A 41,916-nucleotide genomic window follows, 5' to 3' on the forward strand; every position below is an offset into this window, starting at 1 on the left:
CAATGCGCAATTCGCCGTCGTCGGGACCGGAGCAGATCGAATAGGACCGGCGCACTTCCTCGCCGTCCATCGTCGTGCGCAAGGTGAGGTATTGGCCGGGCGTAAAGCTGTAGTCGCCCTCCAGCTCCTTCGGAATGACGAATGTCATCGACACGGCGTCAGCGGCTTCGCGGCGAAGATCGTTGACGGCCAAGCGGTGGAAACGTGGGGCGTGGGACATCAGTGTTTTCCCACCGTCATTGCGAGCGCAGCGAAGCAATCCACACCTTCTCTGCGGCTCGATGGATTGCTTCGCTTCGCTCGCAATGACGGCATAGAGGGCCTCAATGACACTTGAAATAATCAAAGGGTTCACGGCAGGCCTTGCAACGCCACAGCGCCTTGCAGGAGGTCGAGCCGAACTCCGACAGCAGCTCCGTATTCCCGGAACCGCATTGCGGGCACGATACCTGCTGCTCTCCGAACAGCGCGCGGCGCGAACTCGACGCTTGCGGCGGCGCGATGCCATAGGCACGCAGCTTGTTGCGGCCGTCCTCGCTCATCCAGTCGGTGGTCCAGGCCGGCGACAGCACGGTTCGGATGGTCGGCCGCCCGATACCGGCGCGCTCCAGCGCCAGTTCGATCTCGAGCGCGATCATGTTCATGGCAGGACAGCCCGAATAGGTCGGCGTGATCGCCACCTCGACGCGGCCGTCACGAACCCTGACATCGCGCAGCACGCCGAGATCGGCGATGGTGAGCACGGGGATTTCGGGATCGACCACCTGCGCGGCCACCTCCCAGGCACGCCGGCGCAGATCGGTATCGCTGAGAACCGCCGTCACCATGTCGCCCCCGGAAACGTCCGCTGCATCGATTGCAACTCGCTGAGAAGATGGCCGAGATGCTCACTGTGTCGGCCGCTGCGGCCGCCCTGCTGCATCCAGTCGCTCTTCGGTAGCGCGAGCGTCGCCTCGCTGACGACGCTGGACACCGTTTTGAGCCACTGCGGGTGCAACGCTGCCGGATCAACCGCAATACGGGCGTCGATCAGGCCGCGCTCGCTGTCATCAACGGCGAACATCTCGCCGGTGAAAGCCCAGAGTTCATCGATGGCCGATTGCGTCCGGCGGTGGCTTTCCTCGGTACCGTCGCCGAGGCGGACGATCCACTCCGAGGAATGGCGGACATGATAGGCGCTTTCCTTTTCCGATTTCGCCGCAATCGCCGCCAGCGTAAGATCGCTGGAGCGCATCATCGCGCGCCAGTAGAGATCGGCAAAGGTCGCATAGAAGAACTGCCGCACCATGGTGCGCGCGAAGTCGCCGTTGGGTTGTTCGAGCAGCAGGAGATTGCGGTACTGCCTGACATCGCGAAGGTAGGCGAACTTGTCCTCGTCGTTGTCCCTGCCCTCAACCTTTGCGGCGTAGGAATAGAGTTCGCGGGCCTGACCGAGCAGATCCAGTCCCATATTGGCGAGTGCCATGTCCTCTTCCAGCATCGGCGCATGGCCGCACCACTCCGACAGGCGATGGCCGAGGATCAACGCATCGTCGGCGCGGCGCAGGGTGTAGAGCACCAGCGGGGTTTCGGAGACGGAGATGTTGGCGACGGTCATTTTAGACACCTGCCTGTTCAATCGTCATTGCGAGGAGCGAAGCGACGAAGCAATCCATTCTTCCGTTGCGGCGCGATGGATTGCTTCGCTGCGCTCGCAATGACGGCGTCACATATGCCCGACTTCATCCGGCACGTCGTAAAACGTCGGGTGCCGGTAGATCTTGGATTCCGCCGGCTCGAACATCATGCCCTTCTCAGAAGGATCGGACGCCGTGATCGCGTTCGACGGCACCACCCAGATCGAGAGGCCCTCGCCGCGGCGGGTGTAGATGTCGCGAGCGGCCTGCAGCGCCAGCGTGGCGTCGGTTGCATGCAGCGAGCCGACATGCTTGTGCGCCAGCCCGTTGCGGCTGCGGATAAAGACTTCCCAGAGCGGAATGTTCGGCGTCGCCATTATTCGTCTCCCTACTCTGCGGCCTGCAAGGCGGCGCGCTGCTTGCGCTTCTCCGCATAGGCCATCGCGGCCTCGCGCACCCAGGCGCCGTCGTCGTGCGCCTTGCGCCGCGCGGCCATGCGGTCGCGATTGCAGGGGCCGTTACCGGCCAGCACCTGCTTGAATTCCTCCCAGTCGATCGCACTGTATTCCCAATTGCCGGCTTCGTTTTGCTTCATGCCGGGATCGGGAAAGGTCAGCCCGAGGAACTGGGCCTGCGGCACCGTGGCATCGACGAATTTCTGGCGCAGCTCGTCATTGGAGAAGCGCTTGATCTTCCATTTGGTCGAGGTGTCCGAGTGCTGGCTGACCTGGTCGGGCGGACCGAACATCATCAGCACCGGCCACCACCAGCGGTTCAGCGCATCCTGCGCCATCGCCTTCTGTTCGGCAGTGCCGCGACACAGCGTCAGCATGATCTCAAAGCCCTGGCGCTGATGGAAGGATTCCTCCTTGCAGACGCGGATCATCGCGCGCGCATACGGGCCGTAGGAGCAGCGGCACAGCGGGATCTGGTTCATGATCGCCGCGCCGTCGACCAGCCAGCCGATGGTGCCGATATCGGCCCAGGTCAGCGTCGGATAGTTGAAGATCGAGGAATACTTTGCCTTCCCCCCCAGCATCGCGTCGACCAGTTCTTCGCGCGAGGAGCCGAGGGTTTCGGCGGCGGCGTAGAGATAGAGCCCGTGGCCGCATTCGTCCTGCACTTTTGCGAGCAGCGCGGCCTTCCGGCGCAGCGACGGCGCGCGGGTGATCCAGTTGCCTTCGGGAAGCATGCCGACGATTTCGGAATGCGCGTGCTGGGAAATCTGCCGCGTCAGCGTCTTGCGGTAAGCCGCCGGCATCCAGTCGTTCGGCTCGATGCGCTCGTCGGCATCGATGCGCGCCTGAAACTGCGTGGCGCGTTCGGCGTCCTCAATGTGGCGTTCGTCGCCGTCGGACGTATTGAGCGCCTGCGTGTACATGGCGGACCTCCCGGTATTTGTTGGGAGGCAATATATAACAGAAACTACGATATGCAATATAATTCTGTAACATATTTACGGATCGCCGAAGCGCCTCGAAAGTTCCGCGCCGGGCTTCGGCAAGGGGCCGTTTTCGTTGGTGGCATGGCGGTCAAGCCATTGTTCGGACGCGGGAAGCAGCGCGCGATAGATCTCGCCGCACAGCGTCCGGGCGGCCCTGCCCGGCCAGTCCGCAGGCAGCAGCGCCGTCGGCAGCAATGGGTCGCGCAGCACGACGCGGCGGTAATGGTGGATCAGCAGCACGCGCGCGGTAAAGGCGTCGGCTTCCGTCAGCCGCTCGCCACGTCCGATCCACTCCCGCAAGGGAGCGAAGGTTTTCATGAACTTCTGATAGGCGTCGGCGGTGCGATCGAGCGGCCAGCTTTCGCTGAGCAGGCGCCGGCCGCTGTCGTCTTCGGCGGAGACTTCGAGACGGATGGCGCCCGCGGCTTCTTCCGGCACCGGCACGCCCGAGGGCGCCACCCACACCCCCGGCAGCGGACTGCCGAAGCCTGCGTTCTTCAGCGCCTCGCGCGAAGCGTCGCGGTCTTCGCCATTGCCGATCAGCAGCAGTTCGAACCGGCCGGTCCAGTCGGAGGCCGGCGGGCCGTAGATATGTTTCGTTGCGATATCAAAAGTTTGCCGCCCACTCTGCACCAGACGATAGAAGCTGTTGCGGCCGACTTTATTGCGCTCGAACCAACCATCGGCAGTGAGCCGCGACATCGCGGTGCGCACCACGCTGGCGTCGATGTCGAGTTGCTCGAAGAATTCGAGCAACGTGCCGAGCCAGACCGAGCCGCCGCGCGGCACGATGGCATCACCGAACACGGTGATGACGATCGAGCCGGTGCGCGACGGTTCGCGCTTCAACTGCTGGATGATGCGGGCAAGCGGCGGCGACATGCCTCAACGCATAGCGCGTTTTTCGGGAGAGCGACAATGGCGGCCAGCCGGGCTTCATCTTTCGAGACGCCGCTTCGCGGCTCCTCAGGATGAGGGCAACCAGGGAGGTCCTCATGGTGAGGAGCGCGGCAAAGCCGCGCGTCTCGAACCATGGCCGGGAAAAGAAGTCTACCGATGCGGGTTCGGATAGACCAGGCCGCGCCAGCCGCTGCGATCGAACGGCGCCCACTCGCCTTCCGGCTGGGCCAGGCGATCGGCGACCGCGTAGACGACGGCGGGATGATGGCCCATGCCGCAATGGCTACTCTCGACCTCGATGCTCTCCGATGTCGCCGACGTCTTCTCCATGCAGCCCTGCCAGGCGCAGATGCCGTCGGTACGGCTGAAGATGGCGGTAGTCGGCACCGGCGGCGTCGACGACAGCGCGCCGCCGAAACGGGCATCCTCTTCGTCGGCGCGGCGGCCGCTTGCGATCTCGTAGACGCGCCAGGCGTTGGTCGCCTTCGGGCCCGACGCAAACGGGCTGCCGAGCGTGATCACCGAGCGCACGCGCCCCGGCATCATCTTGGCGAGCTGACGCGCGTAGAGGCCGCCGAGGCTCCAGCCGACCAGCGAGACCTTGCGGCCATGCGTGTCGTTCAACTCCTGCACCAGATCGACCATCGCGTCCTGCACGCCGTGGCGCAGGCCGAGATTGCGGCCCTGCCGCCAGCCACTGACGACGTAGCCGCGATTGCGCAGGAAAGTCCGCAGCGGCCGGGTCGAGGTGTCGGAAGCAACGAGCCCGGGCAGCACCAGCACCGGATGGCCGTCCCCGCGCGGCGCGAGGCTCAGCAGCGGCAAGGCGCCGAGAAACGCCCCCAATTCGGAAATGGCACGGCCCTCCAGAAACATCAGGGTCCTGGACGGCGGCGCAAGCGTCTGTGTAGCAACGGACATCATGTCTCCTCTCGGGCTGGCCCCTTACGTCTCGGCAGCCAGGCCACTGGTTCAGTTAGACGCAACGCAGCAGAATCGTTCGCAACGCAACATTGCTCCATAAAAAGCTAGGGAACCGGTTTTGCTCTTGCAAGCGGGCCAGATCACACTTGGGAAAAGTAAAAGCGTTGACGTGATGAATTAGTCACAACAGCCGCAGCAGGTATTCGAGCGTGTAAAGCGCCAGCCCTGCAAGCCCGCCGATCAGCGAGCCGTTGAAGCGGATGTATTGCAGGTCGCGGCCGATATTGATCTCGATCAGCGAGATCAACTGCCCCATGTCCCACGACTTGACCTGATCGGAGATGAAGGTCGAGACGCCGCTCTTCTGTTCGGCGACGACGGTTCGCAGCACCGCCACGAGACCCTGGTTGATTTCGGCGCGCAGTTCGGCGTCGCTGGCCAAGGCCTCGCCTGCTGTTACGAACATGCGCACGAGATACTGCTCCAGCACCTGCGTCTCGCCCGAGGCGCTGCGCTCGAAGAACGAGCGTACGTTCGCCCAGATGTGGCGCGCAAGGCCGGCCAGTTCGGGCCGCGCCAGCAGATCGCGCTTCAGGCCGGCGATCTTCTCGGCATACACCGGATCGGTGCCGAGGCGGTCGACGAAGGTCAGCACCATGCGGTCGAACTCGCCGCGGAACGGATGGGCGGGATCGTTGCGGACTTCCTCGAAGAACGCGGTGGCGGAAGCCACGATCTTGTTCACCAGAAACTTGTCGGCGCGATAGAGTTTTAAGAGCGTCGGCAATTCCGCGCGGATTTTTTCGCGGATCATCGCCATCGTCTCGGCCTGCGTCATCGTCTCATGCACGCCGCGCAGGAGATCGTCGAGCAGACCCTGATGACGGCCTTCCTTCACGAACGTACGCAAGGTGCCGGCGGCAAGCGGCGCCAGATCGATCGCCATCAATTGCGCCGTGATGCGGCGGCTCACGAAGGTCATCAGGCCGGAATTCTCGGTCGCCGCCACCGCCTCGGGCAACAGCCGCAGCGCAAAGCGCGCAAGATCCTGGCTGCGTTTGCGGTCGCGCAGCCAGTCGGCAATGAACGAGCCGAAATCGATCTGCCGCAGTTTTGCTTCGACGGGCGCGGCTTCGAGGAAATGCTGCTCGATGAATTCGCCGAGCTTGTCGGCTATGCGGTGCTGGTTGCTCTGGATGATCGCGGTGTGCGGGATCGGCAGGCCCAGCGGCCGTTTGAACAACGCCACGACCGCATACCAGTCGGCGAGGCCGCCGATGGTCGCCGCTTCCGCAAAAGCTGCGATGAAGCCGAATACCGGATGTACCGGCACCAGCGCCTTCGCGCCGAGAAAAACGACAAACGTCGCCGCCAACACTCCTGTCGCCAGCAACTTCACGCGCCGCAACTCGGCGGCGCGCGCGGCGTCGCCGGGCGTGTCGATGACGAAGGTGGCGGGAAGCGTCATGACGGCTTTCGAAGGAGATTCGCGCCTGCGTCAGCCTACTCCGTCATTGCGAGCGCAGCGAAGCAATCCACCTCACCTCGGGCGGAAAGCTGAGGTGGATTGCTTCGTCGCTTCGCTCCTCGCAATGACGGAGGAGGATGCAGCATTGATCTATGCCGACGCCCGACAAAAAGAAGGCCCGCCTAAGCGGGCCTTCGAATTGAGCAGTTGTCAGGCGATCGCGATCAGGCGGTCTTGGAATAGACCTTGGAGAAATTGTCCTGTGCGGTCTTGGCACCGTCGGCGACGAGCTTGCCGAGATACTCGCTGGAGGCCTTCGCCCGCGAGACGAGCACTTCGCCACGCGCACGGACCAGGTCCGACTGGATCTGGGCGGCTTCGCTCAGCGACTTGGCCGAAGCGAGCTTGTCGATGCCGGCGAAGAACGCTTCCGCGTCCTGGTACAGCGCCTGCTGGATGTTACGGCTGATCTTGGCGGCCTCGGTGACCGAACCGGCAACGGCGGTCTCGATCGCGGCGGTGACCTTCTCGGAACCGGCGTGGAAGTCGGCAGCGCGAACCTTCGCGGTCTCGGCCTGCTTCTTCACGAACTCACGGGCGGCTTCCGGAACTTCCAGGTTCTGGAGCTTGGTGAACGCCTCGGTGACGGGCGCGAAGGCTTCCTTGACGGTGTTCAGCACGGAATTGGTATCGGTGGTCATTGGGGGTCTCTCCATCCTCAGGTTTGAGCAACGGGGCTCACCCCGTCCGGTTTGGCCCGGGGCACGAGTGTTGTGCCATAGTTAATGGTGCGTCGCAACATCAATGTTGCATCGCGATATCACGAAATCGTGAGGAGCCCGCCAAATGAGCGCTTTGCCGAGCGAACCGGCAAAAGTTCCACTTTAGTCTAAGGCCGGAGCTTGGCCGGCCTACTTTGCATGGGGTTGTTTTGCGAGTTTTTGTCCGGGCGGTGTCCGGTCGGTCAGTGTCCGGGCGGTGCCCGCCCGGTCAGTGCTGGACCGCCCCCGGCAACCCGTAGGCCTCCATCTGGGCCCGGACCTGCGCCACATTGTGCCCGAGGACGACGATGTCGTGCTTCTTGCCGTCGACGTCCCGGACATGGTCCCGCAGCAGCGCCTCGGCCTTGAAGCCCAGGCTTTCGAACAGTGTGATCGCCGCCTGCTGGTCGACCGTCATCTGCACCGTCAGCCTTTCCAGCCCGGCCCCAAGCGCCAGCGCAAAGGTCTCCTGGGAGAGCGCCCGGCCGACCCCCTGCCCGCGGACATCAAGCGACACCACCATCCTGATGCCACCGACATGGGGCGACCAGGAATGCGGGTCGCAAACCAGCGTGCCGCAGCCGACCACCGTCCCGTTCTTTACCGCCAGCAGGCTCGTGATGGCGCCGCGCTCGATCTCGTTGACCCAGGCCGACAACACCTTTGGCTGGCTGATATTGCGCGGCAGGAACAGCAGATCATGCGTCGGAAGCTTTTGCGCAAACGCCAGCACGGCCGGCTCATCGGCGCGGGCCATCAGTCGAAATTCGATGTCGCCCGCGTCGGTCTTGACGTGGCGCGGATAGGAACGTGTCTCGCTCATGTTGATCTCTTACCTAGCCAGGAATCCAGTTTCGGCCACAGCCGCTTGATGGCGTTGGCGCCGGCGACGACGCTGACGTGACCGCCCTTCAGCACCACCTCTTCCTTGTCCGATGAGCCGATCTTGACGATCAGATGCTTGGCGGCGTCATAGGGCACTATGTGATCGTGCTCGGCGACCGCATGCAGGATCGGCACCTTGATGTTGGCAAGCTTCGCCTCGCGCCCGCCGACCGTCATGGTGTCGTTGTAGAGCTTGTTGTCCCACATCAGGTCCTTGGTGATGGCGCGAAAGTACTCGCCGGCCAGCGGCAAGGTATCAGTGCCCCAGCGATCCATCATCCGGTAGGCTTTGACGTATTCGTCATTCCAGATGTTGTCCCAGAGCTGTACCTGGCTCGCGACGCGCGAGCCCGGCCGCAGCATCTCGAACGACTGCAGGATCAGTTCGGGCGGCATGTTGCCGGTGGTGTCGATCAGGCGGTCGACATCGAAATAGCGGCGGTCGGAGAAGTTCGAGAACAGCTTCATCTCGCGGAAGTCGATCGGCGTGGTGAAGCAGATCAGGTTCTTCATCGGCCCGTCGTGGAAGATCGAGCCGTACAGCAGCGACAGCACGCCGCCGAAGCAATAGCCGATGATGCTGACGTCCTTTTCGCCGGAATCCTGCTGCACGCGACGGATGCAGTCCGGAATGAAGTCGAGGACGTAGTCCTCCATCCGCAAGCTTTTCTCTTCCGGCTTCGGCGCGGTCCAGTCCAGCATGTAGACGTCGTAGCCGCGCTTCAACAGAAACTCGATGAAGCTCTGGCCGGGCACCATATCGAGGATGTAGCCGCGGTTGGTGGTGGCCATCACGATCAGGATCGGCACGCGGTAGATTTCATCCGCGATCGGGCGGTAGTGGTAAAGGTTCATGGTGCCGCGGACGGCCAGGATGTCCTTTGGCGTCGAGCCGAGCGAGGGACCGGACGAGGAAAAATATTCGACGCCCTTGATGCTGCGCTGGATCGCGCGCTGCACCTCGGACTGGACCCGCTCTGAGATGGAAGCGAAATCGAGGCCGGTGGGAGCGTTCATTTTTGCTCTCCCTCCGATGGCGGACGCTTGGTGCGCGGCGGTCGCGGCGTGCCGGAGCCGCTCTCCGGAGCGAGCGAGTTATGGTGCACCTGCTGCAGCAGCACCTTGATCTCGTTGAGCTGGCCTTCGATGGCCTGGATGCGCTCGGCCATGCCGACCATCTGCGCCCGGCTCGGCAGGTTCATCGCCAAGAGATATTTTTCCATCAGCTCGCCGAGCTGCTTCTGCGCGCCCGCCGTCGCGCCGCCGACCTGGTTCATCGCTCGCGAAAATTCAGGCGACGCCATCGCCTGGTTGGCGAAGGAGTTGAACCCCTTCTCCATCTCCCCGATCATCGTCTGCCAGATCACGGCAGGATCGTTGCCTTTGTCGGCCATAGGCGCCCTCTCCCTCACGGTTACGAGCGCTTGCCACGCTTCGCTTGTATTTGGCCCATACCACACCGTTGCGGCGGGCCGGTCAACCGCTGCCAAGCCTTCTGCGGTGCGGGAAACCGTGCCATAGTTACTCCGGTATCACTTGAGGGAAGACACACGCGATGCTTGCCCATCAGCCGCCACAGATCGCCCACGCCAACGGCATCGACATCTGCTACGAGATCTTCGGCGATCCGGCCGCGGAACCCCTGTTCTTGATCATGGGCCTCGGCGCCCAGATGATCCATTGGGATGACGATTTCTGCCGCCAGCTCGCCGCGCGCGGCTTTCGCGTCATCCGCTTCGACAATCGCGACATCGGCAAGTCCTCCCACCTCACCGGCGGCAAGCGGCTGACGCCGTTCGAACTCCTGAAGCAGCGCTTCCTGAAGATCCCGGTGGCCTCGACCTACAGACTGATCGACATGGCCAAGGACACGGTCGGCCTGATGGACGCGCTCGGCATCCAGTCGGCGCATCTGGTCGGCGCATCGATGGGCGGCATGATCGCCCAGGAGGTTGCGCTCTCGTTCCCGCAGCGGGTGCGCTCGCTGACCTCGATCATGTCGACGACAGGCAATCCCAAAATTCCGCCGCCAACGCGCGAGGCTGCCGCCGTGCTGATGGCGCCGCCGCCGGCAACGAAGGAAGAGTATTTCGAGCGCTTCGCCAAGACCTGGAAAGTGCTGCGCGTCGGCTCCTTCCCCGAAGACGAGGCGCTCGATCCGGCGCGCGCCGCACGCACCTATGAGCGCGGCCTCAATCCGGCCGGTGTCGGGCGGCAGTTGCGGGCGGTGCTGGCCTCCGGCAGCCGCAAGGAACGGCTGGCCCAGGTGAAGACGCCAACGCTGGTCATTCACGGCACCGTCGATCCGCTGGTGCGGCCCGAAGGCGGCAAGGACACCGCGGCATCGATATCAGGTGCAAAGCTTCTGATGATCGAAGGCATGGGCCACGCGCTGCCGATCCCGATGTGGCCGCAGATCATCGACGCGATCGCCAAGCACGCGCATGGGGCCGCGGCGAAGGCGGCGTAAGCCACTACGGCCGTAGGGTGGGCAAAGGCGCACTTGCGCCGTGCCCACCATGCATCCGAACAATCGGGTGGAAATGGTGGGCACGCTGCGCTTTGCCCACCCTACACTTTCTAAATTTTCGTCGCGATCCAGATGACGTGGCGCACGCCGCGGCCTTTGCCGGTGGCGCGGATGTTGACTTCGTTAACGTCGAAACGCGCGCCACGAAGGCGCTTTGCGAATGCCGGGTTGGGGCCGGAAGACCAGACCGCCAGCACGCCGCCCGGACGCAGCGCTGTGCGTGTCGCGTTCAGCCCGGCTGAATCGTAGAGCGCATCATTTGCTTTTCGGGTGAGCCCTTCGGGACCGTTATCGACATCGAGCAGAATGGCGTCGAAGGCGCCGCGATGCGACCGGATGATCTCGGCAACATCGCCTTCGCGGATGTTCACGCGAGGATCGGCGAGACTGTCACCGAAGATCTCGGCCATCGGGCCGCGCGCCCAGGCAACGACGGCCGGAACAAGCTCGGCCTGCACGATCCGCGCCTTGCTTCCGAACGCGGCAAGCGCGGCACGCAGCGTAAAGCCCATGCCCAATCCGCCGATGAGCACACGCGGGCTGGCGACCTTCCCGATCTGTTTTGCCGCAAGCGTGGCGAGCGCCTCCTCGGAGCCCGACAGGCGGCTGTTCATCAGCTCGTTGCTGCCGAGCTTGATGGAGAACTCCTTGCCGCGGCGCATCAGGCGGAGTTCGTCGTTAGTGCCGGGAATGCGGGCGGTGTCGATTTTTTCCCAGGGAATCATGCGGGGCGTCTTAGCATGATCGAGTGACGTTGCGCGAAACACGCTGTCGTCGCCCGGCTTGACCGGGCGATCCAGTATTCCAGAGGCCTTGGTGTTACGCGCCGTCTCACTATCGCCGCGGCGTACTGGTCCCCCGCTTTCGCGGAGGACGACAGTGGAGCAAGATCTATCCGCCCGCCCAGACGTCCAGCACGTAACGGTTCTTCGTGCCGAGATCGTCGATCCAGCGCGAACCCGCATCGGCATCCGCGCCCGACTTTTCGCGATAGATCGCAACCAGCGCGGCCTTGACGTCCGGCTCCATCTTGCCGCCGTCGCCACAGACATAGACGATCGCGCCCTGCTCGATCAGGTTCCAGATGCGGTCCTTCTGCGCCGCGACCTGATGCTGCACATAGGTCTTCGGTCCGTCGGCGCGAGAGAAGGCGGTGTGCAGCTCGGTGATGCCGTCGGAGGCGAAGGTCTTCAAATCATCCGCATAGAGAAAATCCTGTTCGGGATGGCGGCAGCCGAAGAACAGCATCGCGGGACCGAGTTCTGCACCCTGCGCCTTGCGATGCGCGCGCTCCTGCAGGAAGCCGCGGAACGGCGCCAGTCCCGTGCCGGGCCCGATCATGATCACAGGGACCGAAGGATCGTCCGGCAGACGGAAGCCGGCCTTGGTCTCGCGCACGGTAGCATGAACGGTGTCGCCGACGCGGCGGCCGGAAAGATAGTTGGAGCAGACGCCCTTGTAGACGCCGCGTCCCGAACTTGCCGGCGCTTCCACCACGCCGACGGTGACGCTGCAGCGCGCCGGGTCGGTCGAAGGCGACGACGAAATCGAATAATAGCGCGGCGCCAGCAGCGACAGCATTTCGAGATAGCAGTGGAACGGCAGTTCGCAGGCCGGATGCTCCTCCAGCAGGTCGAACACTGATTTGCGCCGGGTCAGGACATCGGCGCGGTAACGCTCGGTCGACGCATCGTCGTCGCCGACATAAGCCAGCAGCTTCGGCTTGGTGACGGGGCAGCGCGTGTGCTCCGACATGATCTGGATCTGCTTGCGGGTCGCGATCTGCTGCAGCTCCACGAATTCGGTCAGCAATCGCCCGACCGACACGACATCGCCGACCGGCAGTTGCGCGCGGCGGCCCTCCGCGACCTGCAGCCGGATCTGATCGCCGGGCAGGAAACCGAAACGGCGCGCCACCGAATCCACCAGCGCCGGATCGTTGCGCGGCACCACGCTGAGATGGTCGCCGACGCGGTAGGTGATGCCGGGCGGCAATTCCACCTCGATATGCCGGGTCGAGCGGTCGGAAGGATTGGCGCCGGCCTTGTTCTGCAGCTCGGAATTGACCAGCACCTTCATCGGCGCGACGCCGCCCTGGGTGACGATGGTGTTGACCGCGGACGGCGCTACCGGCTCGATCGAATACAGCGGCGCGTCGTCGGCGCTGCGGGCGAAACTGGAATCGACGCCCAGCTCCTTCATCGCCGCGGGGGCAGCGGCTGCGAACCATTTTTCGAACTGGCCGTCGAGATCGCTGCGGGCGTCGCCCTCGCCGCGGCCATAGAGGCTGCGCGCGCCATGCGCCGCCAACTGCTCGTCGATGATGCGCGGCACGGATTGATAGGTCGCGGCCCAGTCGCTGTTGCCGCAGCCGAACACGGCATAGCGCACCTTGGCGAACGCATCCTTCGGCAGGCCGCTGTCCAGCCATTTGACGAACTGCGTGGCGTTATCGGGGGCTGCGCCGTTGTAGGAAGCGCAGAAGACCATCAGCGCGCCCTCTTCCGGCAGCTTGCCGATGTAATCGTCGAGCGCGCCGAGCCTGGTCGAGAAGCCGTTGACCTCGGCAAGGTCTGCCACCCGCGTCGCAAGTTCTTCTGCCGTGCCGAGGTTGGAGCCGTAGAGCACCAGTAGCGGCGTGTTATGTCCAGGACGGGTTCGGGCCTGCGGCGCCGCCGCGCCCGAAGTGGCAGCCGCGACCGCAGTGCGGCCGGCAAAGGCGCCGCGGTCCTTGTCAGCGCGCGGACGCACCTTGATCTTGAAACCGTCAGGCTTGACCGTCAGCGTTTCCTTCAGGTGCATCTGGTAGCGGTGATGGTCGATCAGCTTGAAGCGCTGCAGGATCATGCCGATCGCCAGCGCCGCCTCGTGCATCGCAAAGCCGCGGCCGATACAGGCGCGCTGGCCGTTGCCGAACGGTTTCCAGGCATTGATCGGGCGTTTTGCTTCCGCCTCGCGGCTGAAATTCTCGGGGTCGAACACGTCGGGGTTCGGCCCCCAGACGCTGGGGTCGCGGTGCAGCGCCATCACCAGCACGGTGATGAACGTGTTTTTCTTGAGCTTGTACTTGCCGCCGCCGAGGGTCTCGTCCTGCAGCGGCGTGATGCCGTAAGCGGGCGCCGGCGGCCACATCCGCAGCGCTTCCTTCAACACCTGCGTGATGTAGGTGAGCTGGGTGACCTGCTGATAGGTCGGCTTCGCGTTGATATCGGGACCGAGCACCCGGTCGACTTCCTCATAGGCCTTCTTGAGGATTTCCGGATGCTTGAGCAGCGCATAGATCGTGCACGACAGAAGCCCGCTGGTGGTCTCATGGCCCGCGATCAGGAAGGTGTTGATCTGGTAGCGGATGTTGACGTCGTCGAGCTGCTCGCCGGTGGTGCGGTCGACGCCGGTCATCATGGCGCCGAGCATGTCCTTCTTGCCTTCGGCCGCTTCCGCATTGCTGCGGCGCTCGGCGATGATCTCGTCGACCATCTTGTTCATGAAGAGGACGTCCTGGGCCAGCGTCTTGCGCCGCTTCTGCATCCAGAGATTTTCCAGCGGCAGGCCTCGGGTCATCATGATGGTCTCGAGCGAGCGCACTAGCGATTCCACGAACGGGTGATAGTCGCGGCGGTAGAACGAGTTGAAGCGGTAGTCGAAGCCGCACAGCCCGATGGTGTCGAGCGTCAGCGCCGTCATGTCCTGCACGACGTCGATTTCGTCGTCGGGGTTGAGCCGCTCCCATTTCTTGACGAGCTGCTCGGCGATATCGACCATGCTCGGGTGATAGGACTGCATCGCGCGGTTGCCGAACGGCTGCAGCAGGATGTTGTGCGCCTTGCTCCAGTTCGGCTCGGTGGTATCTGCGGTGAACAGCCCGTCGCCGCCGACGGCGCGGACACGGCGCAGCGAGCCGCGCACGGTCTTGTCGAAGCGCTTCTCGTCGGAGAGCTCGTCGATCAGATCATGGCCGGAGGCGATGACGATCGGCGCGCCCATCATGTCGAGCCAGAAGATCGGCCCGAGCTCCTTGGAAAGCTTGACGAGGTGCTGCACCGGCGCGTTGGGATCCAGCGACAGCATGTTGCCGACGACAGGTTTTTTCGGCGGATGCGGGATCGGGTTCAGTTTGTTGACGGACGCCATTGTCGAAGTTTCTCCTGCCTGCCTCAACCGTCATTGCGAGGAGCGCAGCGACGAAGCAATCCATTCTTTCTTTTCGCCGAGCGATGGATTGCTTCGCTTCGCTCGCAATGACGGCTTGGTATGCGGGTCCTACCCAAATCTTTTTCTACGCCATTCGATCAGCTTGGCGCTGACCTCGTCCGGCTTTTCCTGCTGCGTCCAATGGCCGCTGTCGCGCACGAGATACTTCTCGAGATCGGGCACCAGCTTCTCCATGCCTTCGGTCGCCGAGGGCGGCAGCACCCCGTCGTTCTCAGCCATGATCATTAGCGAGGGCACGCGCACCGTATGGTCGAGCCCTTCCGAGCGCTGCCAGTTGCGCGAAAAATTGCGATACCAGTTGATGCCGCCGGTGAAGCCGGTTCTGGTGAAGGTGTCGACGAACACTTTTTTCTCTTCCGCCGACAGGATCGGCGTGCGCGGATCGTGCTTGGCATCGTAATTCGCGATCATCTGCGGAAACGCCAGATTGAGCCGCGCCGATGCGCCGACGCCGGCAATCGGCTGCTCCTCCGGCGTACCGGGGGGCCGCGCCACCGGCTTGCGCATGAACGCGTCAAAGGTCTGCTCGACCCGGCTGCCGAATATCCTGTCCGGCTCACGGGCAGGATCCTGAAACTGCACGATATACATGCTGTCGCCGAAACGCTTTCGAAACAGCTCGATTGGGTCGGCCGGCGCGCGATCCCAGTGCGGCGTGTTGACGCCGACCACGCCGGCGACGCGATCGAGGTGGCGCAGCGGCATCTGCCAGACGATGAAGCCGCCCCAGTCGTGGCCGACGAAGATCGCCTTGTCGATCTTGAGATGATCGAGCAGACCGACGAGGTCGCCGGTCAGGTGCTCCATGTCGTAGTCTTCGACCGGCTCGGGACGGTCGGTCGCGCCATAACCACGCTGGTCCGGCGCAATCACCCGGATGCCGGCCTCGCTCAGCGCCTTGATCTGGTGACGCCAGGAGAAAGCGATTTCCGGCCAGCCGTGGCAGAGGACGACCGGCGGCTTGTCGGATTGGGGCCCTGCCTCATAGAAGCCCATGCGAATGCCGTTCACCTGGGCGAACTGCAGCGGCGGCATTTCAATCATGTCAACTTCCTACTCAGCCGCGCTGGTCATGTTCGGCGGCGGTGCGTATGCCGCCTCCAGCGCTTCAAATTCGACCGGAAGCATGTCGCAAAGAATTTGGACATGCGGAATGATGTTGGCGCCGGCGATGAAACCGAAATCGAGCTGGTCGCGATAGCTTTGCACGGTGATGTTGAGCGCGATGCCATGCGTCGAGATCGACACCGGGAAGATGTGCAGAAGCTCGGCGCCGGCTGCATAGAGTGTCTGCCGCGGCCCGGGCACGTTTGAAACGGTGATGTTGGCGGCCGGCGGCAGCACGTCGGAGAGATTGGAGCGGCTATAAAGCAGCGCGAGGATCTGGGTCACGATCGGCGCGCCCAGCATCGACAGGTTGGAAACCTGCGGCATCAGCGCCCGCAGCGGATGCGACATCTCCTTCGACTTGGTGGATTGCGCGATGATGCTTTCCAGCCGCCCCTTCGGATCCTCGATATTGGTGGCGATCGAGCAGATCATGCCGAACACCTGGTTGTTGGCGTCGGCATTGCCCTCCTCGCGCAGCGAGATCGGCACCGCTGCCGTCAGCGATTTGTTCGGCAGCCCGCCCTGGCTGATCAGATAGCGGCGGACCACGCCCGAAGAGAGCGCCAGCACGACGTCGTTGAGCTTGCCGCCGGACGCCTTCGCCAGCGCCTTGGCGCGCGACAGCGAGATCGAGACGCCGGCGAAGCTGCGCTCCGACGAGATCGTCTTGTTGAGGATGGTCGGCGGCGAGGCCATGCTGGCCAGGCTGTCGCGCGACTTGGGATCGGAGATCTTTCCGACCACGTCAGAAAGCGACTTCAGCATCGTCGGCACGCTGCTGGCGAACTTCACCGCCGTTTCGATCTGGAACATGGCGTTGTCGAACAGGATCGAGCCGAGATCGCTTTTTCCCGTGCGCGGCAGTTCGAGAGTCTTTGGTGCTGCCTTGGCGTCGAACGGCTGCGTCCAGAGCTGCTGGTAGGAATCGATCAGGTTGGCGGCGATGTCGCGCGGCTCCTGCGCCACCTTGGGCGCGGTCGGCGGGTCGACCTGACGCGGCACCGGCGTGATGTCATAGATCATGCTGGTGAGGGCTGCGCCGGCGCCGCCGTCGATGCAGGCATGGTGCATCTTGGAATAAAGCCCGATCTCGTTGTCCTTCATGCCTTCGAAGACATAGAACTCCCAGAGCGGACGGGCGCGGTTGAGCAGTTTGGCATGCATCCAGCCGACGATCCGTTCCAGCGTGGCACGATCGCGCGGCGCCGGCAGGCTGGCGCGGAAGATGTGACGGTCGATATCGAACTGGTCGTCCTCGACCCAGGAGGGATGATCGATGTCGAGCGGCGCCTTCTCCAGGCGCGCTTTGAGGATCGGCGCGATGTGCAGGCGCGAGGCGATCATCGCCTTGAACTCTTCGAAGAAATCGCCCTTGTAGCCATCGGGCAAGCGGAAGATCGCCATGCTGCCGACATGCATCGGCATCTCCGGCGTTTCCAGATACAGAAACGACGCGTCCAGCGAAGACAGTTTCTTGGCGTCCGCCATGCTTTTCCTCCCGCAGTAGATAACGCGGCGCCTTGGCGGCGCTTCTGGCGTCTGGAATGTCTTTATTATTGGAGCATATCCGAAAAGCGCTAGCTATCCCGCATCAATTGCAGGGCGGGATGTTTCGGGATCATGCCCTTTGGCTCAGGTCGTTAACTTACGATTGTGCATTTTCAGGGGGGCCGTAGGCAATGGCAAATGGTCCTGATCGGTCAAAATGCTTAAATTCGCCCTCCGCCTGCGCCAGACGGTCGGCCACCGCCCATAGTGCCGCGGGGTTGACGCCGAGCCCGATATGGCTGGCGAAGTACACCTCGATATTTTCGGCCGTTACGGAGGGACGCAACAGGCTGGTGTGCCAGTTCACGATGCCGTCGGTCTTCGAATAGATCGAGGTCACCGGCACCGGCAGGTCACCGGCGATCGCCTGAAGGATTTCCGGGTTGTCGTCGACCGTCTCTCCCGACAGCGCCTCATACAGACGCGTCGCGTTGGTCGCCCGGATGTCGTTGGCAAACGGGCTGCCGAGCGTAATCACGGAGTGCACCATGTCCGGCATCTGCAGCGCAAGATCGCGCGCATAGACGCCGCCGAGACTCCAGCCGACCAGACTGACCTTGCGGCCGGTCTCGTCATGAACGCGCCGCAGCAGTTCACGCAGCGCACCGCGCTTGGAAGCGACGCCGCCGAAATTGCGGCCCATGTTCCATGCATAGGCGTCGTAGCCGAGTTCTTTCAGGTAGCGCCGCATCGGCGCCATCGAAAGATCGCTGGCAAGAAAGCCCGGCAGCGTCAGCACCGGATGCCCGTCGCCCCGCGGCGCGCGCATCAAGAGCGGCGACAGCAACAGGCTGGAGTTCAGTTCGAACAGCGCCCTTGTCTCGGCCAGCATCAGAAACAGGCTGGGTGGCCGAAGCCTTTGCTCCTCAGTCGTAGCCGCGCTCTCCGCGACCGTCACTTACTTATCCTTCTTGGTCATGCCGCCAAGACCGGCCATGGTCACGAACATGTCCTGGAATCGTTCGGCGATCTTGGGATCGAACGTAAACCAACTCTGGATCAGCGACTCCGGCGAGACCTTTTCGATGTTGGCCATCACCTGCTGCTGCATCTTGTCCATCACGGCGGTCTGCATCGGCGAGACGTCGGGCAATCCGAAGAACTGCCTGGCCTCCAGCGGCGTGCAATCGATTTCGACGTTAACTTTCATGACCGCTCCTCTTGCTGGGTCCTTGCAGTATCGCCACGATGACCCTGATCACGCAAGGATAAGTCCCGACCGCCGGTCCCCTCAATTGCCGATATGGTCAACCAAAGCGTTCGATGGCAAACGGCCTGACATCGGCAAACGGGGTCTCGCCGGTCATCATTTCGGCCAGCAGGCGGCCGGTCGCGGGGCCGAGCGTCAGGCCGTGGTGCTGGTGGCCGAAATCGAACCATAGCCCGCCATGACGGGGGGCCTTGCCGATCACCGGCAGCATATCGGGCAGACAGGGCCGCGCGCCCATCCAGGGCTTGGCGTCGACCGGCTCACCCAGCGGGAACAATTTGTGCGCCCGCGGCAGGGCTCGCTCGACCTGGACCGGGGTCGGCGGTCGATCGCGGTGGGCAAATTCGGCACCGGTGGTCAGGCGAATGCCGCGGTTCATCGGCGCCAGCAGATAGCCGAGATCGGTGTCCAGCACGGGATGATGCAAGACCGCATTGCCGCGCGGCTTGAGGTGCAGATGATAGCCGCGCTTGACCTGCAGTGGGATCGCATAACCGAGCGGCCGGAGGACCTGGTCCGACCACGGCCCCATCGCCACCACGACCTCGCGCGCCGTAATAGAGCCTTCCAGCGTCGCCACCCGCCACCTTCCGCCGGACGGTTCGAGCGTTCGGGCGTCGCCGACCAGATAGCGCCCGCCCTTGCGGCCGAACAGCGCGGCATAGGCTTTGGCCAGCCCGCCGGGGTCGGGCACAAATCCCGGCGTCGGAAAGTGGATGGCGCCTGAGAAATCGCCGGTCAAATGCGGCTCGCGCGCGATAATGGCAGGCCCGTCCAGTACCTCGCCGGTGACCCCATGCTGCCCGGCGCGCTTGAGATCCTGCACCGCACCCGCAAACGTCGCCTCGGAGCGAAACAGCTTGATCCAGCCGGTCCGCCGCAACAGTTCCGGCACATTGGCTTCCGTAATCAGTGCCTCATGCTCGATCAGGCTGCGCTGGATCAGCGGCAATTCGGCCATCGCGCTGTGCAGTGCACGCGCCGGCGACGAGGCGAGGAAATACCGTATCAGCCACGGCAGAAAGGCCGGCAAATCCCTGAAATGGTAGCTCACCTGCGGCGCGCGAAGGAGCGCGTAGCGCAGGATCTGGCCTACGTCCCGCGGAAACATATAGGGAAAGACCGAGGCGCATTCGATCAGTCCGCCATTGCCATAACTGGTTTCCTCGCCGGCGGTGTCGTGCCGGTCGATCAGAACCACGTTCCGGCCGCGCTTCTGCAGGTGCAAAGCGGCGCTGACGCCGACCATGCCCGCACCCAGGACGAGAACGTCGGCCTTCAGTTCCGCCATCTGCACTCCGAAAGTTCAATGTAACGTGCTTACGCGCACGGCTTAAGGTGAAACTAGTCTTTGCCGCACCGCCGCGCAAATCGGCATGCAGTGCGGGGAAATCGTGCTTTGCGCGGTGGCTGGACTTTGGCAACATGGCTCGGCAATATCCGCCGCTAATTGTGGAAATTGCTGATCAAAGCGGGGAAATCGAACAAATGTCGGTACGTCAGACTTTGCTTGCAGCGGCCACGGCTTCAATCCTGGCCATGGCCCCGGCATCGGCCCAGACCCTGCGCTATGCCAACCAGGGCGACCTCAAATCGCTGGACCCCTATACGCTGAACGAGAGCACCACCCACGCCCATCTCGGGCACGTCTTTGAAGGTCTCGTCGCTCGCGACAAGGATCTGAAAATCATCCCGGCTCTGGCGGAAAGCTGGGAAACGCCGGAGCCGACGCGCTGGCGGTTCCATTTGCGCAAGGGCGTGAAATTCCACAATGGCGACCCCTTCACCGCCGACGACGTGGTTTTTTCAGCGGACCGCGTCCGCAAGAAGGGCTCGAACCTGCAGACCCGCATTCCCACCGACGCCAAGGTCGTGAAGGTTGACGACCACACGGTGGACTTCATCCTGACCTCGCCAAATCCCATTCTCAATTCGCAATGGGATACCTGGTACATCATGGACAAGAAGTGGGCCGAGGCGAACAATTCGGTCGACCCGACGCCCGCGGCGGCAACGACACCGAGCTTTGCCTCGCTCAATGCCAATGGCACCGGCCCCTTCACCGTCGAGAGCCATCAGCCCGGCGTCAAGACCGTGTACAAGGCCAATCCGAACTGGTGGCGCAAACCGGAGCATAACCTCAAGGAAATCGTGTTCACGCCGATCGGCTCGGACGCCACGCGCGTCGCCGCACTGCTGTCGGGCGAAGTCGACGTCATCGAGCCGGTTCCGATCCAGGACATCACGCGGGTCGATTCCAGCCCGAACGCCCAGGTGCTGAAGGGACCGGAACTTCGCACCATCTTCCTCGGCATGGATCAGGTGCGCGACGAACTGCTCTACTCCAATATCAAGGGCAAGAACCCGTTCAAGGACATCAAGGTGCGCGAGGCCTTCTTCAAGGCCGTCGACATCGAACTGATCAAGACCCGCGTCATGCGCGGGCTGTCGACGCCTTCGCCGCTGATGATTGCCCCGCAACTGTTCAAGCTGTCCGGCGACTTCACGCGCCCGAAATTCGATCCTGACGGCGCCAAGAAGCTTCTGACCGAGGCCGGCTACCCCGACGGTTTCGAAGTCACGATGGACTGCCCGAACGACCGCTATGTCAACGACGCCGCGATCTGCCAGGCGGTCGTCGGCATGCTGGCCCGCATCGGCGTCAAGGTGACGCTGCTGGCCCAGCCCAAGGCGCAATATTTCGCCAAGGTGCTGAAGCCCGGCGGTTACCAGACCTCGTTCTATCTGCTCGGCTGGACGCCCGGCACCCTCGATTCGCACAACGTCCTGTTCGACATCATGGGTTGCCGCGATGATCCGAAATCGGCGCGCGGCGAGGGCAATCTCGGCGGCTACTGCAACAAGAAGCTCGACGAACTCACCGACAAGGTGTTGCAGGAGTCCGACATGAGCAAGCGCGACCTCCTGATCAAGGACGCCTACGCGATCGGCGCCAAGGACTTCGGATACATCCCGCTGCACCAGCAGGCGCTGGCCTGGGGCGTGTCGAAAAAAGTCAAGCTGACCCAGCGCGCCGACAATCAGGTCCTGCTGTACTGGGCGACCAAACAGGACTAGTTGGGCTACAATACAGGTCCCGGCGGCTTATGGCTTCCGGGACCTTTCTTTATCAAGGCGACAGCGACGTCCGCCGCCGCATCAAAGAGCAGTGAAAGGAATTCATGCTCGCTTTCACTCTTCGTCGCGCTATCCAGGCCATCGGCGTCATGATCGCGGTCGGCGTCATCGCGTTCTCGATGTTCCGTTTCGCCGGCGACCCCGTCAACCAGATCGTCTCACTGGATACGCCGGCCGCCGAACGCGAGGCGGTGCGCAAGTCGCTCGGGCTCGACGACCCCGTGCCGGTGCAGTTCGCGCGCTATTTCGGCAATGCCGTGCAGTTCAAGTTCGGGGTGTCCTATCAATTCCGCCAGCCGGTTTCGAACCTTCTGATGGAGCGGATGCCGGCGACGCTGGAACTCGCGGCCTGCGCCACCGTTCTCGCCATGGTGTTCGGCATCCTGATGGGGGTCTATTCGGCGCTGCGACGCGATACGATTCTCACAAAGTTTTTCCAGGCGGTGTCGCTGATCGGAATCTCGCTGCCGACCTTCCTGATCGGCATTCTCCTGATCTACTTGTTCTCGGTGACGCTGGGCTGGCTGCCTTCATTCGGCCGCGGCGATGTGGTGCGGATCGGCTGGTGGACCACCGGCCTGCTCACGCTTTCCGGCCTGAAGGCGCTGATCATGCCCTCGATTACGCTCGGCCTGTTCCAGATGACCCTGATCATGCGGCTGGTGCGCGCGGAAATGCTTGAAGTGCTCCGCACCGATTACATCCGCTTCGCCCGCGCCCGCGGTCTGACCACGCGCGCCATCCATTTCGGCCACGCGCTGAAGAACACGCTGGTCCCCGTCATCACCGTTGCGGGGCTGCAGTTTGGCTCGGTTATTGCATTTGCGATAATCACCGAGACCGTCTTCCAGTGGCCGGGTATGGGATTGTTGTTCGTGCAGGCCGTGCAAAACGTCGATATCCCGATCATGGCGGCCTACCTGCTGATGGTGTCGCTGATCTTCGTCACCATCAACCTGGTGGTCGATATCCTCTACACCATCGTCGATCCGCGCCTGCGCTCGACCATCAGCCGTCCGGCATAAGCGAGCGAGCCAATGTCCGACGCCGTCGTCCCACACCGAGTTGAGCCGAACGCAGCAGCGGCGCGTTCCGGGACAAGCTGGCTGAAGCGCGCGCTCGACAGCGACATCTTTTATTCGTTCCGCCGTTCCCGCATGACGATGGTCGCGGCCGCCATCACCGTCCTGTTCTTCCTGCTGGCGATCTTTGCTTCGCAACTGTCGGTGCAAAACCCCTTCGACCCGGCGCAACTGCAATTGATGAACTCCCGGATCTCGCCGCTGTGGACCGCCGACGGCCAGAGCCCGTTCCTGCTCGGCACCGATGAACAGGGCCGCGACGTGTTTTCGGCCATTCTCTACGGCTTGCGGATCTCGCTCGTGGTCGGCGTGCTCGGCGTCATCCTGGCCGGCACGCTCGGCATCACGCTTGGTCTCATCGCGGGCTATGTCGGCGGCGCGGTCGACGGGCTGATCATGCGCATCGCCGATGTGCAGCTCACCTTCCCCGCCATCCTGATTGCCCTGCTCGTCAACGGCGTCGCCAAATCCGTGCTCGGCAACCGGCTGGATGCCATGAGCACGCTGGCGGTGCTGGTGGTGGCGATCGGCCTGAGCTTCTGGGTGCAATATGCCCGCACCGTGCGCGGCTCGGTCATGGTCGAGAAGAGCAAGGATTATGTCGCCGCCGCGCAACTGATCGGCCTGCCTGCGCCCAAGATCATGCTGCGGCATGTGCTGCCGAACACGATGGGGCCGATCCTGGTGATCGCGACCATCAACCTCGCGCTTGCCATCATCACCGAAGCGACGCTGTCGTTCCTGGGCGCCGGCATGCCCGACACCATGCCCTCGCTCGGCACGCTCATTCGGATCGGCAACAATTATCTGTTCGCCGGCGAATGGTGGATCGTCGCCTTCCCCGGCATTGCGCTGGCGGGGCTGATCCTCTCCATCAACCTGCTCGGCGACTGGCTGCGCGACGCGCTCAATCCAAAACTCCGATGACCGTTCCTGTCCTCTCCGTGCGTAACCTCGAGGTGGAATTCCTCACCCGCCGCAGCACGCTGCGCGCCATCAACGGCGTGTCCTTCGATATCGCCAAGGGCGAGGTGCTCGGCGTGGTCGGAGAATCCGGCGCCGGCAAATCGGTCACGGGACTGGCCGTGATCGGACTGATCGACCCGCCCGGCCGCATCGCCGGCGGCGAGATCTATCTCTCGGGAACGCGGATCGACCATCTGCCGACCGAAGAAATCCGCCGCATCCGCGGCAAGCGGATCGGAATGATCTTTCAGGATCCGCTGACCAGCCTCAATCCGCTGTACCGGGTCGGCGACCAGATCGTGGAGACGATCCGGACCCACATGAACCTTACGGAGACCGCGGCGCGCAAGCGCGCGATCGATCTTTTGGCCGAGGTCGGAATTCCCGCACCGGAAAAGCGCATCGACGCCTATCCGCATGAATTCTCCGGCGGTATGCGCCAGCGCGTCGTGATTGCGCTGGCGATCTGCGCCGAGCCTGAACTGATCATCGCGGACGAGCCGACCACGGCGCTCGACGTGTCCGTGCAGGCGCAGATCATCTCGCTGATCAAGCGTCTCGGGCGCGATCACGGCACAGCGGTGATGCTGGTGACCCACGATATGGGCGTGATCGCCGAAACCTCCGACCGCGTTGCGGTGATGTATTCGGGGCGGATCGCCGAGATCGGCCCGGTGCAGGATGTCGTGCAGAACCCGCTGCATCCCTATGCCAAGGGCCTGATGGGCGCGATCCCGACGCTGGCCGGCGAAGAGAAGCGGCTGGTGCAAATTCCCGGCTCGATGCCGCGGCTGTCGGCGATCCCGCCGGGCTGCTCGTTCAATCCGCGCTGCGCCTTTGCGTTCGATCGCTGCCGCGTCGAGCGGCCGGAGCCGCTCAAGCAGGGCTCGCATGCCGTGGCCTGTCATCTCTACGATCCGGCGCCCAACGAAGCCGCGAAGGAGACCGCGGCATGACGGCCCGCTATGTCGATGTGAGAAATCTGCGCCGCGTGTTCGATGTTTCGAAGCCGTGGCTCAATCGCGTGCTCGAAGGCGGCCACCTGGAATTTCTGAAGGCCGTCGACGGCGTAACTTTTGACATCAGGAAGGGCGAAACATTCGCCCTCGTCGGCGAGTCCGGTTCGGGCAAGACCACCGTGGCGCGGATGGTGGTGGGATTGCTGCCGCCGAGCACGGGCGAAGTCGTCATCGACGGCGTGTCGATGACCAATCCGAGGCAGGCCCAGGCGCGGCAGCGGCTGCGTCGCCGGATCCAGATGATTTTCCAGGACCCCTATGCGAGCCTCAATCCGCGCTTCCGGGTCGACGCCATCGTTTCCGAGCCGATCCGCGCCTTCGACCTGATCCAGGGCGAACGCGACATTCGCTCGCGCGTCGGCGAATTATTGAGTCTCGTCGGCCTGCATCCGGACGACGGGCTGAAATATCCGCATGAATTCTCCGGCGGCCAGCGTCAACGCATCGCCATTGCGCGCGCGCTGGCCTCGGATGCCGAATTCATCGTTTGCGACGAGCCGACCTCGGCGCTCGACGTTTCCGTGCAGGCGCAAATCCTCAATCTGATGCGCGACCTGCAGGACAAGTTCGGCCTGACCTATCTTCTCATCAGCCATAATCTCGCCGTGGTCCGCCACATGGCGACGCGCATCGGCGTGATGTATCTCGGCCGTATCGTCGAGATCGCGGAGGGGCGCGAATTGTTCGCCAATCCGCGGATGCCCTACACCAAGATGCTGCTCGGCGCCGTTCCCGATCTTGCGATGTCCGGCCGCCAGCGGATTCCGGTGAAGGGCGAGATCCCCAATCCGATCGACCCGCCGCCGGGATGTGCCTTCAACCCGCGCTGTCCGCTGGCGTTCGACCTGTGCCGGAAGGAAGCGCCTGCCCTGATCGACGGCGTCGCCTGCCATGCCGTCAACCATCCGGTTGAGACCGCCGCCGCGGTATGATCACGGGGATGAGAGCCATGCGTGGCATGCCAACGGTTGGCATCCAGCCTCGCCTGTGGTCAAGTGTTTCAGCATCAAGATACCAGCACCGCATTGGACGCCCATGAGCAACATCAACCCCGATCCGTTCACGACCCGCCCGGAAATCGAAGGCACCTTTGGCGTCGTCACCTCCACCCACTGGATCGCTACCGCCGTCGGCATGAGCATCCTGGAAAAGGGCGGCAACGCGTTCGATGCCGGTGTGGCCACGGCCTTCACGCTGCAGGTCGTGGAGCCGCATCTGAACGGTCCCGGCGGCGACGTGCCGATCATCGTGCACGACGTCAAGCGCGGCCGTACCGAAGTGATCTGCGGCCAGGGCCCTGCGCCTGCAAAGGCCACCATCGCGCATTACAAGAGCGAAGGCCTGGAAATGGTGCCCGGCACTGGCCTGCTTGCGGCTTGCGTGCCCGGCACGTTCGAATCCTGGATGCTGCTTTTGCGGGATTACGGCACGATGCGGCTGCGCGACGTGCTGGAGCCCGCGATCGCCTATGCCGGCAACGGCTATCCGCTGGTCGAGCGCGCCTCGGCGACCATCCAGGTGGTCGAGCAATTATTCCGCAAACACTGGACGACGTCGGCGGCGGTCTATTTGCCGAACAATGAAGTGCCCCGGCCGGGCACGCTGTTCACCAATACGAAACTCTCGGAAACCTATGCCCGCATCCTGAAAGAAGCCGAGAGCGCGGGCGGCGACCGCGTCGCGCAGATCGAACGCGCGCGAAAATCCTGGTCGCAGGGTTTTTTGGCGGAGGCGATCGACAAGTTCTGCCGCACGCAGGACGTGATGGACGTCTCCGGCTCGCCGCATCGCGGCGTGCTTTCCGCAGACGACATGGCGCGCTGGCAGCCGACCGTCGAGGCGCCGCTCACTTATGACTATGGCCGCTACACCGTGTGCAAGCCCGGGGTCTGGAGCCAGGGCCCGGTGATGCTGCAGCAGCTCGCGCTGTTGAAGGGCTTTGAGCTCGATGGGCTCGATCCCGCCGGCCCCGAATTCATTCATCTGCAGATCGAATGCGCCAAACTCGCCTTCGCAGACCGCGAGAAGTTTTATGGCGATCCGAAGTTCACGGACATTCCGATCACGACGTTGCTGTCGGATGCGTACAACGACGAACGCCGCAAGCTGATCTCGAGGGACAAGGCCTCGCTCGATTTCATCCCCGGCTCGGTCGAAGGCTTTGGCTCGGTCGTCAAGCTGCGCCGCGCCGAAGGCCATCGCGAGGCGGTCGGCGCCATGGGCGCGGGCGAGCCGACTGTCGGCCGCTTCGGCGAGGTGCGCGGCGACACCGTGCATTTCGACATCATCGATCAGGCCGGCAACATGGTCTCGGCGACGCCGTCCGGCGGCTGGCTGCAATCCTCGCCGGTCATTCCCGAACTCGGCTTCTGCCTCGGCAGCCGCGCGCAGATGTTCTGGCTGGAGGAAGACCACCCGGCCGCACTCGCGCCGGGAAAACGCCCGCGCACCACGCTCTCGCCGACCATGGCGTTGCGCGACGGCGAACCCTACATGGCCTGGGGCTCGCCCGGCGGTGACCAGCAGGATCAGTGGACCACGCAATTCTTCCTGCGGCATGTCCACGCCAAGCTGAACCTGCAGGAAGCGATCGACGCGCCGGCCTGGCACTCCGAGCACTTCCCGATCTCATTCTGGCCGCGCACCGCGCGCCCCGGCGTACTCGTGCTCGAAAGCCGCGTGCCGAAGGCGACGGTCGATACGCTGAAGGGCCGCGGCCATGTCGTCGAGATCGGTCCCGAATGGTCGGAAGGCCGCCTCACTGCAGCTTCGAGGGTCGGCCGCCGCCGCCGCGCCGCCGCCAACCCGAGGGGCATGCAGGGCTACGCGGCTGGACGATAAATAGAGAAGAGCCAAAGATGACCTGGTCGATCATCGCCCGCGATCCCTCAACCGGCCAGATCGGCATCGCGGTCGCGACCAGATTTTTTGCGGTCGGCGCCCGCGTGCCGCACATCGCCCCCGGCCTCGGCGGCATCGCGACGCAGGCCCTGGTCAATCCCTATTACGGTATCGACGGCGTCAAGCTGCTCCGCGAAGGACGCAGTCCGCGCGAGATGATCGATACGCTGATTGCGAGGGATGACGGCCGCGAGGCTCGCCAGCTCCATGTCATGGATATCAAGGGCCGGATCGCCGCACATACCGGCGGCGAATGCATCGACTGGTGCGGACATATCCAGGGCGACGGCTTTTCCCTCGCCGGCAACATGCTGGCCGGCGCCGCCGTGCTCGACGACACCGCCAAAGTCTACGCCGCCAACGCCAGCCTCCCGTTCGCGCAACGGCTGATCGCAGCCATGAAGGCCGGCGAAGCCGCCGGCGGCGACAAGCGCGGCAAGCAATCCGCGGCGCTGCTGATCCATGGCGAGGAGGAATGGTCCGACCTCGACCTGCGCGTCGATGACCACACCGATCCGCTCGCCGAACTCGAACGTCTCGAACAGGTCAGCCGCGAGCGCTGGGTGCATTTCCGTCCCTTCCTGCCGACGCGGAAGAACCCGGCCGGGATCACCGACCGCGCGGTCATTGACGCCAGCGTTCAAGCCGCGACCACAGGCAAGGCATGACCGCCGGTCCGCTGATCGAGATCGAGAAACTGCGCGTCGTCTTCCATGGCGACGATGGCCGTACCACCCACGCCGTCGACAGTGTCGATCTCAGCGTCGCCAACGGCGCGACGCTTGGCCTCGTCGGCGAATCCGGCTGCGGCAAGAGCGTGACCTCGCTTGCCATCATGGGGCTGTTGTCAAAGCGCTCCGCCGAGGTCTCGGGCTCGATCCGCTTCGACGGTTTTGATCTGCTCGACGTGCCCGACGACACGCTGCGCGACCTCCGCGGCAACCGTCTGGCGATGATCTTTCAGGAGCCGATGACCTCGCTCAATCCGAGTTTTACGATTGGCGACCAGATCATCGAGACCATCCTGCGCCATCGCGGCGGGTCGCGGCGGCAGGCGCGCGAGCGCGCCATCGAGCTGTTGCGCCGCGTGCACATCCCCTCGCCCGACAAGCGGATCGACGAATATCCGCACAAGCTTTCGGGGGGCATGCGCCAGCGCGTGATGATCGCGATGGCGCTGGCCTGCGATCCGCGCCTTCTGATCGCGGACGAACCCACCACCGCGCTCGACGTTACCCTGCAGGCGCAGATCCTCGACCTGATGCGCGAGCTGAAGGCCGCCAGCGGCGCGGCGATCATCCTGATCACTCACGATCTCGGCGTGGTCGCCGAGGTCTGCGACGAGGTGGCGGTGATGTATGCCGGCGAGATCGTCGAGCGCGCGCCGGTCGACGAACTCTTTGCCAATCCGCAGCATCCTTATACGGTCGGCCTGCTCGGCTCGATCCCGCGGCTCGACCGCCGCGCCTCGCATCTGGCGACGATCGAGGGGATGGTGCCGAACATGGCGACCCCGCCACCCGGCTGCCGCTTTGCCGCGCGCTGCCCGTTCGTCATCGAGCCCTGCACCGCCGCGCCACCGCCGCTGGCAATCGTAAGCCCGGGCCACGCCTCGCGCTGCATCCGCGCGCCGCTGGAGCGGCTGGTGTCATGACGTCCCTCCTCGAGGTCGAAGGACTGGTAAAACATTTCGTCGCTGCGCGGTCGGTGTTCGGTCGGCCTACCGCCCATGTGAAGGCGGTCGACGGCGTCAGCTTCACCGTCGAGGCCGGCAAGACGCTGGCGCTGGTCGGCGAGTCCGGCTGCGGCAAATCCACCGTGAGCCGGCTGGTGCTGCGGCTGATCGAGCCGGATGCGGGCACCGTTCGCTTTGAGGGCCGCGACCTCGGCGCACTAAACGCCAATGAATTGCGTGCCTTCCGCCGCGATGCGCAGATTATCTTTCAAGATCCTTATGCATCGCTCAACCCGCGTATGACCGTCAGCCAGATCCTGAGCGAGCCACTGGCGCTGCATGATCTGGTGCCGGCGGCGCGGCGGCGTGAGCGGGTGGACGAGCTGTTGCGGCTGGGCGGGGTGGGNCGCCGCTATCCGCACGAATTTTCCGGCGGCCAGCGCCAGCGCATTGCGATTGCGCGGGCGCTCGCCGTGGAGCCGAAACTGATCATCTGCGACGAGCCGGTGTCGGCACTGGACGTCTCGATCCGCTCGCAGATCCTCAATCTGTTGCGCGATCTGCAGGACCGGCTCGGCCTCGCCTATATCTTCGTCTCCCACGATCTTGCCGTGGTGAAACACATCGCCGACCGCGTCGCCGTGATGAATCTCGGCGGCATCGTCGAGACCGCTGCGGCTGATGCGCTGTTCGCTGCGCCCCGGCACCCCTATAGCCGCGCGCTCCTGTCGGCGATCCCGGTACCCAAACCGCAGGCCAAGCGCAGCCGCATCGTGCTGGAGGGCGAGATGCCGAGCGCGCTTCATCCGCCTTCCGGCTGTCGCTTTCATACCCGCTGCCCCTACGTTATCGCGCGCTGCCGGACCGAAGTTCCGCCGCTGCTCGCCGACGGCTCAGGGCACGCCACGGCATGTCACCGCACGGCCGAACTGCCGGCATCCGAAGCCATCGTTCCCGCCGATGGCGACTTTTCGCCGATGCTGGAAAAATTGGTCGCTGCCTTCAGCGGCGGCACGGAAGGCGCAGGCCGCGCCGGGGTTGATTTATCAGGGACACCGCCGAGTAATCGTGGATAAGGGGATGGCAGCATGAAGATCATTCGTTACGCAGTTACCGCGGCGGCGCTGCTGCTGTCGCTTCCAGCAAATGTTCAGGCCCAGACCACGCTGCGGATCGGGCTTGCCGAAGATCCTGACATTCTCGATCCGACCATGGCGCGCACCTATGTGGGCCGCATCGTGTTCGCATCGTTCTGCGACAAGCTGTTCGACATCGACGAAAAACTGAACATCGTGCCGCAGCTTGCGCTGAGCCATGAAACCTCGGCCGATGGCAAGGAAGTCACCATCAAGCTTCGACCCGGCGTCAAGTTTCACGACGGCGAGGCCTTCGATGCGGAAGCCGCCAAGTTTTCGCTGGAGCGCCATCTGACGTTTCCCGGCTCGTTCCGAAAGCCGGAGCTGGCGGCGGTCGATCGCATCGACGTGGTCGATCCCCTCACCATCAAGCTGGCATTGAAGGCGCCCTACTCTCCGCTGGTCGCCCAGCTCACCGATCGCGCCGGGATGATGGTGTCGCCCAAGGCGGCCAAGGAGGCCGGCGACAAGTTCGGCCTGCGCCCGGTTTGCGCCGGCCCCTACAAATTCGTCGAACGCGTGCAGCAGGACCGCATGGTGTTCGAGAAATTCGCGGACTACTGGAACAAGGACAACATCCATATCGACCGCATCGTCTATCTGCCCTTGGTGGACGCGACGGTTCGCCTTGCCAATCTGAAATCCGGCGGCCTCGATTTGATCGAGCGCCTGCTTGCGACCGACATCAAGGAAGTCAGGGGTGACGCAAAACTCAAACTGTCGAGCGCCATCGAGCTCGGCTATCAGGGCGTGACGCTGAACGTCGGCAAGGACAAGGCCAAGGGACCGCTCAGCCAGTCCGCCAAGGTGCGTCAGGCGCTCGACCTCTCGCTCGACCGCGACGCGATCAGCGAGGTGGTGTCCAACGGCGAGTTCAAGCCCGGAAACCAGTGGATCAATCCGGATCATCCCTATTATCAAAAGGCATTTCCGGTGCCGAAGCGCGATGTCGCCAAGGCCAAGGCGCTGTTGAAGGAAGCAGGCGTCACGCCGCCGGTCAGCGTCGACTTCATGGTGTCGAAGGGCGCCGAAACCGAAGCGGCAGCCCAGGTGATCCAGTCGATGGCGGCGGAGACCGGCTTCGACATGAAGCTCAGGGTTACCGAGTTCGCGACCTCGCTGAAGCAGGCCGAGGCCGGAGAATACCAGGCCTATCTCTTGGCCTGGAGCGGACGGATCGACCCGGACGGCAATTCCTACATCTTCCAGAAAACCGACGCGCCGCAGAACTACAGCGCGTGGTCCAACAAGGACGCCGACAAGGCACTCGATGAGGGCCGCCTGGTCACCGATCAGGCCCAGCGCAAGGCGATCTACGAGAAGCTGACGAAGATCGTGCTCGACGAGAAGCCGCTGCTTTACATCTATCACCGCCGCATCCTGATCGCGCATACGACGAAGCTCGAAGGCTACAAGCAGATGCCGGACGGGCTGGTACGCGTGGTCGGGTTGAAGCTGAAGTGAGCGTGAAGAACAGACACTCGTGTCCCGGACGCATTGCAGCGCAAAGTGGTGCAATGCTGATCCGGGACCTGCCGTCCCTCTCGCATGGGTCCCGGTTCGGCGGCGCAGCGTTGCACGCTACGCTGCGCCGGGGACACGGATAGCGCCATGCTGCATTTCCTCGCACGCCGTATCGTCCAACTGATCCCGACGTTGTTCTTCGTCTCGATCCTGATCTTCTCGCTGCAGCAATTGCTGCCGGGCGATCCGGCGCTGGTCATGGCGGGCGAGGAACGCGACCCCGATGTCATCGCGCAAATCCGCCAGCAGTACCGGCTCGATCAGCCGGTCCCTGTCCAATACGTCTACTGGGTCAAGGGCGTGCTGTCGGGCGATTTCGGCGAGTCCCTGCGCAACAAGGTGCCGGTGCGCGAACTGATCGCGCAGAAACTGCCGGTGACGATGCAACTGGCATCGATGGCGATCGTCATTGCCTTCCTGATCGGCATTCCCGCCGGCATTGTCTCGGCGGTGAAGAAAGGCACGGCCTGGGACTATGGCGCCAATTTCTTCGCGCTGTGGGGAATCTCGACGCCGAATTTCTGGCTCGGCATCATGCTGATCTTCCTGTTCTCGATCCAGCTCGGCTGGCTGCCGGCGTCCGGCTATGTGCCGCTGACGGAGAACTGGCGCGCCAGCATCGCCTCCACCATCATGCCGGCCTTCGTGCTCGGCAACGCGATCGCCGCGATCCTGATGCGACATACCCGCAGCGCCATGCTGCAGGTGCTGGAAAGCGATTACGTCCGCACCGCCCGCGCCAAGGGCTTGCTCGAGCGCTCGGTCATTCTCAAGCACGCCATGCGCAACGCGCTGACGCCGGTGATCACGCTCGGCGCGCTCGAACTCGGCACGCTATTGTCCGGCGCGGTGCTGACCGAGCAAATCTTTTCGATTCCAGGCTTCGGCAAGCTGATCGTCGACGCTGTCTTCAACCGCGACTATGCCGTCGTGCAAGGCGTCGTGCTGACGACGGCGACGATCTACATCACGCTCAACCTCATTGCCGATATCGCCTATGTGCTCGTCAATCCACGGCTGAGGGCTTAAGGCCATGACCGACGCTGCCCTTGGCACGATAAAATTGGCCACAACAGACGAGTTGGAGAGCCCGGCGCGACGCGCGCTGCGCCGGCTGTTCAAGCGCAAGGGCGCGGTGGCCGGCCTCGTCGTGATCGGCGCTTTCGTCCTGCTCGCGCTGTTTGCGCCGCTGATCTCGCCGTATGAGCCGATCGCGACAAGCTGGTCGCTGGTGCGCAAGCCGCCCTCCGCGCTGCACTGGTTCGGGACCGATGAGCTCGGCCGCGACATTCTCGCCCGCGTGATCTACGGCGCGCGGGCGTCGCTGCTGGCCGGCGCGATCTCGGTCGGCATCGCATTGTCGATCGGGGTTCCGCTCGGCCTGTTGTCGGGCTATCGCGGCGGCTTCATCGACGCCCTGATCAGTCGCATCACGGATGCGATGCTGGCCTGCCCGTTCCTGATCCTCGCGATTGCGCTAGCGGCATTCTTAGGCCCCAGCCTCGGCAACGCCATGATCGCGATCGGCATATCGGCGACGCCGATCTTCGTGCGGCTAACCCGCGGCCAGGTGATGAGCGTCAAGGTCGAGGATTATGTCGAGGCCGCGCGCGCGATGGGCAACCCGCGCTGGCGGATTGCGCTGTTTCACATCCTGCCGAACATCATGCCAGCGCTGCTGGTGCAGGCGACGCTGTCGATCGCCGCCGCCATCATCGCGGAGGCCGCGCTGTCGTTCCTCGGCCTTGGCCAGCAGCCGCCCGCCCCATCCTGGGGCAGCATGCTCAATGCCGCGCAGCGCTTCCTCACCAACGCGCCGTGGATGGCGATCTGGCCCGGGCTGGCGATTTTCCTTGTCGTGCTGTCGTTCAACCTGGTCGGCGACGGCCTGCGCGACGCGCTGGATCCGAGGGAGCGGTAGGGCCCGCCCCTCATGGTGAGGAGGCGCAACGCGCCGTCTCGAACCATGAGGCCCGACCGTGGCCTCATCCTTCGAGACGCGCGAAGACGCGCTCCTCAGGATGAGGGTCTGGCTGAATCACCACCTCCCGCAGCACCCTCCGGCAATCCATCTCATATTCGAGATCGATTACCGGCGGCCGGGCGAAATGCCAGGTCAGGCCCGAACGCGCGGCGCCGCGGCGGACGAGCGCATCGGCGAAGACGTGGTGGAAGTCGTGGATGGTGTAGGTCTGAACCGCGGTCGCGTCCTTCCAGCCGACGCCGAACTCGCCCATGCGCCGCTCCATCACGCCGGCGACGTAGCGGACCTTCTCGGCAATGCCCTCAGGGCTGATATCGCGGTAGCGGACCGTGCGTTCGGCGTAACTCGCGTTGCCCTCCTGCGATTCCCCACTGCCCGCGATCACGAAGCTCGGCGTAGCGCGCTCGCTCGGCCGCGTGAATGAAAAGGCATGGAACGACGGCTCGGCCGGCGGGTCGATTTCCGGGCAGACATTGCTGCGCGCCACCGGGTTGGTCGTTCCGTCATAGATGCCCCACTCCGCCAGCGTCTTGACGTAGTGCAGGTTGAAATTGCGAAACCCCTCGTCGGTGAAGGCGGCCGGCGAGCGCAATTCACAGGCGCAGAATGAGGTCAGCGGCCGCCCTGCCGCCTGAATGTATTTTGCGATCTGCGCAAATCCCTCGGCGAGCGGTACCCATTTGTCGAAGCGCACCCGCTCGATTTCATACCCGGGATTGGCCGCTACCCCGCCGGAATATTGAAACACGGCTGGAATGAAGCGGTAGTTTCCGGCTGCAAAGTCGCTGGTCATGCTGGCTCCCTTTTTCTTGTTTCCTAGCATGGAGTGCCGACGGCGTCGCCGGGACCGCATGCCCCCGGCACAAAAAAGCGACGGCAGCGATTTCCGCTGCCGTCGCCCGCAATCATTCCCGGCGAAGAAGCTCAGGTCGGCTTGAGCCCCTGCGTGCCGAGATCGAAATCGGCGATCTCCTTGGTCCGCTGCGAGTCGGCCTCGGCCTGGTGGTCCGTGGCCAGCCAGACATAGACCGCCGGCAGCACGAACAGCGTGAACAGCGTGCCGATCGACATGCCGGATACCACGACGAGACCGATCGAGAAGCGGCTGGCGGCGCCGGCGCCGGTTGCCGTCAAGAGCGGGATCAGGCCGGTGACCATCGCCGCCGTCGTCATCAGGATCGGACGCAGCCGGATGCGGGCCGCCATCTCGATCGCCGAACGCTTGTCGAGGCCTTCCTTGAGCTGCAATTCGTTGGCGAACTCCACCATCAGGATGCCGTGCTTGGTGATCAGTCCGACCAGCGTCAGCAGCCCGACCTGGGTGTAGATGTTGATGGTCGCGACGCCAAAGAACAGCGGAATCAACGCACCGACGATCGCCATGGGCACGCTGATCATGATCACCAGCGGATCCCGCAGGCTTTCGAACTGGGCCGCCAGCACCAGGAAGATGATGATCAACGCGAAGCCGAAGGTGATCGCGAGCTGGTTGCCTTCCTGCACATATTGGCGGGAGTCGGCCAGGTAATCATGACCGAAGCCGGCAGGCAGCTTCTTGGCTTCGCCTTCCAGGAAGTCCACGGCCTGCCCAACCGTCACGCCCGGCATCGGCACCGCCGAGAAGGTCGCCGAGTTGAGCTGGTTGTAGTGCGTCAGCGAGTTCGGATCGGTGCCGGTCTCGATCGACACGATGGTCGACAGCGGCACGAGCTGTCCCGTGTTGGTCGGGACATAGTAGCCGCCGAGCGATTCCGGCGACAGCCGCATGCCGCGCGGCACCTGCGGGATCACCTGATAGGACCGCCCCTCGAGGTTGAAGCGGTTGACATAGTTGCCGCCCAGAAGCGTCTGCAGCGTGCTGCCGACCTGCGCCATGTTAATGCCGAGGTCGCTGGCCTTGGAACGGTCGATGGAGACGCGCACCACCGGCTGGTTGAACTCGAGGTCGCTGTCGGAGACGATGAACATGCCGCTCTTGCGCGCGGCCTCCTTCAGCTTCGCCATCTGCTCATAGACGGCCTGGAACCCGGCGGTCGAATTGATCACCATCTGGATCGGCAGGCCACCCGGCCCGCCCGGCAGCGGCGGCAGGTTGAACGCGAAAGCCTGGACGCCTTCGATCTTGCCGATTTCAGCCTGCACCAGCGGCTTCAGCTTGATCGACGAACGCTGACGCTCCTCCCACGGCTTGAGCAGCATGCCGGCAATGCCGCCCTGCGGCCCGTTGATACCGTTCAGGACGAAAGTCAGGTCGGTTTCGGGGAACTTGGCGAACGCCTTGTCGAGCTTGTCGCCATAGAAGTCGACATAATCGATGTTGGCGTATTTCGGCGCCTTGGTCACCGAGAACACGATGCCCTGGTCCTCTTCCGGCGCCAGCTCCTTGGAGGTGTTCATATAAAGGAAGCCGACCAGACCGAGGATAGTCAGCGCGAACAGTCCGGTGATCGGGCGATAATCGAGCGAACGGTCGAGCTGACGGCCGTACCAGCGCGTCATCGCACCGAACACCCGGTTGACGAGCCTGGCGAACCGTCCCTCGTCCGCGCTCTTGAGAAGCACCGAGCACATCATCGGCGACAGCGTCAGCGCAATCACGCCCGACACGATCACCGAACCCGCCAGCGTGAAGGCAAATTCGCGGAACAGCGAACCGGTGAGGCCGCCGAGGAAGCCGATCGGCGCGTACACCGCCGCCAGCGTGATCGTCATCGAGATCACGGGACCGACGATTTCGCGCGCGCCCTGCAGCGACGCCTGCACCGGCGTCTTGCCTTCCTCCAGATGTCGATGGATGTTCTCCACCACCACGATGGCGTCGTCGACCACTAGCCCGATCGCCAGCACCATCGCCAGCAGCGTCAGCAGATTGAAGCTGAAGCCCATCGCCAGCATCAGGCTGCAGACGCCAATCAGCGACAGCGGAATCGTGACCACCGGGATGATGACGGAGCGGAACGAGGCCAGGAACAGGAAGATCACGACCACGACGATCAGCACCGCCTCGATCAGCGTGTTCTTCACCTCGTCGATCGAGGATTGAATGAACTTGGTGGAGTCATAGGCCACCTTCATCTTCATCGACGGCGGCAGGTTGCGTTCGATTTCCGGCATCAACGCGCGCACGCCCTTGACCAGCGTCAGCGGGTTGCCTTGCGGCGTCGCCTGCACGCCGATGAAGATCGCGCGCTCGCCGCTGAAGGCGACGCTCGCATCCGAGCTCTGGGCGGCAAGCTCGACCGTTGCGACATCCTCGATCCGAACGAAGCCGCCGTCCTTGGACTTGACGATCATCTTCTTGAACTGCTCGAGGTTCCGCAGGTCCGTATTGGTCTGAACGTTCGAGACGATGAAGTAGCCCTTGGCTTGCCCCGCCGCGGCCTGGAAGTTGTTGGCGGCGATCGCCGCCGAGACATCGCTCGGCGACACGCCGCGGCCCGCCATCTTGATGGGATCGAGCCATAGCCGCATCGCGAATGTCTGCCCGCCGAGAATGTCGGCCGACGCCACGCCGTCGACCGTCGACAGCACCGGCTGCACCACGCGCGTCAGGTAGTCCGAGATCGCCGAGCCGGAGAGCTCATCGCTGGAGAAGCCGAGATACATCACGGCCGTGGTCTGGCCAGTGGTCTTGGTCACGATCGGATCGTTCGATTCCTTCGGGATCAAATATTTGACCGAGTTCACCTTGGCGAGGACTTCGGTCAGCGCCTGGTTCGGGTCGAAATTGAGCTTGATGTAGACCTGGATCGTGCTGGTGCCCTGCACCGACGACGAGGTGATGTAGTCGACGCCCTCTGCGGAGGCGACCGCCTGCTCGATCGGCGTGGTGATGAAGCCCTGGATCAGATTGGCCGACGCGCCCGGATAGACGGTGGTGATGTTGACCACCGTGTTCGACAGCTTCGGATACTGCCGGATCGGCAATACGCTGGCGGCCCTGAGACCGATCAGCAGGATCAGCAGGCTGACAACGATCGACAGGACCGGACGCTTGATGAAAATATCGGTGAAGGCCATCTGTAGATTATCCCGCTGAGTTCAGCATTCAGGGCGCGGCCTCATTCGAGAAGACCGCCGCCCGCCGTTTTGTCCGCGCGGCCTCCTCGGGCCGCGCGATCGTCAGTTAAAAGGCGCGTCAGTAACGCGGCGGCTTCGCCGGAATCGGCGGCACCGGTTCGTTCGAGATCGTCACCGCCGATCCCGATTGCAGCTTGAGCTGGCCCAACGCCACGACGCGGTCGCCGTCCTTCAGCCCTTTCAGGATTTCGGCGCGTCCCTGGATGCGATTGCCGGTCTGCACGAAGGTCCGCGTCACCTGGAGGCTGGTCTTGCCATCCTCTTCCTTCTTCTCGCTGACGAGGTATACCGAGTCGCCATAGAGCGTGTAGTCGACCGCGGTTTCGGGCACGGTGACGACCGGCGGCTTGTCCGGCAGCACCACCGTGGTGGTCGCGAACATGCCGGGCTTGAGTATCTTGTCCGGATTCTGGATCGTCGCCTGCACGCGAATGTTGCGCGTGTCGGTCGCGATCTGCGGCTCGATGGTGGTGATCTTGCCCTCGAAGGTGCGGCCCGGATAGGCATCGACCGCGATACGGACGATCTGGTCGACCTTGAGCTGGCCGGAATCCTTTTCCGTCACGGTGAAGTTGGCATACAGCACCGACAGATCGGTCAACGAGACGATCTGCGTGCCGGCGGTCAGATATTGTCCGACCTCGACCTTGCGAACGCCGAGTTCACCGTCGAAGGGAGCGCGTACCAGCTTCTGCGAGATGATGGCTTCGGTCTTGGCAATGCCTGCACTGGCCTGGTCGAACACAGCCTGGGCGTTGTCCACCGTCGCCTGCGGTCCGACCTGACGCTCGGCCAGTTGCTTGGCGCGATCCAGCGATATCTGCGCCACGCGCTGCTGAGCCTTGTAGTTGGCGAGGTCGCCCTGCTCGGGACCGTCGAACAGCTGCACCAGCGGCGTGCCAGCCTTCACGCTGGCGCCGGCCGTGAACTGGATGTCGGTGATGCGGCCGTTGACGTCGGAGGTCACGTTGACCTGATGCACGGCGGCGAGATCGCCGACCGCAGTCAGGAGGTTCGGAATGGTCTCAGACTTCGCCGTGGCGATGTTGACGCTGGCCGGGGGCGGCTTCATGCCGGCGAAGAACTGCGCGATCATCTTGCCGCGGAAGTAGTTGAACCACACCAGGCCGCCGACCAGCAGAGCCAGCAGCGTTCCGATGATGATGAACCAGCGCACCATCCGGACCGGCCGCTTGTGCGGCTTGTCGGTGAACGGCTTGCCCGAAAGTTTGGGTTCAGTCGCGATATTCATGTCATGCACTTTCCGCAGTTACCGATTGTCCCGAATTCGGTGACAGCTCGCCGTCCAGATGAGAAGCAATTGCGGCCTCGGTAAGTCCGATGCCGCGCAGGAGGAATTGACTAAGCTGCCGCTCCAGATCGGGAGCGTTGCCGTAGGAAAGACAGGGCACGGCCGGAAGCCGCGTCAGCGCTGCCATCAGCACGGTGTGGTGCGCGAACCAGAACAGGTTGAGCGGATCGCTGCCGATCCGCGCCGCATCGCCAGATGCGATCGCGCTTTCGATCGATGCGGTGAATACCGGCCCGATCAGGCCGCTGATCTTGTCGTAGAGCAGGCGCGCGAACTCGCCGTCGTCGAGATGGCTGGTCGTCATCAGGCGCAGCCGCTGCGCCTCCTCCTGATCCGACCCGTTGGACGCTTCCATGAAATGTCCAACCATGCCCTTGACCAGTTCGACCAATGTGGCAGTTGAAGGCTCCTGGCCAAGCAGGTGCGCAAAATCCGGATCGGCCTCGCACTCTTCGGCGAGAATTTCGGCATAGAGCGCGGCCTTGGACGGGAAGTGCTTGAACAGCAGCCCTTCCGAAATAGCCGCGGCGGCCGCCACGCTCTTGGTCGTGGTGCCGGCAAAGCCGTTACGGGCGAAGCATCGCTTGGCGGCGCTCAGGATCAATTGACGCCGCAAGTCACTGGTCATACGCAGGGTGGACATGAAGGGTGTGAGTAATCACTCACCTTAACGAAGTCAAGGATCTATTGCAGCGCACCAAACGGATTCTGTCCCAGGGTGACGTCAAAGACACAGCCTCATCGTCTTGTTTAGCCACGATTTTTTCCCTGATTTCGGCGCGCACCCTTCCCGGCCCATTCCGGACGGCTCGCAACTCAAGCGAGCCGCGGAGACACGCCGATGAAGGCAGCGCGCCGGCTTGACGCCCCCTGGGCGGCAATTAAGATAGTTGCACATGCGACTAATTTGCCGACTTGTCCCGTCTTCGCAAAAGGGTATGGCGAGCCATGAATCTGAATGCGCGCGAACTGGCGGCGACCTTCGACCTCGAAAAGCTGACGCCGGAGTTCTACGCGGACCCCTACCCGACCTATCGCGCGCTGCGAGAAAACGAGCCGGTCAAGCGGATGCCGAACGGCTCGTATTTCCTGACCCGCTACGACGATCTGGTCACGGCCTACAAGAACACCAAGGCGTTCTCGTCGGACAAGAAGAAAGAGTTCTCGCCGAAATACGGCGACTCTCTGCTCTACGAGCACCACACCACCAGCCTCGTCTTCAATGATCCCCCTGCCCACACCCGCGTTCGGCGACTGATCATGGGCGCGCTGTCGCCGCGCGCGATTGCCGGCATGGAGCCCGATCTGGTCAGGCTGGTGGACCGGCTGCTCGACGCCATCGCGGCCAAAGGCAAGGTCGATCTGATCGAGGATTTTGCGACCGCTATCCCGATCGAGGTGATCGGCAATCTGCTTGACGTTCCGCAGGAAGAGCGCGGCCCCTTGCGCGACTGGTCGCTCGCCATCCTCGGCGCATTGGAGCCGGTGATCGGCCCGGACGCTTTCGCCCGCGGCAACAAGGCGGTGAAGGATTTTCTTGCCTATCTGGATGTGCTGGTGGCGCGGCGGCGGGCCAGGCCCGGCAATCCCGACCGCGACGTGCTGACCCGGCTCATTCAGGGCGAAGATAATGGCGAGCGGCTTACCGAGAAGGAGCTGCTGCACAATTGCATCTTCCTGCTCAATGCCGGCCACGAGACCACCACCAACCTGATCGGCAACGGGCTGGTGGCGCTGCTGCACCACGCCGGCGAGAAACGGCGATTGATCGAGGACCCCACGCTGATCAAGACCGCGGTCGAGGAAATGCTGCGGTTCGAGAGCTCCAACCAGCTCGGCAACCGCATGACCGTCGAGCCGTTCGAGCTCGGCGGCATCGCGATGCCACCGGGAACGCCAGTGACGCTGTGCATCGGCGCCGCCAACCGCGATCCCGCGCAGTTCGCCGACCCCGAACGCCTTGATGTCAGCCGCACGCCGAACCGGCATCTCGCCTTCGGCACCGGCGCGCATCAATGCGCCGGGATGGCGCTGGCGCGGCTGGAAGGCGCGATTGCGATCTCGCGTTTCCTCGCGCGCTTTCCGGATTATGCGCTCGACGGCGAACCGGTCCGCGGCGGCCGGGTGCGATTCCGCGGATTTCTGAGCGTGCCCTGCACAGTCGGCTAAGGCTGCAGACGCATTGCAACAGTCCCGCGTCACAAGACCGCAACGCAAGCCATGGATCCCGGCGAACGATTCTTAGGCTGGCGCGTTGAAATTTCCGGGCGACGAAGCACGAGGGAGTTGCGATCATGCTTCCGCTCGGCGTTCGCGTTGCAGTATTTCTTGTTGGTGTCTCCGCGATCACGCTGAGCACCGGCTCGTTCGCCCAACATGGAAGAGGCCATGGCCCAGGCGGCGCGCCAGGTGGCATGGCTGCGCCAGCGGCCCGACCGGCGGGACCACCGCCGGCGATGGCCCGGCCTGCGGCACCTCCGGCAATGGCGCG

General features: G+C 63.7%; 37 protein-coding genes and 1 pseudogene (1 of these 38 running past the window's edge). 15 read left to right on the forward strand and 23 right to left on the reverse strand.

Features of this window, described 5'->3' with window-relative positions; translation table 11 throughout:
• The 12 genes from paaE to CQ14_RS40970 form a co-directional block, all read right to left on the reverse strand.
• Window positions 1-220 carry the start of a 1,2-phenylacetyl-CoA epoxidase subunit PaaE gene (gene paaE / locus CQ14_RS40915; protein ID WP_057863396.1) on the reverse strand. It extends 860 nt beyond the left edge of the window, so the window shows 220 of its 1,080 coding nt (coding positions 1-220); it begins with the start codon at window positions 218-220; its stop codon lies off the left edge, out of view.
• 103 nt (window positions 221-323) lie between these two features.
• On the reverse strand, window positions 324-827 hold the full coding sequence (gene paaD / locus CQ14_RS40920; RefSeq protein WP_057863397.1) for a 1,2-phenylacetyl-CoA epoxidase subunit PaaD: 504 nt from the start codon (window positions 825-827) through the stop codon (window positions 324-326).
• A complete protein-coding gene (gene paaC, locus CQ14_RS40925; protein ID WP_057863398.1) occupies window positions 821-1,597 on the reverse strand; it encodes a 1,2-phenylacetyl-CoA epoxidase subunit PaaC in 777 nt (258 codons plus the stop codon). Before paaC ends, paaD begins: the two co-directional genes overlap by 7 nt.
• 108 nt (window positions 1,598-1,705) lie before the next feature.
• A complete protein-coding gene (gene paaB, locus CQ14_RS40930; protein WP_027539035.1) occupies window positions 1,706-1,993 on the reverse strand; it encodes a 1,2-phenylacetyl-CoA epoxidase subunit PaaB in 288 nt (95 codons plus the stop codon).
• 11 nt (window positions 1,994-2,004) lie between these two features.
• On the reverse strand, window positions 2,005-2,997 hold the full coding sequence (gene paaA, locus CQ14_RS40935; protein WP_057863399.1) for a 1,2-phenylacetyl-CoA epoxidase subunit PaaA: 993 nt from the start codon (window positions 2,995-2,997) through the stop codon (window positions 2,005-2,007).
• A 75-nt stretch (window positions 2,998-3,072) separates the two neighbouring features.
• A complete protein-coding gene (gene paaX, locus CQ14_RS40940) occupies window positions 3,073-3,942 on the reverse strand; it encodes a phenylacetic acid degradation operon negative regulatory protein PaaX (RefSeq protein WP_057863400.1) in 870 nt (289 codons plus the stop codon).
• 168 nt (window positions 3,943-4,110) lie between these two features.
• Complete coding sequence (locus tag CQ14_RS40945; RefSeq protein ID WP_057863455.1) at window positions 4,111-4,881, reverse strand: esterase/lipase family protein; 771 nt, start codon at window positions 4,879-4,881, stop codon at window positions 4,111-4,113.
• 184 nt (window positions 4,882-5,065) lie between these two features.
• Window positions 5,066-6,352, reverse strand: coding sequence for a DUF445 domain-containing protein (locus CQ14_RS40950; RefSeq protein WP_057863401.1), 1,287 nt, complete (start codon window positions 6,350-6,352; stop codon window positions 5,066-5,068).
• 224 nt (window positions 6,353-6,576) lie between these two features.
• A complete protein-coding gene (locus CQ14_RS40955) occupies window positions 6,577-7,053 on the reverse strand; it encodes a phasin (RefSeq protein WP_057863402.1) in 477 nt (158 codons plus the stop codon).
• Window positions 7,054-7,342: 289 nt separating this feature from the next.
• A complete protein-coding gene (locus CQ14_RS40960; protein WP_057863403.1) occupies window positions 7,343-7,936 on the reverse strand; it encodes a GNAT family N-acetyltransferase in 594 nt (197 codons plus the stop codon).
• Window positions 7,933-9,015, reverse strand: coding sequence for an alpha/beta fold hydrolase (locus CQ14_RS40965; RefSeq protein ID WP_057863404.1), 1,083 nt, complete (start codon window positions 9,013-9,015; stop codon window positions 7,933-7,935). Before CQ14_RS40965 ends, CQ14_RS40960 begins: the two co-directional genes overlap by 4 nt.
• The gene (locus CQ14_RS40970; RefSeq protein ID WP_057863405.1) at window positions 9,012-9,392 is read right to left on the reverse strand and encodes a hypothetical protein; all 381 of its coding nucleotides are present in this window, start codon (window positions 9,390-9,392) and stop codon (window positions 9,012-9,014) included. The genes CQ14_RS40965 and CQ14_RS40970 overlap by 4 nt, the downstream gene beginning before the upstream one ends.
• A 161-nt stretch (window positions 9,393-9,553) precedes the next feature.
• Between CQ14_RS40970 and CQ14_RS40975 the strand changes: the two genes are divergently transcribed.
• Entirely contained in the window at window positions 9,554-10,468 is a 915-nt protein-coding gene (locus tag CQ14_RS40975) for an alpha/beta fold hydrolase (RefSeq protein WP_057863406.1), read from the forward strand.
• A gap of 110 nt (window positions 10,469-10,578) precedes the next feature.
• On the opposite strand, the gene CQ14_RS40980 is transcribed toward CQ14_RS40975, so the two are convergent.
• The 7 genes from CQ14_RS40980 to CQ14_RS41010 all read right to left on the reverse strand — a co-directional run bounded on the left by CQ14_RS40980 (window position 10,579) and on the right by CQ14_RS41010 (window position 19,899).
• Entirely contained in the window at window positions 10,579-11,253 is a 675-nt protein-coding gene (locus CQ14_RS40980) for a spermidine synthase (protein ID WP_057863407.1), read from the reverse strand.
• A 166-nt stretch (window positions 11,254-11,419) separates the two neighbouring features.
• Window positions 11,420-14,659 carry a bifunctional cytochrome P450/NADPH--P450 reductase gene (locus tag CQ14_RS40985; protein ID WP_057863408.1) on the reverse strand — a complete coding sequence of 1,080 codons (3,240 nt, stop codon included), beginning with the start codon at window positions 14,657-14,659 and terminating at the stop codon, window positions 11,420-11,422.
• A gap of 129 nt (window positions 14,660-14,788) precedes the next feature.
• Complete coding sequence (locus tag CQ14_RS40990; RefSeq protein ID WP_057863409.1) at window positions 14,789-15,784, reverse strand: alpha/beta fold hydrolase; 996 nt, start codon at window positions 15,782-15,784, stop codon at window positions 14,789-14,791.
• A 9-nt stretch (window positions 15,785-15,793) separates the two neighbouring features.
• Complete coding sequence (locus CQ14_RS40995) at window positions 15,794-17,338, reverse strand: WS/DGAT/MGAT family O-acyltransferase (protein ID WP_057863410.1); 1,545 nt, start codon at window positions 17,336-17,338, stop codon at window positions 15,794-15,796.
• A 157-nt stretch (window positions 17,339-17,495) separates the two neighbouring features.
• Complete coding sequence (locus tag CQ14_RS41000; protein WP_245320924.1) at window positions 17,496-18,230, reverse strand: esterase/lipase family protein; 735 nt, start codon at window positions 18,228-18,230, stop codon at window positions 17,496-17,498.
• Between the two features lie 66 nt (window positions 18,231-18,296).
• Window positions 18,297-18,548, reverse strand: a complete 252-nt coding sequence (locus CQ14_RS41005; RefSeq protein WP_057839511.1) for a DUF6489 family protein — start codon at window positions 18,546-18,548, stop codon at window positions 18,297-18,299.
• Window positions 18,549-18,645: 97 nt separating this feature from the next.
• A complete protein-coding gene (locus tag CQ14_RS41010; RefSeq protein WP_057863412.1) occupies window positions 18,646-19,899 on the reverse strand; it encodes an NAD(P)/FAD-dependent oxidoreductase in 1,254 nt (417 codons plus the stop codon).
• A gap of 197 nt (window positions 19,900-20,096) precedes the next feature.
• Between CQ14_RS41010 and CQ14_RS41015 the strand changes: the two genes are divergently transcribed.
• The 13 genes and pseudogenes from CQ14_RS41015 (at window position 20,097) to CQ14_RS41070 (ending at window position 33,970) form a co-directional block, all read left to right on the forward strand.
• The gene (locus CQ14_RS41015; protein ID WP_057863413.1) at window positions 20,097-21,686 is read left to right on the forward strand and encodes an ABC transporter substrate-binding protein; all 1,590 of its coding nucleotides are present in this window, start codon (window positions 20,097-20,099) and stop codon (window positions 21,684-21,686) included.
• 104 nt (window positions 21,687-21,790) lie between these two features.
• Complete coding sequence (locus CQ14_RS41020; protein ID WP_057854029.1) at window positions 21,791-22,771, forward strand: ABC transporter permease; 981 nt, start codon at window positions 21,791-21,793, stop codon at window positions 22,769-22,771.
• 12 nt (window positions 22,772-22,783) lie between these two features.
• The gene (locus CQ14_RS41025) at window positions 22,784-23,755 is read left to right on the forward strand and encodes an ABC transporter permease (RefSeq protein ID WP_057863414.1); all 972 of its coding nucleotides are present in this window, start codon (window positions 22,784-22,786) and stop codon (window positions 23,753-23,755) included.
• Window positions 23,752-24,750, forward strand: coding sequence for an ABC transporter ATP-binding protein (locus tag CQ14_RS41030; RefSeq protein WP_057863415.1), 999 nt, complete (start codon window positions 23,752-23,754; stop codon window positions 24,748-24,750). The genes CQ14_RS41025 and CQ14_RS41030 overlap by 4 nt, the downstream gene beginning before the upstream one ends.
• Entirely contained in the window at window positions 24,747-25,745 is a 999-nt protein-coding gene (locus tag CQ14_RS41035) for an ABC transporter ATP-binding protein (protein WP_057863416.1), read from the forward strand. Before CQ14_RS41030 ends, CQ14_RS41035 begins: the two co-directional genes overlap by 4 nt.
• 103 nt (window positions 25,746-25,848) lie before the next feature.
• Window positions 25,849-27,654: a gamma-glutamyltransferase family protein gene (locus tag CQ14_RS41040; RefSeq protein ID WP_057863417.1), complete on the forward strand. Its 1,806-nt coding sequence runs from the start codon at window positions 25,849-25,851 to the stop codon at window positions 27,652-27,654.
• 17 nt (window positions 27,655-27,671) lie between these two features.
• Window positions 27,672-28,382 (forward strand): DUF1028 domain-containing protein, encoded by a 711-nt coding sequence (locus CQ14_RS41045; protein ID WP_057863418.1) that lies wholly within the window; start codon window positions 27,672-27,674, stop codon window positions 28,380-28,382.
• Window positions 28,379-29,368: an ABC transporter ATP-binding protein gene (locus tag CQ14_RS41050; RefSeq protein ID WP_057863419.1), complete on the forward strand. Its 990-nt coding sequence runs from the start codon at window positions 28,379-28,381 to the stop codon at window positions 29,366-29,368. The genes CQ14_RS41045 and CQ14_RS41050 overlap by 4 nt, the downstream gene beginning before the upstream one ends.
• The coding region (locus CQ14_RS47455; protein WP_245320917.1) for an ATP-binding cassette domain-containing protein at window positions 29,365-29,795 on the forward strand (431 nt) is incomplete at its 3' end. The genes CQ14_RS41050 and CQ14_RS47455, both read left to right, overlap by 4 nt.
• A gap of 1 nt (window position 29,796) precedes the next feature.
• Window positions 29,797-30,465 (forward strand): annotated as a pseudogene (locus CQ14_RS47460) (oligopeptide/dipeptide ABC transporter ATP-binding protein); the annotation flags it as partial.
• A gap of 12 nt (window positions 30,466-30,477) precedes the next feature.
• Window positions 30,478-31,989 (forward strand): ABC transporter substrate-binding protein, encoded by a 1,512-nt coding sequence (locus tag CQ14_RS41060; RefSeq protein WP_057863421.1) that lies wholly within the window; start codon window positions 30,478-30,480, stop codon window positions 31,987-31,989.
• A 147-nt stretch (window positions 31,990-32,136) separates the two neighbouring features.
• Complete coding sequence (locus CQ14_RS41065) at window positions 32,137-33,078, forward strand: ABC transporter permease (protein ID WP_057863422.1); 942 nt, start codon at window positions 32,137-32,139, stop codon at window positions 33,076-33,078.
• A gap of 4 nt (window positions 33,079-33,082) precedes the next feature.
• Complete coding sequence (locus tag CQ14_RS41070) at window positions 33,083-33,970, forward strand: ABC transporter permease (protein WP_057863423.1); 888 nt, start codon at window positions 33,083-33,085, stop codon at window positions 33,968-33,970.
• A gap of 64 nt (window positions 33,971-34,034) precedes the next feature.
• Here CQ14_RS41070 and cnbZ read toward each other — a convergent pair whose 3' ends face one another.
• The 4 genes from cnbZ to CQ14_RS41090 form a co-directional block, all read right to left on the reverse strand.
• Window positions 34,035-34,826, reverse strand: a complete 792-nt coding sequence (cnbZ, locus tag CQ14_RS41075) for a 2-amino-5-chloromuconate deaminase CnbZ (protein WP_057863424.1) — start codon at window positions 34,824-34,826, stop codon at window positions 34,035-34,037.
• Window positions 34,827-34,957: 131 nt separating this feature from the next.
• A complete protein-coding gene (locus CQ14_RS41080; protein ID WP_057863425.1) occupies window positions 34,958-38,053 on the reverse strand; it encodes a MexW/MexI family multidrug efflux RND transporter permease subunit in 3,096 nt (1,031 codons plus the stop codon).
• 118 nt (window positions 38,054-38,171) lie between these two features.
• Entirely contained in the window at window positions 38,172-39,365 is a 1,194-nt protein-coding gene (locus tag CQ14_RS41085; RefSeq protein WP_057863426.1) for an efflux RND transporter periplasmic adaptor subunit, read from the reverse strand.
• 1 nt (window position 39,366) lies between these two features.
• Window positions 39,367-40,068, reverse strand: coding sequence for a TetR/AcrR family transcriptional regulator (locus CQ14_RS41090; RefSeq protein WP_082650258.1), 702 nt, complete (start codon window positions 40,066-40,068; stop codon window positions 39,367-39,369).
• A gap of 305 nt (window positions 40,069-40,373) precedes the next feature.
• Here CQ14_RS41090 and CQ14_RS41095 point away from each other — a divergent pair, with 305 nt between their 5' ends.
• Complete coding sequence (locus CQ14_RS41095; RefSeq protein WP_057863428.1) at window positions 40,374-41,594, forward strand: cytochrome P450; 1,221 nt, start codon at window positions 40,374-40,376, stop codon at window positions 41,592-41,594.
• Window positions 41,595-41,916: the final 322 nt, after the last annotated feature.

The organism is Bradyrhizobium lablabi (assembly GCF_001440475.1).
GTDB lineage: Bacteria > Pseudomonadota > Alphaproteobacteria > Rhizobiales > Xanthobacteraceae > Bradyrhizobium > Bradyrhizobium lablabi.

Bases quoted from the DNA above. Each gene is read 5' to 3' on its own strand.
- paaD (WP_057863397.1), bottom strand. From the start codon at position 827: ATGGTGACGGCGGTTCTCAGCGATACCGATCTGCGCCGGCGTGCCTGG.
- paaC (WP_057863398.1), bottom strand. From the start codon at position 1,597: ATGACCGTCGCCAACATCTCCGTCTCCGAAACCCCGCTGGTGCTCTAC.
- paaB (WP_027539035.1), bottom strand. From the start codon at position 1,993: ATGGCGACGCCGAACATTCCGCTCTGGGAAGTCTTTATCCGCAGCCGC.
- paaA (WP_057863399.1), bottom strand. From the start codon at position 2,997: ATGTACACGCAGGCGCTCAATACGTCCGACGGCGACGAACGCCACATT.
- paaX (WP_057863400.1), bottom strand. From the start codon at position 3,942: ATGTCGCCGCCGCTTGCCCGCATCATCCAGCAGTTGAAGCGCGAACCG.
- CQ14_RS40945 (WP_057863455.1), bottom strand. From the start codon at position 4,881: ATGTCCGTTGCTACACAGACGCTTGCGCCGCCGTCCAGGACCCTGATG.
- CQ14_RS40950 (WP_057863401.1), bottom strand. From the start codon at position 6,352: ATGACGCTTCCCGCCACCTTCGTCATCGACACGCCCGGCGACGCCGCG.
- CQ14_RS40955 (WP_057863402.1), bottom strand. From the start codon at position 7,053: ATGACCACCGATACCAATTCCGTGCTGAACACCGTCAAGGAAGCCTTC.
- CQ14_RS40960 (WP_057863403.1), bottom strand. From the start codon at position 7,936: ATGAGCGAGACACGTTCCTATCCGCGCCACGTCAAGACCGACGCGGGC.
- CQ14_RS40965 (WP_057863404.1), bottom strand. From the start codon at position 9,015: ATGAACGCTCCCACCGGCCTCGATTTCGCTTCCATCTCAGAGCGGGTC.
- CQ14_RS40970 (WP_057863405.1), bottom strand. From the start codon at position 9,392: ATGGCCGACAAAGGCAACGATCCTGCCGTGATCTGGCAGACGATGATC.
- CQ14_RS40975 (WP_057863406.1), top strand. From the start codon at position 9,554: ATGCTTGCCCATCAGCCGCCACAGATCGCCCACGCCAACGGCATCGAC.
- CQ14_RS40980 (WP_057863407.1), bottom strand. From the start codon at position 11,253: ATGATTCCCTGGGAAAAAATCGACACCGCCCGCATTCCCGGCACTAAC.
- CQ14_RS40985 (WP_057863408.1), bottom strand. From the start codon at position 14,659: ATGGCGTCCGTCAACAAACTGAACCCGATCCCGCATCCGCCGAAAAAA.
- CQ14_RS40990 (WP_057863409.1), bottom strand. From the start codon at position 15,784: ATGATTGAAATGCCGCCGCTGCAGTTCGCCCAGGTGAACGGCATTCGC.
- CQ14_RS40995 (WP_057863410.1), bottom strand. From the start codon at position 17,338: ATGGCGGACGCCAAGAAACTGTCTTCGCTGGACGCGTCGTTTCTGTAT.
- CQ14_RS41000 (WP_245320924.1), bottom strand. From the start codon at position 18,230: ATGCTGGCCGAGACAAGGGCGCTGTTCGAACTGAACTCCAGCCTGTTG.
- CQ14_RS41005 (WP_057839511.1), bottom strand. From the start codon at position 18,548: ATGAAAGTTAACGTCGAAATCGATTGCACGCCGCTGGAGGCCAGGCAG.
- CQ14_RS41010 (WP_057863412.1), bottom strand. From the start codon at position 19,899: ATGGCGGAACTGAAGGCCGACGTTCTCGTCCTGGGTGCGGGCATGGTC.
- CQ14_RS41015 (WP_057863413.1), top strand. From the start codon at position 20,097: ATGTCGGTACGTCAGACTTTGCTTGCAGCGGCCACGGCTTCAATCCTG.
- CQ14_RS41020 (WP_057854029.1), top strand. From the start codon at position 21,791: ATGCTCGCTTTCACTCTTCGTCGCGCTATCCAGGCCATCGGCGTCATG.
- CQ14_RS41025 (WP_057863414.1), top strand. From the start codon at position 22,784: ATGTCCGACGCCGTCGTCCCACACCGAGTTGAGCCGAACGCAGCAGCG.
- CQ14_RS41030 (WP_057863415.1), top strand. From the start codon at position 23,752: ATGACCGTTCCTGTCCTCTCCGTGCGTAACCTCGAGGTGGAATTCCTC.
- CQ14_RS41035 (WP_057863416.1), top strand. From the start codon at position 24,747: ATGACGGCCCGCTATGTCGATGTGAGAAATCTGCGCCGCGTGTTCGAT.
- CQ14_RS41040 (WP_057863417.1), top strand. From the start codon at position 25,849: ATGAGCAACATCAACCCCGATCCGTTCACGACCCGCCCGGAAATCGAA.
- CQ14_RS41045 (WP_057863418.1), top strand. From the start codon at position 27,672: ATGACCTGGTCGATCATCGCCCGCGATCCCTCAACCGGCCAGATCGGC.
- CQ14_RS41050 (WP_057863419.1), top strand. From the start codon at position 28,379: ATGACCGCCGGTCCGCTGATCGAGATCGAGAAACTGCGCGTCGTCTTC.
- CQ14_RS41060 (WP_057863421.1), top strand. From the start codon at position 30,478: ATGAAGATCATTCGTTACGCAGTTACCGCGGCGGCGCTGCTGCTGTCG.
- CQ14_RS41065 (WP_057863422.1), top strand. From the start codon at position 32,137: ATGCTGCATTTCCTCGCACGCCGTATCGTCCAACTGATCCCGACGTTG.
- CQ14_RS41070 (WP_057863423.1), top strand. From the start codon at position 33,083: ATGACCGACGCTGCCCTTGGCACGATAAAATTGGCCACAACAGACGAG.
- cnbZ (WP_057863424.1), bottom strand. From the start codon at position 34,826: ATGACCAGCGACTTTGCAGCCGGAAACTACCGCTTCATTCCAGCCGTG.
- CQ14_RS41080 (WP_057863425.1), bottom strand. From the start codon at position 38,053: ATGGCCTTCACCGATATTTTCATCAAGCGTCCGGTCCTGTCGATCGTT.
- CQ14_RS41085 (WP_057863426.1), bottom strand. From the start codon at position 39,365: ATGAATATCGCGACTGAACCCAAACTTTCGGGCAAGCCGTTCACCGAC.
- CQ14_RS41090 (WP_082650258.1), bottom strand. From the start codon at position 40,068: ATGTCCACCCTGCGTATGACCAGTGACTTGCGGCGTCAATTGATCCTG.
- CQ14_RS41095 (WP_057863428.1), top strand. From the start codon at position 40,374: ATGAATCTGAATGCGCGCGAACTGGCGGCGACCTTCGACCTCGAAAAG.